The organism is Yoonia sp. D2-7 (genome assembly GCF_055809435.1).
On sequence record NZ_CM147912.1, the window covers coordinates 1 to 57,671 of the forward strand.

Annotated in this window: 42 protein-coding genes (1 of these 42 running past the window's edge); 15 read left to right on the forward strand and 27 right to left on the reverse strand. The window is 55.2% G+C overall.

What is annotated here, in order from left to right; genetic code table 11:
• Window positions 1-56: 56 nt before the first annotated feature.
• From AC0L7R_RS00005 to hppD, 4 genes are all read right to left on the reverse strand, one after another.
• On the reverse strand, window positions 57-8,387 hold the full coding sequence (locus AC0L7R_RS00005; RefSeq protein WP_473658190.1) for an Ig-like domain-containing protein: 8,331 nt from the start codon (window positions 8,385-8,387) through the stop codon (window positions 57-59).
• 606 nt (window positions 8,388-8,993) lie between these two features.
• Entirely contained in the window at window positions 8,994-9,485 is a 492-nt protein-coding gene (locus tag AC0L7R_RS00010; protein WP_473658191.1) for a cupin domain-containing protein, read from the reverse strand.
• Window positions 9,486-9,501: 16 nt separating this feature from the next.
• Entirely contained in the window at window positions 9,502-10,473 is a 972-nt protein-coding gene (locus AC0L7R_RS00015) for a glyceraldehyde 3-phosphate dehydrogenase NAD-binding domain-containing protein (RefSeq protein ID WP_473658192.1), read from the reverse strand.
• 85 nt (window positions 10,474-10,558) lie between these two features.
• Window positions 10,559-11,653, reverse strand: a complete 1,095-nt coding sequence (gene hppD / locus AC0L7R_RS00020) for a 4-hydroxyphenylpyruvate dioxygenase (protein WP_473658193.1) — start codon at window positions 11,651-11,653, stop codon at window positions 10,559-10,561.
• Between the two features lie 129 nt (window positions 11,654-11,782).
• On the opposite strand from hppD, the gene AC0L7R_RS00025 reads away from it, so the two are divergent.
• The gene (locus AC0L7R_RS00025; protein WP_473658195.1) at window positions 11,783-12,244 is read left to right on the forward strand and encodes an Lrp/AsnC ligand binding domain-containing protein; all 462 of its coding nucleotides are present in this window, start codon (window positions 11,783-11,785) and stop codon (window positions 12,242-12,244) included.
• Here the strand turns inward: AC0L7R_RS00025 and AC0L7R_RS00030 are convergent.
• From AC0L7R_RS00030 to AC0L7R_RS00040, 3 genes are read right to left on the reverse strand one after another with little or no spacing between them, the layout of a single operon-like run.
• Window positions 12,233-15,337: an AAA family ATPase gene (locus AC0L7R_RS00030; RefSeq protein ID WP_473658196.1), complete on the reverse strand. Its 3,105-nt coding sequence runs from the start codon at window positions 15,335-15,337 to the stop codon at window positions 12,233-12,235. The genes AC0L7R_RS00025 and AC0L7R_RS00030 overlap by 12 nt on opposite strands.
• A 20-nt stretch (window positions 15,338-15,357) precedes the next feature.
• Complete coding sequence (locus AC0L7R_RS00035; RefSeq protein WP_473658197.1) at window positions 15,358-19,401, reverse strand: GMC family oxidoreductase N-terminal domain-containing protein; 4,044 nt, start codon at window positions 19,399-19,401, stop codon at window positions 15,358-15,360.
• Window positions 19,398-20,795 (reverse strand): metallophosphoesterase, encoded by a 1,398-nt coding sequence (locus AC0L7R_RS00040; protein WP_473658198.1) that lies wholly within the window; start codon window positions 20,793-20,795, stop codon window positions 19,398-19,400. The genes AC0L7R_RS00035 and AC0L7R_RS00040 overlap by 4 nt, the downstream gene beginning before the upstream one ends.
• A gap of 118 nt (window positions 20,796-20,913) precedes the next feature.
• On the opposite strand from AC0L7R_RS00040, the gene AC0L7R_RS00045 reads away from it, so the two are divergent.
• Window positions 20,914-21,606 (forward strand): cyclic nucleotide-binding domain-containing protein, encoded by a 693-nt coding sequence (locus tag AC0L7R_RS00045; protein ID WP_473658199.1) that lies wholly within the window; start codon window positions 20,914-20,916, stop codon window positions 21,604-21,606.
• On the opposite strand, the gene AC0L7R_RS00050 is transcribed toward AC0L7R_RS00045, so the two are convergent.
• The 11 genes from AC0L7R_RS00050 to AC0L7R_RS00100 form a co-directional block, all read right to left on the reverse strand.
• Window positions 21,603-23,003 carry a TRAP transporter large permease gene (locus AC0L7R_RS00050; RefSeq protein WP_348108146.1) on the reverse strand — a complete coding sequence of 467 codons (1,401 nt, stop codon included), beginning with the start codon at window positions 23,001-23,003 and terminating at the stop codon, window positions 21,603-21,605. The two genes, AC0L7R_RS00045 and AC0L7R_RS00050, sit on opposite strands and share 4 nt — an antisense overlap.
• Before the next feature lie 2 nt (window positions 23,004-23,005).
• Window positions 23,006-23,644 carry a TRAP transporter small permease subunit gene (locus AC0L7R_RS00055; protein WP_247129370.1) on the reverse strand — a complete coding sequence of 213 codons (639 nt, stop codon included), beginning with the start codon at window positions 23,642-23,644 and terminating at the stop codon, window positions 23,006-23,008.
• Between the two features lie 69 nt (window positions 23,645-23,713).
• Window positions 23,714-24,724, reverse strand: coding sequence for a TRAP transporter substrate-binding protein DctP (gene dctP / locus AC0L7R_RS00060; RefSeq protein WP_473658201.1), 1,011 nt, complete (start codon window positions 24,722-24,724; stop codon window positions 23,714-23,716).
• Window positions 24,725-24,846: 122 nt separating this feature from the next.
• On the reverse strand, window positions 24,847-25,239 hold the full coding sequence (locus AC0L7R_RS00065) for a cation:proton antiporter (protein ID WP_247129372.1): 393 nt from the start codon (window positions 25,237-25,239) through the stop codon (window positions 24,847-24,849).
• Complete coding sequence (locus AC0L7R_RS00070) at window positions 25,236-25,523, reverse strand: K+/H+ antiporter subunit F (RefSeq protein WP_348108149.1); 288 nt, start codon at window positions 25,521-25,523, stop codon at window positions 25,236-25,238. The genes AC0L7R_RS00065 and AC0L7R_RS00070 overlap by 4 nt, the downstream gene beginning before the upstream one ends.
• Window positions 25,520-26,020 carry a Na+/H+ antiporter subunit E gene (locus AC0L7R_RS00075; protein ID WP_473658203.1) on the reverse strand — a complete coding sequence of 167 codons (501 nt, stop codon included), beginning with the start codon at window positions 26,018-26,020 and terminating at the stop codon, window positions 25,520-25,522. The genes AC0L7R_RS00070 and AC0L7R_RS00075 overlap by 4 nt, the downstream gene beginning before the upstream one ends.
• 2 nt (window positions 26,021-26,022) lie before the next feature.
• A complete protein-coding gene (locus AC0L7R_RS00080; protein WP_473658204.1) occupies window positions 26,023-27,606 on the reverse strand; it encodes a monovalent cation/H+ antiporter subunit D in 1,584 nt (527 codons plus the stop codon).
• Window positions 27,603-27,950, reverse strand: a complete 348-nt coding sequence (locus AC0L7R_RS00085) for a Na+/H+ antiporter subunit C (RefSeq protein WP_473658206.1) — start codon at window positions 27,948-27,950, stop codon at window positions 27,603-27,605. The genes AC0L7R_RS00080 and AC0L7R_RS00085 overlap by 4 nt, the downstream gene beginning before the upstream one ends.
• Window positions 27,950-30,814 (reverse strand): monovalent cation/H+ antiporter subunit A, encoded by a 2,865-nt coding sequence (locus tag AC0L7R_RS00090; RefSeq protein WP_473658207.1) that lies wholly within the window; start codon window positions 30,812-30,814, stop codon window positions 27,950-27,952. Before AC0L7R_RS00090 ends, AC0L7R_RS00085 begins: the two co-directional genes overlap by 1 nt.
• A 106-nt stretch (window positions 30,815-30,920) precedes the next feature.
• Window positions 30,921-32,249: a sigma 54-interacting transcriptional regulator gene (locus AC0L7R_RS00095; protein WP_473658208.1), complete on the reverse strand. Its 1,329-nt coding sequence runs from the start codon at window positions 32,247-32,249 to the stop codon at window positions 30,921-30,923.
• Complete coding sequence (locus AC0L7R_RS00100; protein ID WP_473658210.1) at window positions 32,246-33,964, reverse strand: ATP-binding protein; 1,719 nt, start codon at window positions 33,962-33,964, stop codon at window positions 32,246-32,248. Before AC0L7R_RS00100 ends, AC0L7R_RS00095 begins: the two co-directional genes overlap by 4 nt.
• Before the next feature lie 156 nt (window positions 33,965-34,120).
• Between AC0L7R_RS00100 and AC0L7R_RS00105 the strand changes: the two genes are divergently transcribed.
• The 4 genes from AC0L7R_RS00105 to AC0L7R_RS00120 all read left to right on the forward strand — a co-directional run bounded on the left by AC0L7R_RS00105 (window position 34,121) and on the right by AC0L7R_RS00120 (window position 39,323).
• On the forward strand, window positions 34,121-35,695 hold the full coding sequence (locus AC0L7R_RS00105; protein WP_473658211.1) for an ABC transporter substrate-binding protein: 1,575 nt from the start codon (window positions 34,121-34,123) through the stop codon (window positions 35,693-35,695).
• A gap of 72 nt (window positions 35,696-35,767) precedes the next feature.
• Window positions 35,768-36,742, forward strand: a complete 975-nt coding sequence (locus tag AC0L7R_RS00110; protein ID WP_473658212.1) for an ABC transporter permease subunit — start codon at window positions 35,768-35,770, stop codon at window positions 36,740-36,742.
• Window positions 36,742-37,647, forward strand: a complete 906-nt coding sequence (locus tag AC0L7R_RS00115; RefSeq protein WP_473658213.1) for an ABC transporter permease — start codon at window positions 36,742-36,744, stop codon at window positions 37,645-37,647. The genes AC0L7R_RS00110 and AC0L7R_RS00115 overlap by 1 nt, the downstream gene beginning before the upstream one ends.
• Complete coding sequence (locus AC0L7R_RS00120) at window positions 37,647-39,323, forward strand: dipeptide ABC transporter ATP-binding protein (protein WP_473658214.1); 1,677 nt, start codon at window positions 37,647-37,649, stop codon at window positions 39,321-39,323. The genes AC0L7R_RS00115 and AC0L7R_RS00120 overlap by 1 nt, the downstream gene beginning before the upstream one ends.
• Here AC0L7R_RS00120 and AC0L7R_RS00125 read toward each other — a convergent pair.
• From AC0L7R_RS00125 to AC0L7R_RS00145, 5 genes are all read right to left on the reverse strand, one after another.
• Entirely contained in the window at window positions 39,320-40,258 is a 939-nt protein-coding gene (locus AC0L7R_RS00125; protein ID WP_473658215.1) for a hypothetical protein, read from the reverse strand. The genes AC0L7R_RS00120 and AC0L7R_RS00125 overlap by 4 nt on opposite strands.
• Window positions 40,259-40,268: 10 nt before the next feature.
• Window positions 40,269-43,412 carry a choice-of-anchor Q domain-containing protein gene (locus AC0L7R_RS00130; protein WP_473658216.1) on the reverse strand — a complete coding sequence of 1,048 codons (3,144 nt, stop codon included), beginning with the start codon at window positions 43,410-43,412 and terminating at the stop codon, window positions 40,269-40,271.
• A gap of 86 nt (window positions 43,413-43,498) precedes the next feature.
• Entirely contained in the window at window positions 43,499-44,728 is a 1,230-nt protein-coding gene (gene otnK / locus AC0L7R_RS00135) for a 3-oxo-tetronate kinase (RefSeq protein ID WP_473658217.1), read from the reverse strand.
• Window positions 44,725-45,522, reverse strand: coding sequence for an MBL fold metallo-hydrolase (locus tag AC0L7R_RS00140; protein WP_473658218.1), 798 nt, complete (start codon window positions 45,520-45,522; stop codon window positions 44,725-44,727). The genes otnK and AC0L7R_RS00140 overlap by 4 nt, the downstream gene beginning before the upstream one ends.
• Window positions 45,519-45,812 carry an antibiotic biosynthesis monooxygenase gene (locus tag AC0L7R_RS00145; protein WP_473658219.1) on the reverse strand — a complete coding sequence of 98 codons (294 nt, stop codon included), beginning with the start codon at window positions 45,810-45,812 and terminating at the stop codon, window positions 45,519-45,521. The genes AC0L7R_RS00140 and AC0L7R_RS00145 overlap by 4 nt, the downstream gene beginning before the upstream one ends.
• Window positions 45,813-46,019: 207 nt before the next feature.
• Here AC0L7R_RS00145 and AC0L7R_RS00150 point away from each other — a divergent pair, with 207 nt between their 5' ends.
• The 9 genes from AC0L7R_RS00150 to AC0L7R_RS00190 all read left to right on the forward strand — a co-directional run bounded on the left by AC0L7R_RS00150 (window position 46,020) and on the right by AC0L7R_RS00190 (window position 52,642).
• Window positions 46,020-47,105, forward strand: a complete 1,086-nt coding sequence (locus tag AC0L7R_RS00150; RefSeq protein ID WP_473658221.1) for an isocitrate/isopropylmalate family dehydrogenase — start codon at window positions 46,020-46,022, stop codon at window positions 47,103-47,105.
• Window positions 47,105-48,127: a Gfo/Idh/MocA family oxidoreductase gene (locus AC0L7R_RS00155; protein ID WP_473658222.1), complete on the forward strand. Its 1,023-nt coding sequence runs from the start codon at window positions 47,105-47,107 to the stop codon at window positions 48,125-48,127. Before AC0L7R_RS00150 ends, AC0L7R_RS00155 begins: the two co-directional genes overlap by 1 nt.
• A complete protein-coding gene (locus AC0L7R_RS00160; RefSeq protein WP_247129404.1) occupies window positions 48,117-48,791 on the forward strand; it encodes a GntR family transcriptional regulator in 675 nt (224 codons plus the stop codon). Before AC0L7R_RS00155 ends, AC0L7R_RS00160 begins: the two co-directional genes overlap by 11 nt.
• Window positions 48,792-48,866: 75 nt before the next feature.
• Complete coding sequence (locus tag AC0L7R_RS00165; protein WP_473658224.1) at window positions 48,867-49,478, forward strand: ribonuclease H-like domain-containing protein; 612 nt, start codon at window positions 48,867-48,869, stop codon at window positions 49,476-49,478.
• A 9-nt stretch (window positions 49,479-49,487) separates the two neighbouring features.
• Window positions 49,488-50,096 carry a hypothetical protein gene (locus AC0L7R_RS00170; protein ID WP_473658225.1) on the forward strand — a complete coding sequence of 203 codons (609 nt, stop codon included), beginning with the start codon at window positions 49,488-49,490 and terminating at the stop codon, window positions 50,094-50,096.
• Window positions 50,097-50,116: 20 nt separating this feature from the next.
• Window positions 50,117-50,590: an LptA/OstA family protein gene (locus tag AC0L7R_RS00175; RefSeq protein ID WP_473658226.1), complete on the forward strand. Its 474-nt coding sequence runs from the start codon at window positions 50,117-50,119 to the stop codon at window positions 50,588-50,590.
• On the forward strand, window positions 50,590-51,342 hold the full coding sequence (lptB, locus tag AC0L7R_RS00180) for an LPS export ABC transporter ATP-binding protein (RefSeq protein WP_247129410.1): 753 nt from the start codon (window positions 50,590-50,592) through the stop codon (window positions 51,340-51,342). Before AC0L7R_RS00175 ends, lptB begins: the two co-directional genes overlap by 1 nt.
• A 234-nt stretch (window positions 51,343-51,576) precedes the next feature.
• On the forward strand, window positions 51,577-52,152 hold the full coding sequence (gene hpf, locus AC0L7R_RS00185) for a ribosome hibernation-promoting factor, HPF/YfiA family (protein ID WP_473658227.1): 576 nt from the start codon (window positions 51,577-51,579) through the stop codon (window positions 52,150-52,152).
• Between the two features lie 25 nt (window positions 52,153-52,177).
• Window positions 52,178-52,642: a PTS sugar transporter subunit IIA gene (locus AC0L7R_RS00190; RefSeq protein ID WP_247129414.1), complete on the forward strand. Its 465-nt coding sequence runs from the start codon at window positions 52,178-52,180 to the stop codon at window positions 52,640-52,642.
• A 4-nt stretch (window positions 52,643-52,646) separates the two neighbouring features.
• Here AC0L7R_RS00190 and AC0L7R_RS00195 read toward each other — a convergent pair whose 3' ends face one another.
• The 4 genes from AC0L7R_RS00195 to AC0L7R_RS00210 all read right to left on the reverse strand — a co-directional run.
• Entirely contained in the window at window positions 52,647-54,080 is a 1,434-nt protein-coding gene (locus AC0L7R_RS00195; protein ID WP_473660454.1) for a sulfotransferase family 2 domain-containing protein, read from the reverse strand.
• The gene (locus AC0L7R_RS00200) at window positions 54,077-55,780 is read right to left on the reverse strand and encodes a DUF5927 domain-containing protein (protein ID WP_473658229.1); all 1,704 of its coding nucleotides are present in this window, start codon (window positions 55,778-55,780) and stop codon (window positions 54,077-54,079) included. Before AC0L7R_RS00200 ends, AC0L7R_RS00195 begins: the two co-directional genes overlap by 4 nt.
• A complete protein-coding gene (locus AC0L7R_RS00205; protein ID WP_473658230.1) occupies window positions 55,777-56,844 on the reverse strand; it encodes a glycosyltransferase family 2 protein in 1,068 nt (355 codons plus the stop codon). Before AC0L7R_RS00205 ends, AC0L7R_RS00200 begins: the two co-directional genes overlap by 4 nt.
• Before the next feature lie 83 nt (window positions 56,845-56,927).
• On the reverse strand, window positions 56,928-57,671 hold the 3' portion of the coding sequence (locus tag AC0L7R_RS00210; RefSeq protein WP_473658232.1) for a glycosyltransferase family 2 protein. 279 nt of this gene lie beyond the right edge of the window; the window shows 744 of its 1,023 coding nt (coding positions 280-1,023); the start codon falls outside the window, past its right edge; it ends in the stop codon at window positions 56,928-56,930.

The window sequence follows — 57,671 nt, forward strand, 5'->3', positions numbered from 1 at the left end:
GCCCGCTAGTTTTTTGTATCCAGCGGGCGTTGTTTTTGTGTTTTGCGTTTTTGCGCTTATTTGAGCAGGAGTTTTGCTTCGTGTTTTTTGAGCGCTTTGCGTGCTGACTGGTAGTTTTCGAGGCCGGTTTTTGACTGCAGTTCAGGGAAGAGATCGAAGATTTCGTTCCGCTGGCTGTTGCCGATACCTTTGAGGGAATAGTCACCTGGCTGGAAGCTTTCCGTCCATGCCCCGTTTGACAGCACCACTTCGTGCCGCTCGAACATGAAGTGCACGTAGGTCGTCTGCATCACGTTGACTGTATGGATGCCTTCCGCCCCGACCATGTGCTTGGCTGCTGCCAGCACTTCGCTTTCTTCGAAGTACAGCTGCGTTTTGTCTGACGACACAAGCACGCGGTGGTTTGGTGACACCATCATGTCACGTTCCGGCAGACCGTGGCCAAGTGCACCCGCCTTGATCAGAACAGGCTGCAGGTGCGGGTTTTGCACCAGCTGCTGGCCTGACATCGGCTTGTGGCCCATCCATGCGATTTCCTGGATGCCATTGTCGCGGGTGATGATCCGGTCGCCAACTTGCAGCTCTTCGACCAGACGCTCGCCTTTTGGTGTCGCGATCAATGTCCCCGGTGTGAAGCACGGGATGACGTTTTCGATTTCCGAGAAGGTCATCGTGGACCCGTCGAGGAACGTCACCGTGCCTGCTTCCGGGTCGCCGTCTACGTAATCGATCCGGTCGACGTTGGACCCCGTCAGGTCGAGGACATCGATGTCCTGACCATCAGCGTCTTCGCCACCCGTGACCACATCACCGCCGTTACCGCCGAAGAATGTGTCAGAGCCGGTGCCACCGGACAGATCGTCCACACCTGCGCCACCGGTGATCAGGTCTTCACCCTCACCACCGTCGATCGTGTCGTTGCCCAGACCACCTTCGAGGTCGTCGTTGCCGGCACCCCCGAAGATCGTGTCATCGCCGTCGGTTGCGTTGACGTCATCGTTGCCGTCGCCGCCTTCGATGTAGTCGGATTGTTCGCCACCAGTGATTTCATCGTCACCAGCGCCACCAAACAGACTGTCATCGCCGCCGTTGCCGACAATCTTGTCATCGCCGTCGTCGCCAGAGATCACATCGTCGCCACGGCGCCCTTCAAGGCTGTCGCTGCCGTCGCCACCAAAGATAACATCGCCGTCTTCGCCGCCTGTGACCGTATCGTCGCCTGCACCGCCAAAGATCGTGTCTTCGCCAATCCCGCCATCGATGCTGTCGTTGCCCTGACCACCGATCAGAACGTCGTCGCCATCGCCGCCAACCAGAAGGTCGTCGTCCACGCCGCCGTCCAGCACGTCGTTGCCAGCGCCACCAAACAGCGTGTCATCGTCGTCTTGGCCGAAGATCGTATCGTTGCCGTCACCGCCAAAGATCGTGTCCCCGTTGTTTTCAGGAACAAGGTCCTGGAAGCCCGCGGCGTCTGGTTCGTCATCAGGGAAGCTGACCGCATCCGCCAGTGGATCTTCGAGACCACCGTAGATGGTGTCGTCGCCCGCACCGCCTTCGATCACGTCGTTGCCTTCGCCACCTTCGATGAAGTCATCGCCTGTGCCGCCGTCAACAGTATCGTCGTCAAAGCCTGCGTTGATCGTGTCGTTGCCGGACCCACCGATGATGCTGTCGTCGTCATCACCTGTGTTGATGATGTCGTTGCCAGCCCCGCCGTCGACAAAGTCTTTGTCGTCGTTTGGATCCTCATCAGCATCATAGCCCGGGAACACAAGACCTGGGATCGTCGCAGATGGCTGCTCCGGATATCCCACGTCTGGCGCTTCATCCCCTTGGGTTGAACCCACGTTGATGATGTCGTCGCCGTCGCCTGCATCGACTGTGTCGCTGCCTTCACGGTCTTCGATCACATCGTTGCCTGCACCGCCAAAGAACGTGTCGTCGCCAAGGCCGCCGTGCAATTCATCGTCGCCAGCTTCACCGGCCACAGTGTCATTGCCAGCACCGCCGATCACGGTGTCGTCGTCCAGACCACCCCAAAGATCATCGTCACCTGTGCCACCGAACAAGGTGTCTTCGCCTTCAGAGCCTTCGATGATGTCATTGCCTGACCCACCGCGCAACTCGTCGTCGCCTGCACCGCCGTTGACGATGTCATCACCTGCACCACCCGCGATGGTGTCGTCACCATCCTGGCCGTTCAGCTGATCGTCGTCCGCACCACCGTTGATGGTGTCGTTGCCAAGACCACCGTTGATGGTGTCTTCGCCTTGACCGCCGAACAGATTGTCATCGCCTTGGTTGCCATTGATGGTGTCGTTGCCCGTGCCACCAAAGACATCATCGTCTCCAGCGCCAGCAGAAATCACGTCATCGCCGCCGAAGCCTTCGATCACGTCATTGTCTGTGCCTTCGTCGCCCGGCAAGATACCGTCGCCGGCATCAACGATGTCACCATCCGCATCCACATAAGGAATGTTCGGGTTGATCACATCGTTGCCATCGGTGCCTTGGACTGTCCCGTCGTTGATACCTGTCACTGTGAAGGTCACAGTCGCAGTATCTGTCGCACCGTTTTCATCAACGATTGTGTAGGTCACAGAGCTGTCGCGTGTCGCCCCCAGACCCAGATCGTCAAAGTCGTCGCCTGCGTCAAAGTCCACAGTCCCGTCAGCATTGATCGTGAATGTGCCGCCATTGTCGCCAGCAACCACGTTGCCCACGTTGGCCGCGTCACCGTCAACCGCCACAACCGTCAGGTCGTCGCCTTCCGGATCGCTGTCCACACCGTTACCAGTGTCACCCGTAATGACGTTTCCGTCCACATCGCCCGCAGTCTCCGTCAAGGACACCACATAGGCGTTGTCTGTCGCATCAGGGCCGTCGTTCACACCGTTCACTGTGATGGTCACAGTTTCCGTGGATGTCGCACCTGACGGGTCTGTCACGGTGTATGTGACAGTGGTCTCAGCAGTTTCACCCGGGGCAAGTGCTTCAAAGTCGCCGTTTGGATCAAAGCTGATGCTGCCATCAGGATTGATTGTAACCAAGCCACCGTTTGAGCCGTCAACAGGTGTCCCAACAAGGGTTTCATCCCCGTTCACCGCACCAACCGTCAGCGGATCACCGTCCGGATCACTGTCGTTGTCCAGCACGTTGCCCAGATCGGTCACGTCGTCCTCATTAGCGTCAAACGTATCCGCGACTGCTGTTGGGCCGTCGTTTGTACCCGTCACTGTGACAGTCACTGTTGTGCTGTCTGTCGCACCGTTTTCATCCGTGACGGTGTAGGTCACTGTGGTGTCAGCGGTTTCGCCTGCACCCAGATCATCAAAGTCACCGTTTGGATCAAAGCTGGCTGTGCCATCTGCGTTGATCGTGACCAGACCGCCGTTGTCACCTGCAACAGGTGCCCCGACAAGGGTCTCATCACCGTTGACCGCGCCAACCGTCAGGTCATCGCCTTCCGGATCGCTGTCGTTGCCCAAGACGTTGTCCAGATCGATGACAGTGTCCTGATCGGTGCTGTCTGTATCCGCCACAGCCACTGGCGCGTCATTTGTCCCCGTCACTGTGATCGTCACAGTTTCTGTGGATGTTGCACCGGATGGATCGGTCACAGTGTACGTGACCGTTGTTGTGGCCTCTTCACCCTCACCCAGATCGTCAAAGTCGCCATTTGGATCGAATGTGACCGTGCCGTCCGGATTGATTGTGACCAAGCCACCGTCAGAGCCGTCAACAGGTGTGCCAACAAGGCTCTCGTCCCCGTTCACCGCACCAACTGTGAGCGGATCACCATCCGGATCAGAGTCGTTGTCCAGCACATTGCCGATCACGCCCGCAGGATCATCCTCACCCGCTGTCAGATCGTCCGCCACAGCCACAGGACCGTCGTTCGATCCAGTCACTGTGAAGGTCACAGTCGCTGTGTCTTCCAGACCGTTCTCGTCTGCGATGGTGTAAGTGATCGTTGTGGTCGCGTCTTCGCCCGCGCCCAGATCGTCAAACTCACCGTTGGCATCAAAGTCCACAGACCCGTCTGCGTTCACAGTGAACAGACCACCATTGTCGCCAGCAACCGCGTTGCCCACGTTACCTGTCTGGTTGTCCACACGCACAACTGTCAGATCATCGCCTTCTGGATCGCTGTCAGCCCCTGCACCTGTATCGTCAGTGATCGCATTGGCATCCACATCGCCGAATGTTTCATCCTGCGAGACCACATAAGCGCTATCCACAGCATTTGGCGCATCATTCACGCCAGTCACTGTCACAGTCACCGTTGTGGTTGATGTGGCCCCTGATGGATCCGTCACGGTGTAAGTCACTGTGGTCTCGGCTGTTTCGCCTTCACCCAATGCTTCAAAGTCACCGTTTGGATCAAAGCTAGCTGTGCCGTCTGCGTTGATCGTGACCAGACCGCCGTTGTCGCCAGCCACAGGCGTACCAACAAGTGTCTCATCGCCGTTCACCGCACCAACCGTCAGGTCGTCGCCGTCAACGTCCGTGTCATTCCCCAACACATTACCAAGATCGGTCAGGTCGTCTTCGGTCGCGTTACCCGTGTCGGCCACCGCGACAGGGTCATCGTTTGTACCCGTGACAGTGATCGTCACAGTCGCCGTATCGGTCGCACCGTTCTCGTCTGTCAGTGTGTAAGTCACTGTGGTGGTGGCTGTATCGCCTTCACCCAATGCGTCAAACTCACCATTGGCATCAAAGTAGATGTTGCCGCCGTTGTTGATCGTCACAAGACCACCATTGTCGCCCGCAACAGTCACACCCTGGCCAAAGGCACCAAATGGATCTGTGATATCGGCGCTGTCTGTGCCGTTCGTCACAGACGTCACACGGATCGTGTCACCTTCAGGATCGCTGTCTTGGCCCGCACCTGTGTTGTCACCGATGACATTGCCAATCGCAGGGCCACCGTCTGCGTCTTGATCTTGCGTGTAAACATCCGCCGTCGCATCTGGCGCGTCGTTTGTACCGGTCACTGTGATCGTCACAGTCGCCGTGTCGGTGCCGCCGTTGCCGTCATCAACCGTGTACGTCACTGTTGTTGTGGCTGTTTCGCCTTCACCAAGCGCCTCAAAGTCGCCGTTTGGATCAAAGGATGCAGTCCCGTCCGGGTTGATCGTCACAAGACCGCCGTCAGACCCTTCAACAGGTGTCCCGACAAGTGTCTCGTCCCCGTTCACAGCACCCACTGTCAGCGTGTCGCCCGCATTTGCGTCCGTGTCGTTGTCCAGCACGTTGCCCAGATCGGACACACCGTCCTCGGTTGCATCAACAACATCATCCAGCGCATCAGGGTCAAAGTTCGTGACCTCATCACCCACAATCTCTTCGATTTCGGTGAAAGAGATCGTCTCGCCTGTTGGGTTGCCATCGGCGTCCACAAACACAACCTGACCGTCAAGGCCATTGCCGTTGCTATCAGGGATCGGGCTACCTGTGCCGTCCGGACCCGTCAGGATGAACGACCCCTGACCCGTCAGGTCAAGCACATCGTTATCGTCGCCGCCTGCACCGCCGTCGACCACATCACCGGCACCGCCAATGATCGTATCCGCGTCGTCGCCGCCATAGATTTCATCTGCGCCAGCACCACCCGTGATGACATCGTCACCACCTTTGCCGTAGATCACATCATCGCCGGCGTCCCCGTTCAGAACGTCGTTGCCAGCCTCGGATGTGCCCTCGGATGCCGTGGTGAAGAAGTTGATGTCAGACACGTCAACGCGCTGATCTGTCGTCTCGCCGTTGTCGTAATCAATCTCGATCCGCGCAACAGGGCCTGCGATTTCAAACAGAACCGATCCGGCCTGTGCCGCTGGTGTCACGCCATCTGTGTGCTCAACACCACCCGTCACTGTGTTGCCGTTGATGATCTGTGCGCCTGATTCAGCTGTGATCGTGACCGCAATCTCTTCGCCAGCCGCGTTATAGGCCCGCACTGTCACGATATCGATGTGGTCGTCCGCATCGGTCCCGTTATCAATGTCGTTGATCCGGAAAGACACGTCCTGCACTTCATCGCCGTACGCCGCATCATTTGATGCAAAGCTCAGTGTCGTGGTGGACGTGTTATCAACACCGCCCTCGCCGCCCAGGCCGTGCAGGTGCAGACCGGAGTTCGGATCAAACGCTTCGCCCGCTTCCACATACATCGCTGTGTTTTCAACGTCGGCTGTCGCACCTTCGTCTTCTTGCGCAAAACCGATCGTGACGTTCATGCCGTCAACAGCAACCGTCTGCGTCGCACCAAGGGCTGTGCCCGCTGGCAAAGCTTCGGTCCACTGCAGTGTCAGCTGATCAACGCGGCCCGTGGCCCCGTCTTCATCATCACCGCAGATCAGGTCATCGCCTGCGCCGCCGTTGATGGTGTCGTCGCCCGCACCGCCGTAAAGTTCGTCATTACCAGCCGCACCGGTATCGTCTTTATACAGCGCGTCGCCTTCGATCACGTCGTTGCCGGATCCGCCGTAAACTGTGTCGTCATTTGATCCGCCGGAAAGCGTGTCGTTGCCCGCGTCACCGTAAACCGTGTCCTGACCGTGGCCGCCGTAGACGCTATCGTCGCCTGTGCCGCCGTAAACAAGATCGTTATCCGCAGACGCCCACAGGTTATCATTGCCCGCATCGCCGTAGATCGTGTCGTTGCCGTAAGAGGCTTCAACCATGTCGTCGCCGTCACCGCCGTAGAACACGTCGTTGCCGCGATCAGCACCGCCCAATACGTCGTTGCCCGCGCCACCAAACTGGGTGTCGTCGCCGTCGTTGCCAAACAAGCGGTCGTCGCCATCGCCACCTTCGAGCGTGTCGTTGCCGATACCGCCGTCAAGATTGTCGTTGCCGCCATTGCCCAACAGCACATCATCACCAGCGCCGCCCATTAGGACGTCGTCGCCGTCAACACCGTCTGCAATCGCAGGGATTTCAAACGTGATGTCTGTAACTGCAACCGTGCCAGAATAATCCCGCTCCGGACCGTCATCCAGAACAATCCAAAGATGCTGGATAGGACCTGCAATGGTCACCGCAACATCCTGGCCGTTGTTATCTGCACCCGGACCCGCCGCATTCGTCTGGGACCCAATGATCATGTTGCCGTTCACTGTGTGAACGCCCGTGTCTTCGAACTGGACCTCAACAAGATTGCCCTGTGCGTCCTTCGCCATGATCGTGATCTTATCAAGCGCATCCACATCCAAAAGCGTGAAGGACACGTTCGAGACTTCGGTGTCAAAATGCATGTCCGCTGTGGTCGGTTCTGTCACGTCCCACGCTTTGAGCATGCCGTTCTCGACGAACCATTCTTTGCCGCCCGCACTTTGTGGCGTGCCCACGCTGACGTTCACAGACTGGCCATCAACCGTCAGCGTCTGGTTGCCGTCAGATCCCAGCTGATCCCAATCGATCAGGAATTCTGTTGTGCCTGCCGCGTCCGCACCATCACCAACAAGAATGTCGTTGCCGGAACCGCCCTTCAGAAGGTCATCGCCAGACCCGCCAAACAGCGTGTCCGTGCCCGCGTCACCATACAGGTCGTCGTTGCCCGCATCGCCGTAAAGCAGATCGTTGTTGTTCATCCCCTCAAGGATGTCGTCGCCATTGCCGCCAAACAACACATCGTCGCCGTCCTGACCACACAACGTATCATCACCGTCTTCGCCCATCAGCGTGTCGTGACCTGTGCCACCAAACACCAGATCATCACCGTTCCCGGCTTTGACCAGATCATCGCCAGCGCCCGCCACGATCAAATCGTCGTCGCCCACGTCGCCTGCCAAAATCGCATCGTTATTGTCCACACGGTCACCATCCGGGTCACCGTTGTAGTTCACGTCAATCACGTCGTCGCCAGCCGTGCCTTCAACCGTGCCATCCAGATCAGGACCAATGTCATCATAAACCAGGTTATCAACAGCACCCGACCCGTGCAGCTGCACGTCCATCGTATAAACGCCTTCAACATCAAACGTCGCAATGTACTGGCCATTGTCACCCGTCGTCGGGATCTGACGTGTCGCAATCAGTTGACCGTGTTCATTGTAAAAACGAACCGTCGCACCTTCTTCGTTATCAAGGAAAGTCAGAGACTTCAGATCAGCGCCATCCGCAAAACGGAACCGGAATGTCCCGCCAATCGCATCATCCGGATCGTGGCTGTCACCATCCTCCGACACAATCAAAGCATTGCCCAAGTTCGACGTCGCAAGATCGTAATCACCACCCGTCGGGTTCGACGTGTCAAAAATCATTGCCCGATTTCCAACACCACCAGCCGTCCAAGCCTGAATAGTCACACCCGCAGACTGGTATTCATTATCAACAATCGTACCACCAGATAGATCATTAAAATCAATCGTCTTCGTCATAACTTGTTCTCCTAAGGCTCCAATAAGCCGTACCATTCAACGCTTGTCGTAACGTCCAGCCACACCCTGACGACACAACTGCCATCAGGTACAATTCCATTCATCCGGATACACCCGTGAAACAGGTCACTACCACAGACACCATCATTCTTCGCGTTCCTCAGATCTGAGGAACGCACGATTACCCCAACAACCGTCAGCCTGCTGCCAAGCTTTCACCACTTTAGGTCACCAACCAAACGTCACCAAAGAAAAACCGCCCCAAATCTGTCTCAATGTGGCGATTTTCGACAATCGCTTGTTTGTTGACCTCTGCCCATTCACGAAGCGCGACACACTGTAAACCAAAGCGACACAATTATCCGGGATTATTGCCAGAATTATAAGGGGAACTTCCGACGTGAGCTCCCCGACACCCAGCCACTGTTTCGCTTTTAGCAACAACAGCACCACGCTGCTTTCTGCCTTATTCGGGCAATGGCATGACAAATTATTCGGCATGTTCAAGTGATTTTCCAAAACAATGCACCAAAGGCTAGTCTATTGGGCGCGCTGCGTAGACAATATACCTCTGAATCGTTGCTGATAAAGATACCGAATCACCCCTTACTTGATCTTGGCACCTGCAGTTGTCAGCCCGATATCGTCGTGATCAACGAGGTTCCAAGACAGGCCTTCGTTGCGATAAATACGCTTCCCCAGACGCGTGTAATCCCCAACGTCGTGCGACAGCCGTTGCCCGACAACAATGCATTGAAACGTCTCGGTTCCGGTGTTCTTGATCGAATGTGCGAGACCACCCTTGCGATAGCCTATGAAATCACCAGGACCGATTTCGTGTGCTTCGTCGCCAATATAGGCTGTCGCGGCGCCCGCCAGCACGAAAACACATTCATCTTCATGATGGTGGACATGGTGTTCTGTTGTCTCGCACCCCGGTTCAACCGAAATGATATGAAATCCGAACCCGGTCAGCCCTGTGAGATCACCCAGAGATTTATTGATCCGCTGCGCATTCGGGTTCAGGAAATGAGTCTTCTGCAGACCTTCCATCTTTGCGATGTCATCAGCCTTGAGCACGTAATTGCTATCATCCATTGTCGGTCCCCTGTGATCACCCCATGCGGGCGGCCATTTCGAGCATACGGTTCGAAAAGCCCCATTCGTTATCATACCAGCCGTAAATCCGGACAAGCCCCCCTTGGGTCACGCGTGTTTCCGGCAAAGCGACGATCAGGCTTTCGGGGCGCCCCCGCAGGTCCGTCGAAACGAGGTGTTTGTCGGTTGATCCAATGATACCGGATTGCTGCGCAAGCACGGCTTGCACGTCATCAAGGGCGACTTTTGCGTCGACCGTCACGGTCAGATCAACGGCAGACACAGACGCCACAGGCACCCGAACTGCCGCCCCTTCGACGCGGCCAGCGGTTTGCGGTAGAACCTGATCCAGCAAGCGATGCGCCGATGTTGTTGTCGGCACCATCGACAGGGAAGCGGCTCTGCTGCGACCGAAATCCCCACGCGGCGCATCAATCGTGGGCTGGCTACCAGTGTAGCAATGGATCGTTGTCATCCAGCCTGTTTTCAGACCCCAAGTGTCGTTGATCAGCTTGACGAGTGGGGCCAAAGCATTTGTCGTACATGACGCGTTTGAGACAATCTTTTGGTCCGCCAACAGATGGTCGTTCGCGCCCAGAACGAGCGTCACATCTGCGGCTTCGGATGGGCCGGAGATCAGAACGCGTGACGCGCCTGCTTTCAAACCACGTGATGCAACGGCGACCGTCCCTGCCGTGCCTGTACATTCCATCGCCACATCGACGCCGGTCAAGTCAAGCGTGCTGAGATCATCGGTTGTGTGCAGCGGGATTGTCTTGCCGTTGATGACAAGTGCACCGTCTTTTAGCGCGACATCGCCACGGAACGGACCAAAGATACTATCGTATTCGAACAGATGCGCGCAAAGGTCAGGCGCGCATAAATCATTAACGCCGACGACCTCGATCTCTGGAACAGCACCATAGGCCCATGCCCGCAATACGGTTCGCCCAATACGACCCAAGCCATTGATAAAGATACGCGTCATCCGCACCGTCCCCACATGAATTACGGCCAAGCTGCATCGCACCTTGGCCGTTCACAAGTGGTTTCGCGTACCAGATACAATCTGCCTAGCTGGCTTTCAGCACACCCCGTGCGATCTGATCTGCCTCGATGCTTTCGAACAGGGCCTTAAAATTGCCCTCGCCAAAGCCATCGTCGCCTTTGCGCTGGATAAATTCAAAGAAGATCGGGCCAATCACAGTCTTCGAGAAAATCTGCAAAAGAATGCGGGTTTCACCACCGTCGAGCACACCTTCACCGTCAATCAGAATGCCGTGCTTGCGCATCCGATCAAGCGGTTCTTGGTGACCGCCGACGCGTTCCTTCGAAAGATCGTAATAGGTAGGCGGCGGGGCTGGCATAAACTTGATCCCGCGCTCTGAAATCTCGTCAGTGGCGGCATACAGATCGCGAGCACCTACGGCGATGTGCTGGATGCCTTCGCCATTATAGCGCTTCAGGTATTCGACAATCTGACCGGTTTCACCGCGGTCTTCGTTGATCGGGATACGGATACGACCACAAGGCGACGTCAACGCGCGGCTCATCAGACCAGAATGTTTACCTGAGATATCAAAGAACCGAATTTCGCGGAAATTGAACAAATCGCCGTAGAACTTGAACCAAACGTCCATGTTCCCCTTATGCACATTGTGCGTCAGGTGATCGAGGTAGTGAAAACCAACGCCTTCGGGATGCGCATCTGACACCCAGTCGAATTCTGCGTTGTACGGGTTCGTGTCATAGTAATCTTCAATGAAGTACAGCAGTGACCCACCGATCCCTTTGATCGCGGGGACATCCATGATTTTGCCGTCGCCTTCATAAGGTTCGGCACCCATTTTCACGGCATGATCAAAAGCATGTTGGGCGTTCACAACACGCCAACCCATGGATGGGGCGCATGGACCGTGTTCGGTCACAAAATCCATGCCATGCGTACCAGCTGCGTTATTGATCACATAGGTGATGTCGCCCTGCTGCCAAAGTTCGACAGCCTTGGATTTATGCGTTGCCGTGTGCGTGTAGCCCATTTTGGTGAACAATACGCGCAGTTGCTCGGGGTCTTCATGGGCGAATTCAACGAATTCAAACCCATCAGTCCCAGCAGGGTTTTCATCGGTGATTGTGGCGCGTGGCGCGTCGTGTGGAAACGGACCCATTGGAAACTCCATATTTGCTTTTCACCACCGTATCGCACGAAGGGTGCGGCAAGGGCGCGAATTTCAAACTTGGATCGCAAAATGCACGTCAATCTTGCGCATATTTGTAAATTCACGCATGAATGACGCATGAAGCCACTTGACCAAACAGACGAACACTTGCTTGCCTTGCTGCAAACCGATGCGCAGACATCTGCTGCAAAGCTGTCCCAAACCTTGAACTTGTCGGCATCTCAAATCAGTCGCAGACGACAACGCCTTGAAGAAGACGGCTACATCACCGGCACGGTTTGCAAGGTAGATGCCGTCAAAATCGGCCTGACAGTTCAGGCGTTTATCCAAGTCCAAACGGACGCCCACACGAAAGAAACCCACGCATCATTTCTCAGGCTGATCAAAACGCGGCGCGAGATTACAGGCGCGTGGACCATGACCGGCGACGCCGATTACTTGCTGCGGGTCTATTGCGCCGACCTTCCGGCATTAAACAGGTTCACCCAAGACGTGCTTTTGCCGCATCCGTCAATCGGGCGGGTACATAGCCAAATCGTGATGGAAGACCTCAAGGACGCAAGCGCCCTACCCGTGTAGTTTATGCAATGCATCTTCGGCGCGCTTCATAAGCAAGGCCATCCCTTCTGCGGTCGCAATCTCAAGCCCCTCTTTCAGTAACGCTTCAGCACGCTTATGTTCACGGTTTGACAAAGCAATCAGGCCCAATCCGATCTGGGCGCGCGCAAAATGCGCACCTCTTGGGCCACCTAGGTTTGTCGTAAAGGTCTTCAAATCCGCTGCCGCGCGACGCTTTGCGGTCAGTTTGAGTTGCACAAAAAGGGCAATGTCCGCGATGCCCGGTTTGTCTTTGGCGAAGACAGGACGGCCTTCTGGGGCTTCTGCGTCAGGATCGATCAAACCCGCAATGGCCAGCAAAATTTCTGACCTCAGGATATAGGTCTGCCGGATCAGGTTGATATTGCCCTTCGCGTCCACGTCTTTGATCAGGGCATTGATCAACCGCCAGCCCAAGGCAAGATTGCCATTCTTGACCGCCAAAACGACCTCGATCCAATCAAGGGAATGGATCAGGTTGTAGTCGCCTAATTCCCAAACACGTGCCCGCAAAGGGTGCAACCGCTTCCGCACATCAGCAACGGGGTACATAAAGCTGTGCGCGAATACTTCGATACACGTTGATGCGTAGTAATCCGCAGTGCCTGGAATGGCGTCACGCATGCTTACTTTCACCGCGCTGTATGTTGCTTCAGGATTGCCTTCGACCGTGTAAACCAGCGCGCGCGACCATTGGGCGAAAGACAAAGCACGACGATCATTTTGGGTGCGCGCCGCATCCGCAATTGTATCCGCGACGGCAAGCGCGCGCACGCGCCGCCCCGTAGACCGGTAAATCGACGACAACAGATAGAGAGCAGTCATCGCCAGAAACCGGTCACCCGCAGCAACGGCAACGGGTTCCACTTCGGCCGCTAGCCGTTCGACAGTTTCAAGCGGTTCCCAATTCGTTTCTTCATAAATTCGCATCAGGACCACTTTGGCCCATGCCGCCCCCAACCCATCACCTGCTATGCCCGCGTCAGTTAGCGTCGTTTTCGCCAGCTTTAGCGCGGTTTCATAGTCGCGCAGATGCGTCAGGGCCATTGCATGCGACGTCCGCGCTTTGCCCAGATCCGGCGTATATCCGGCCTTCTCCAACCGCGGAAAAATCCGCGTCGCGATCGCGCGGGACCGATTGTGCTGCACCGAAATATCCAACACATGAAACCATGTCGCAGCCATTTCGCCCAGCGCCATGTCATCAATGACGGTTGGGTCCGCCTCTATCATTTGCATGGCTTGTTCAAGGTTTTGGTCCGCCTCTTCCAGCGCGTATGTCGCCAATTGAAGCTTTGCGGATTTGATCAAATAGTGGACGGCCTTGGGCGGAAAATCTGCCTGCGCAAAATGATAGGCAAGCTGACTGGTACGTTCCGTTACTTTTGTCGGGCTTTGTTCAATCGCGATTGCAATGCGGTGATGAATGTCTGCCTTCGCCCCCGTCAACAGCCCCGCATAAACCGCATCCTGGATCAAGGCATGCGCAAACCGCCAACCGCCGCCGGATGTTGCTTCGACCAATCCAACCATTTGATCCAAGTCACTCGTGCAATCGTCCTGCTCGGTCGCCGCATTTAGAATATCAGTTGGAAAGTCCCGCCCGATTGCAGCCGCCATTTGCAACATCGCCTTCTGGTTTTCAGGTAGACGATCAACGCGGCTCAGGACCATCTGTTGCAAGTTACCAGTCAGATAGTCATGGCTGTCGTCTTTGATCTCTAGTCCGTCGGGGCCATCATACAACGCATCACCCTGACGCAACGCGCGCGCAATTTCGACAGCGATCAACGGATTGCCTTCAGATTTCTGCGCAATATCATCTGCCATTGCTGGCGAAATGGCGCACGCAAACCCCGTCTCAACGATGCTGCGGATATCAGCCTGCTTCAACGGTTGTAGGTTGAAGGTGGTCGGCGCATTCGGATCAATCCAAACTGGCAGATGTGTGGGTCTGCTTGTGGCGATCAACGGGACAGGGTCGTCCTTGAGCAATCCGATCAGATCATGTGTCGCCGTATCAATCCAATGCACATCTTCGATCACAAACACGGCGCCATTCAATCGAGACAACCCGCGCAAAATTGCCATAAGCGCATCGCGTTCCTGCAAAACACGCGTCAGCGGATCGGTATGATCATCCTTTGGTTGGATTGCCTGAGCGATCAATGCGGGATCGCAAATCTCGGGCTGAGATTTATGCAGCGCATCCAGCGCGACGGTAAAATCTGGCTCAGCCCCAACAGAGCTGGCTTGACGAATAATGTCATATATTGGTGCAAACCCGACCTGCCCCATTGGAGCGCATTGTCCGACAAAGACGGGCCTGTCCTTCATCCGCCCGATGACTTCAAACAACAAACGCGATTTGCCTATGCCGGGTGGACCGATGATCGCGGAAATGCCGGCAGACGACTGCGCATCAAGGATTTGATCAAGCTCGACCTCGCGACTAACAAATGCGGGTGCCGCACTGTGGCGCGCGCCTTCAAATCGTGATCGGGGTGCCGTGACGCCATCCATTTGATGAACAAGGACAGCAACCCGATAACCTTTCACAGGTTGCGGCCCCAGATCCGAGGTTTGTAAAAACCCGTCCGTTTCCCGTCGGATGTCTTCGGACAGAACGATGCAGCCAGGGTCTGCGATGGCCTGTAATCTGGCGGCCAGATTGACGGAATCGCCAACAACTTTGACATCCTGATCACGCCCTTTGATCACCATGACATTCCCGCCCGCAATGCCGCTGCGAAATTGGGGTGCGATACCAAATTGCGCTTGAAGCGCATCAACATCGCGCGCAATGCCCTGCTGGAATGCCCATGCCGCATTGCAGGCCTGAAGACTGGCGTTTTCAAGCGCGCGTGGCGCGCCAAATGCAGCCAAAAACCCATCGCCCGCCGTATCGATCACCTGACCGCCGTGGGCCGTCACTTGGGCTTTGGCCACGGCAAGAACGTGTTCTAGCAACGCAAAAACCCGTTCATCCCCAAGCTGTTGCAGGATCCGGGTGAAATCGACCATGTCGACCGCCAGCATGGCCGTCCACCGCTTTTCGCCAAGGGGATCCGTCACGATTTCACCATAAGTTGACGCTAGGTCGTGTCGTCCAACGTGGCAAGTAAATGCTGAAACACATCCCGTGCTGCGTCTTTGCCGATAAAGCAGTCCATATGCCCGTAATGCGGGATGACCTTGCGGCTGTATCGTGACTGGTGATCCGGGAAAGCATCGTGCAACCACTTCAGGGACCGGATGGTCGCTTCTGGCATCATTTCTTGATTACAGTCACCCGCGATAAAATGAACAGGCATCGTCATACGCGCGACACCATCAAGGTAATTGGTCCTGCCATCCATACTGACGGCGTGCCCGTGCCCAAATATCTTGGCGATGTGCTGGAATGGTTTGGGATGCACCGGTCCAAACAAATGGCGGATCGCGTTATGTGTCGCCTGATTTAATTGTGGATGATGGTAGCTGGGTCCAAAGAAGAAATTGATCCGATGGCAAGTCGGACTGTAGCAATCCGACGGCGCAAAATTCGGAACTTTCCAAAGCAGACCGTCGATAGCCGGATCAAGGTCAGGACCAATCATCGTCAAGCTCGGGGATCGCGGCTCCACCGTCTCAACACCCGTCTTAGCCATAGACGTCAGAACCGGCCCAAGGTTCATCAGATCGACCAAACCCCACATGTTTTCAGGTAGACCTTCGCCAACATAACGGGCCAAACCTGCATCTGCTTTGGCGTAATTCGCCCAGTTTGTAACCGCATGTGGACCCGTTTGGGATGCGATAATCGACCGGACCCGTGTTTCACCCGCAAGCACGGCCATGAACAGTGACATCGATCCTATACAATGAACGATTGTCTGTACGTCCACCACATCATCAGGGGTGTTTTCTAGAACACAGCTAATCGCGCTTGGCCAATCCACCATCGCCACATCATCAAGCGTGAATGGTTGCCTGCTGGCAACGATGTCGCCACTGCCGCGATAGTCGAACAGCCAGACATCGTAACCAGCGCGGTACAGCACCTGAACGAGGTTGGTGTGGACGGTGGACAGCGCAAAGGACGACGCCTTTGTCCCGAAACCACCCGCCAGCATGACTGGGCCTTTGCCGCCTCCATCATATCGGGTGAGTTTGACGGTCAGGTCATCCCCCACGCTTGGATAAAAAACCGAAGGTTCCGGCAGGTCAGCGGGCGGGATGTCATCGCCTGCGTCCTGTGCTGGAAAGTTCATTAAATAGGCGTAGATATCGCCATAACACCGCGCAATCGTTCCCACGAAACGGGCGGCGACCTGCTGTTTCGATGCGGCCTCTAGCGCGGATTGTGCTTTTGTATTCTCGGCTTTGCGATCAAGCAGATACGCCATCGCTTGGATCACGCTTGCCCGCACTTCCGAATTATTCAAAACGTCAGGCAAAGTCCTGATCGTTTCACCGTCGAACTGCATGTCGCCATACATATTCTCAAACGCCCGACGGAGATCATCGTCGCCGTACCCAATTTGAACGGTGCTGGCCTGCCGCATCGCTTCTTCCACACCAACGACCAAAATACCCTGCGCGACCAGCATATCGTCATGAAAGATATCCAGTTCGATTTCCGTCAAATCAGTCCACCAATGGGACTGCTCACGCCGTTTGATCGTCTTGATGCCGTTAAATGTGAAGGTCCGCCCAACATGATCCTTCGGGATCAATTTGCCAGAATATCGCATTTCCCAGCATTCAACCTTGTCCGTGTTCGGCATTAAAAATGCAAATTCGCCTTCGACGTCAAAGGTGCCCCCTAAAAACGGACTGGTAAATTCACCCTTTGTGATCGTGGCAATGCCGTCCGGTGGGGTCAGCGTTGCACGGATATGCGGCGTCTGAATTACCGTTGTTAACGTCGTCACCTCAGGCACGGCTGCGGCGACTTCGTAGGGCCGCGTGGGACGCGGGCTGTCGTTCAGGCCATTTGCAGAAATGTGACCGACCATCGTTTCATTCAACGTGGCAGGCGGCGAAAAATCGCCCATGTGATCTTGCAGAACCGACATCAGACTTGGTCCATCAGGGTCATCATGCGCGGCCAAGATCGCGTCTAGCACAGTGATGATTTGTTCAAGCGCCGGACCAATAGCCTCTTTCATCACTGCGTCGTTTTCGACCAGCACCAGTAGGTCATCGGCGGAAATGATAGGGAATTCCGGATCGGTGTCAGAATTGACGTAGATTCTGTAACCAATGACGACACTTCTCCAAGCCGTCGCCAGCGCGTTGCGGGCATCGTCATATTCGTTAGTGGCAATCGCGACCTGACAAGACCGCAGCGGTTTCATTAACCGCTTCAGCAAATTGTACGGATCAGCCTGAACATCTGCGCTATCGCCTTTTGGCAAGGGGGCAAGATCGGTCCAGTCAATCGTCCAATCTTGCGCCTCAGCCAGACGTTCCATCGCGCGTTCTGCAACAGCCGTGATCGTCAGATGTGGGTTCACGCCGACACCGTGAGGCAAAGCTGCACCGTCACAAACGTACAACCCGTTGTGGACACCGCCGTCAGGATCGAAGACTTGGCAATCGGCGTTCACCACGCCCTCCACAGCCGTGTCCCCCATGCCGCAGCCACCAATGGGATGCACTGTCATCACACGGTTCCCAAAAGCATCCTGCCAAAACGGAAGCGGCATAAATTCGGCTTTGATCGCATCACTGCCTTGGCGCAGCACCTGCGCATCACCGACAATCGCAGGATCAAGACCTGCATCCGGCCAATCCACGACGATCATATCGCCTGACATTTTCAACACCCCGTCAGAGGCATCATGGCTCATTACCAGATATGGCAAGGTCCGTGAAACGGGGCCATCGTAAGACGTCTCGGCCAGCTGTGACGGATCATCAATCAACGCAGCCCCGAGATCAGCGGCATCTTTCAAGCGTTCTGTGACGTCCCCGAACCGGAACGGATCGCCCATCAACGCCTCCATCATCGGTAAAACAGCCGCATAACCTGCCGCCAATGCGCCGGGCATGACGCCTTCTTCGATGATCAACCCATCTTCCAGCTTTTCGGTGCGATCACGCAAATCGATCATGCCGGTGATGCAGGGACCGGGCAGATAGCGGTCCTGTGTCTCCGCCGTGACGGTCCGATCACCTGCGCCGACACCGTACACCGGCAATCGGCCGTCGCCGTCAGCCATGTTGGCGTTGTACCCAAAGGCCCAAACATCACCATTGCCCGAAAACCGCTGCCCCAACTGCGCACTGACAGGCAATCCTTTAGTTCGACTGCGCATCAAAATTTCAGTCGTGCCCAATGTGCCAGCAGCCAAGATCACAATCTTAGCGGTCAGGACCCGATCACCAACCGTGACTGCCCAACTGGTTTCATGCGTCTTTGGGTCAACAATCTTCGTCACATAACGGACAGACGCGCCTGTGAATATCTGCGCATCATGGCGCCAAGCATCCAACAAGTAGTTCATGAGGACCGTGTTCTTGGCCCCGTAATTGCAGCCAGACACGCAATCGCCGCAGTCGTTGCAAGGCGGCTGCCAAAGCCCTGCCTTTGTGTGCTGCCCGTCAAACGTGACGTTGATATCGGGCCGCAGACAATCGGCACCCAGTCCGTCCGCCACCTTTTTAAGAGCTTCGAACTTGGGCTTTGTACGCGGATACGGGGTAGAGCCCAGCATCTCGCGGGCCCGCGCATAGTAGGGCTTCAGGATATCGGCGTTTTGCGAGAACGGGGCAGGCCAATGTTTGAAAATGCGCGGGTCCGCTTCAATCGCGACATTGGCGTTGATCAGGGACGTCCCACCTAATCCACACCCGACAAGCACATGCACACCATCATTGATCCGCATATCGTAAAGTCCATCAGGTTTCCCTAATACTTCCTCTGTCTTGCTCAGATGGACCTGAAATTCACCCATCGCCGCTGACATTTCACGCGGGTATTCGCCCGGATGAATTTCGCGTCCGCGTTCTAGAACCGTGACAGCCTGACCAGTGCGTGCAAGCCGGGATGCAGCCACGCCTCCCCCGTAACCGGACCCGACGACAATGATATTGTGATCAACAGGTGCCTTCGAAAAGCATCGCGAAAGCGGCGGCAGATAAAACGTCATGACGATACCCTCTGCGCGGTCAAATCAAGCAGCATCGCTTGGCGATCGACGTAAGCGACCCGAACCGTTTCAGCGAAATCAGACAGGATGCGCTGCATGTCAGGGGTCGCCAAACGCGCCTGCAGGTCTTTGACAAACGCCTGCATACTGGCGCGGGGTTCGCTAAGAACCTCGAGATAGGCAAGTGGCACAATTCCGGCTTGCGGCGTCATGAAAAGACGCAGAGCCACGACATTCAGGTCATCGTCGATCAACACCATCGCCGCCCCTTCTTTGGTATCAAGTCGCGGATCGTTCAGCACCCAACCGCCCGTGTTGTAGACCTTTAGCGGCACGTCAAAACCGGACACCTTCATCCGTTCCGAAAATGGTTTGTGTGTATGGCCAAAGATCACAGTCAGATCGTCAGGCACATGCCCCAATTCATCCATGATCTGTCGACGTATCGGACCACCCACGAAAGACGCGAAACCGTCACGACCTTTGGTGGTAAGGGATTCGATAACGGCGAAACGTTCGGTGTCACGGTATTTGCCAACAGTGGCGTCCAACAGCACACGGGTCGCGATCCGCAGCACTTCTTGCACGCGCAGATCACCTGCCAAAGGCAGCTTTTCACCCATTTCGGCACTGACAATTTCGGCGACTTGGGCCGATAGCTTCCGAAAACCCGTGCTTGTCAGCAGGTTCTGATACAAATCACTGGCATTACTCGATAGTCCCGCGTCGCCGATGGTCGACCAAAAGAAATCAATCCAACCAGCGTTTTCACCAGCAATATCAGCGACAGTCAGTTCCGCGCGATCACCGTTTGAAAAGATGTCGCGCAATGTGCTGATCAGCAGATATCCTTCTTCAAAGAAATGTCCGTGATGAAACAGAACAGCGCGCCCATCCTTTTCAAATCCAATGTTCGGATACCGCAAATCGACATCGCCAAAGCCCGCATCTTTGACCAGAGCGTCCAACATCCGGCTGCGTGCATTTGGCGCTTCGCGAAATGCGGGGGTTGCGTTGCGATAGGTCACGCCATTTGACGACATCCCAGTGACGTCTAGCGCAAGCCGGGCGTCGGTCCATAAAGCGTGATCATGATTGCCTGCTGTCGCTACTACTTTGTCTGCAAAACAGCCGCTTTTTTGCAGACGCGTCAGAAAACCTTGTGCATTGTGGTAAGCATGGGTGCGGTCCGAAAATTGCAGGTCCAGCACATCCCCCAACAGTATCAGCTGCGGCTTGTCTTGCACGCCCAACAAGGCGCTGACCACATCGACAAAACCATGCGTGACAGGGCTGGGTTCGGGCGGCCTTATCGCGCCGTCTTCGGGTAAATTCATCAGCAGACTGGTCGGCGCACCGGCGTGTAAATCCGAAATACAGACGTATCGCAGCATGACCTTCCCCCCTCCACAACCACCCTGTGCAGCCCAGTTCCACCTGTCAACCTATGCGAAGGACAGGGATCGCATGACCAATGCTTGACCGGTCATGCCCGACACCAGATAAAACCTCATGAGCATTTTTGACGCCAAGTTGGACGAAAGCAGCAGTATTCTGGTTGCGGCGATGGCCCCTGCAGACTGCCGCGTCCTGTTTGAAAACGCGCATCGAACATCTTATCCGGCGGGCCAGATGATCTTTGCGGCGGGCGAACCAGGTCAGATGGTGATGCTCATCGAAACCGGCAGGGTCGAGGTTTCGGTCACATCAATGACAGGCCGCAAATCCGTGCTTGCGCATATGGGACCGGGCGAGGTTCTTGGTGAAATCGCGGCTTTGGATGGCGGGGTGCGCAGCGCTGACACGGTGGCAACAACACCGGTGACCGGTTTAGTTTTGTCGCGCGAAAACATCCTGAAATTCGTGGCCGAACGCCCTGCGATTGCCCAAGCGATCATTACCGAGCTCTGCCGCAAAGTTCGCAACGCCTCCGACATGTTCACTACCCAATCAATCACCGAAGGTGGGCCGCGGCTTGCGCAAGCATTGTTGCGACTATTCGACAAATGGGGTGTTGCCGAAGAGAACGCGACACTCCTGTCCGAACGGTTTTCCCAAACGGAAATCGGGGAATTCAGCGGTCTTGCCCGTGAAAACGTAAACCGCCACCTCAAATCGTGGGCTGAACTTGGTATTCTGAATACACGAGGGCGGCGCTTACGTCTGATCGACCGCGCCGCCCTTGAAAATATTGCCGCAGGTTAAACTTGGCTGGGTAGCCAAAGCACGATCCAAGGGAACGCGACCAGCAGGGCGATTGTAATCGCGTCAGCGATGAAGAACGGTGTCACGCCTTTGAATACGTCCTGTACGCTAAGGTCATCGCGAACACCCGCCACGACAAAGCAGTTGAGGCCGATAGGCGGTGTGATCAGACAGAACTCTGCCATTTTCACCACCAAGATCCCGAACCAGATCGCGCACATCGGACCAGACATACCGAATGTACTGTCCACGGCTGCAACTGCTTCGCCACCGTTCAGCGCCATGACGGCCGGATAGACCACTGGCAGTGTCAGCAGTAGCATCCCGATCGCGTCCATGAACATGCCCAGCACAGCATAGGCCAACAAAATGCAGATCAGGATCAGCATTGGCGCCATGTTCAGCGACGTGATCCAATCCGAAAATGCGCCCGGTAAGTCAGCAAAGCCCAGGAAGCGGACATAGATCAGCACGCCCCAGATGATCGTGAAGATCATCACACTTAGTTTTGCAGTTTCTAATAAGGCGTCTTTCAGCTGGTGCCAGCGCATTCCGCGATACATCGCGACCAAGAATACGACGAACGCACCAATCGCGCCGCCCTCTGTGGGCGTACCCCAAGCGTCGCCACCAAACGGGTTATAAACGAACAAGATGATCGTCAGAACCACGAACACGATAGGCAAAGCAGGTGGCAGCGATTCAAACCGCTGTCGCCATGTAAAGCCGCGCACGGGTGGGCCGAAATTCTTGAACGTCATCGCCATCCCGATGATCAGAGACGCATAAACAATCGCAGAAAACGCACCCGGCACGAAACCTGCCAATAGCAATTTACCTACGTCTTGTTCTACGATAATCGCATAGATGACCAAAATAGCAGACGGCGGGATCAGCGACGCCAGCGTTCCTGCTGCGGCTACAACACCAGCCGCGAAACGTTTGTCATAGCCAATATCCAACATCTCTGGGATCGCGATGCGCGCGAATACCGCTGATGTCGCAACGGACGCGCCAGACACCGCTGCGAAACCAGCTGTCGCGAATACTGTAGACACAGCCAAACCGCCCGGCACCCAAGCGAACCAACGCTTCGCAGCTTCGAACAACGCCTGCGTCAGACCCGCATAATAGGCCAGATAACCGATCAGAATGAATGTCGGGATCAAGCTAAGCGCTTGTGACGCGACCTTGGAATGTGGCACCTGCCCTGCGGTTTTCACCGAAACGGTCAGCGCCCACATGAACTGTTCGGGATCGTACCCCTTCTTCGCCCAGAAAATCCAAATCAAGCCGGTCATGCCTGCCATTGCCGCCGCGAATGCAACACGCATCCCCAGCAAAACCAGCACTAACATGCCGCCTGAAACGATCAGGCCAATATCAATCGGTTCCATGTTTAACGGCCTTCTTCTGCGCCAGAGACCGTCTCGGCCTCCATGCGGGCTTGGGTTGCGGCATCAGCGACAAGGGGCACGGCAATTGCCTGTTCTTCATTGCGGATGATGGCGCGGACATAGGCCCAGACCTGCAACATCAATCGCAGGCACAGAACGCCAAATGCGACGGGCGCCAACAGTTTCGCAGGCCACAGCGGCAGGGCGATATCCATCGAACTATCGCGGCTCCACATCGGAGATCCGAAATCAAAGCTGCGCGCGAAATGCGCCCAAGTGCCCCAAACAAGCAGGATCATCAGGATCAAAATGGTCAGTGTCGTGATCAGTTCGACAATATACAAAGGGCGACCGCTGAGTTTGCTGACGATCATGTCCATCCGGATGTGACCGCCATCCCGCTGGGTAAACGACACGCCCATAAAGGCGATCAGCGGCATCGCCTGCTGAATCCAATCGACATATCCGGGCAGCGGTTGGTTAAGAAAGTTGCGTCCGCCAACAGACACAACGGCCAGCAGCATCAAGCAAAAAACTGCCAAGCCACTGATCAGGGCAAAAGCGCTTTCGAGTTTGTAGAGCTGTCGGTCAATTTTACTGAGCGTGCTGTCGTCGGACAGCACAAGGGATGAACCAGCCATGGCAGGTCTCCGTCCAAAAATGAGAAAGACCCCGCGCCAATAGTATCAGCACGGGGTCTGTATCAGGGTTTAGCTGTCGCCAGCGATCATGCCAGTCACAAGATCGTACAGTTCTTGCGCAGGCAAACCACGACCCGCGTTATCCGCGATCCATGCTTCAGCAGCAGGGGCAGCAGCGGCTTCTTTGAAGGCTGCGATTTCGTCATCTGTGAATGTCACAGATGTGATCCCGCGCTCTTCCAATGCTGGGCCCCAAGCAACCATCGTGTTGTCGTTGTAGTTGGACACATAATGATCAAGCGCTTCGTCGATGGAATCCATCAATGCAGCGCGGTGATCGTCTGACAGGTCGTTCAACGCGTCAGTGTTCGCCACAACTGGACAGTTCACAGTGCCCGGGTTCAGGTTTGTCGTCCACCACGTACCATTTTCGATTGTGCCGAATGACATGTGTGCGTGTGGTGCGAATGCGACCGCTTTCACAACGCCGCTGTCCATCGCCTGACGTACTTCGGTCGCGGACATGGATGTTGGAACACCGCCAACGGCTTCCATCGCTGCACCGATACCACCGGTTGCACGCACGGACAGACCGTCAAAGTCAGCCAAGGACGCAGGCGCATCGCCGACACCAACAAGGTTGTACTGCGGCAGTGGGGACGGCATCAAAAGCGTCGCGTTCCAACGACCAAGGTCTTCTTGGGCTGCTGGGTGGCCGTAAACAGCCATGGACAATTCAACTTCCTGCTCAAGCGATGACACGCCGAGGAACGGCAGTTCCAGAACGGTGATGGATGGGTTTTTGTCACGGTGGTAGCCCGCACAGAACTGCGCCATTTCAAACGCGCCAATGGAAATACCATCTAGGTTTTCGGTGTTCTTGGACAGACCACCATAGCTGATGTTCAATGTGAATTCGCCGTTCGTTTTCTCGGAGACGAGTTCAGCCAGCTTTTCAACGTGTTCGGTAAACGCGCGGCGTTTGCCCCAAAGCGATACGTTCCATTCGGTGGCCAAAGCTTCGCCAGCAAATGCAAGTGTGACAGCCGCAACAGCGGATGATTTCAAAATAGTGCGCATGATTTTCCTCCCAGAGACATGCTGATGTCTGAGGGAAGCCTAGCAAAGGATTTGCGACCTGCCTATGCAAGAAAATGCCTAGCGACGTGGTTCTGCCCTGCGGATTCCCGCAAAGCCGGTTTTCAGCTTTCGACAGGCGTCTCTGCCAGTTCGCGGTCCGCTTCAGGCACGTTCAATGTGGCCCATGTATCATCGCGTGGCGGCGGCGGAGGCGTGATACAAGATTGGTTGTGAATGTTCACTTTCGCCATGAAATTCGCAGAAATCGGGGCCGTAACAAACAAGAACCCCATGATCAGCAATTCATGCAATGACCCCTGCCCGATCAGGAAAGAGTTCAACATCGACGCCATCAGGAACGCACCGATGCCGACGGTCCCTGCCTTGGTGGGGGCGTGCAGGCGGCTCATTGAATTATCAAGTTTCAGCAGGCCGATGGCGGCGACAAACGTGAAAAACAGGCCAATAATCAGCGAAATCGCGACGCCAATGGTGAGAATAAGATCAAGAGTCATTCGATGATGTCCCCCCGCAGTACAAATCGGGCGTATGCGACCGTGGAAACGAAACCGAGCATTGCAATGATCAGCGTCGCTTCGAAATAGATCTGCGTGCCTTGGAAAATGCCGATCAGGACGATCAAGCCAATTGCGTTAATCACCATCGTGTCCAGCGCCAGAATACGGTCGCCCGTGCTCGGCCCTTTCCACAATCGGACCATCGCCATGATCTGGGAAATCGCCACGATGATAAACGCGGCGTACAGGCACCATGTCACAAGATCAGTTGCAAAGGTCATTGGAATATCTCCAGCAAACGGCGTTCGTAGCGGTCTTTGATGTCATCGCGCACAGCGTCCGGATCATCAGCATCCAGCGCATGCACAAGCAGGCTGTGCCCCTCGTCGGACAGATCAGCCGAAACAGTTCCAGGCGTCAGCGTGATCGTTCCGGCAAGGATCGTGATCGCCTCTGGTGACTTCAGCTCCAGTGGGATGATCACCCAGCACGGCTTCATCTGCGCATTGGATTTCGTGAGGATGATCCAAGCAACTTGGACGTTCGCGACAAGAATATCCCAAACAACCAAAACACAGTATTTCAGCATCGGGATCAGGCGCATCCGGTCAGGGCGATCCGGCCACCAACGTCCGGTCAGGAACGGGATGACGATGCCCAGAATGATCCCGAAGACGACCATCCCAGCAGAAACGCTGTTCTGCAGCATCGTCCAAACGACGGCGAGCAAGAGCGTCAGGAAAGGGTGCGGGAACAGTTTTTGAATGAGGTGTTTCATATCTAGTGCTCACCCTCTTCATCAGTCGCGTGATCGTCGTCGCCATACCCATCGTCTTTGTAATCCGACAGCTTGCCCGGTGTGTCCAAAACGGTCGAGATATAAGCGTCAGGCGCAAACAAATCCTTGGCAATCGCCGTCGTGTAAGACGTCGCGGGTCCTGCAAAGACCGTGTGTGCCACGAGCATCGTGATCAACCCACCGACCGCGACATATGACAACGCAGCAGGCGGTACCGCGATCTCTGCGTCCTCGGGAACGGGCACGCCTCTCGCTTTCCAGAACATTGTGCTGCCAGCCCGTGCAAACCCCACAACGCTGATCAAGCTGGCCCCAAGCACAACTGCCCATACCCAAACCATCGTCGCCGTATCAAACGCTGCATCCAAGATTAAAAGTTTGCCCAAGAAACCGGACAGCGGCGGCAAACCAGCCATAGCAATGGCAGCGACAAAGAACATCGCAGCGGTAAGGATGCCGCCTGCAATTGGTGGCTGCGCCGTCAGGTTCAGGTTTTCACGACCCGCGCGTGCAAGGTCAGCAATGAGGAACAGGGCCGCCGCGGCCAACGTCGAATGCACGATGTAGTAAAGCGCGGCTGCGATCCCTTCGGGTGTGAACAGCGCAATTGACACCATCACCATGCCCATAGATCCGATGACCGAGAACGCAATCAAACGATCCAACTTCTTCGCGGCCAATACGCCGATCATGCCAACAGCCAACGACACCAGTGCAGCAGGCATCAACCACCATCCGTGAAGGCCAACAGTCGCCTCAAGCTCTGGCGGGAAGATCATCGTATAGACCCGAATAATCGCGTAGGCGCCAACCTTTGTCATGATCGCGAACAAGGCCGCAACAGGTGCTGGTGCTTCCGCATAGCTGGACGGTAGCCAGAAATGCAGCGGCACAATCGCCGCTTTGATCGCGAACACCATTAACAACAGCACGGCCGCAACACGGATACCGGACGATTCCAACGGATCGAACATCTGCACGCGCACAGCAAGATCAGCCATGTTCAGCGTACCTGTCTCTGCATATATCGACCCAAGCGCGAATAGGAACAGGGTCGAACCAAGCAGGTTAAACAACACATATTGGACGCCCGCCCGCAAACGGACAGTGCCGCCCGCGTGGATCATCAGACCGTAGGACGCGATCAACAGTACCTCGAAAAACACGAACAAGTTGAACAAATCACCCGTCAGAAACGCGCCCATGATGCCCATCAGTTGAAACTGGAACAAGGCATGGAAATGCCGCCCGCGGTCGTCCCAACCGGACCCGATGGAATAGAGCATGACAAACAGCGCGAGCACCGATGTCAGCAGGACCATCAGCGTCGACAGCTGATCCGCGACAACAACAATCCCGAACGGGGCAGCCCAATCACCAAGCTGATACAGCGTCACCGTGCCGTCAGATGCCTGCCACACCAGCCCCAAGGCCACAACGATCAGACCGACAATACCGGCCAGCGAAATCACCCGTTGAATGCCGATGTGATACCGCGCGGCCAGTACAATGAATGGCGCCAGAAACGCGGGCAAAACGATAGGTAGAATGACCCAATGGCTCATGACGCATCTCCCGTCTCTTGTGCGGGTTTCGGATCATCCACATGGTCGTCATTTGCACCAAGGAACGCGCCCAGTGCGATCATCACGACGACCGCAGTCATCCCGAACGAAATCACAATTGCGGTCAGAACCAACGCTTGTGGCAACGGATCGGTGTAGGTCGTCGCATCCGTCAGGATGGGTGGCGCGCCAACAGTCAAACGGCCAGACGCGAACAGGAACACGTTCACCGCATAAGTCAGCAGCGATACTCCCATGATCACAGGAAAGGTCCGCAAACGCAGAACCAGATAAAGACCCGCAGCCGTCAAAATGCCAATGGCGGACGCAACAAGAAGTTCCATTATTGGGCCTCCGCTTTCAATTCATCTTCTTCGCGGGACGGATCAATATCCATCGGATGATCCGGATCATCGACATGGGCACGGCGGGCCAGCCGCGAGAAGCTTTCAAGCGACAACATCACAGCACCGACAACGGCAAGGAAAACACCCAGATCGAACAACGCGGCAGTTGCCAGTTCGAATTTCTCAAATGGCGGAATACGCACATAAGTAAAGTCAGACGTCAGGAACGGTTTACCAAAGAACCACGACCCGATCCCCGTGAGACCGGCGATCAGGACACCAGCCCCGATCACACCGTGATACGGATAACGGACACGGGCCGACGTCCAGCTAAAGCCGCTCGCCATGTACTGCATCACAACCGCAATCGATGCGACAAGACCCGCGATGAAACCACCACCCGGTTCGTTGTGACCGCGCCAGAAGATGTAGAAAGCAACCATCAGCACAACCGGCATGATCACGCGGGTCATCACAACCATCATCATCGGATGCATATCACCCGCACGCGGTTGATCGGGTTTGCGGTTCAACAGACGGGCACGGACAGGGCCGGACAGCAACGTCTCGGTCAGTGCATAAATCAACAAAGCCGCAATCCCGAGCACGATTATCTCGCCATAGGTATCAAAACCACGGAAATCGACGAGGATCACGTTCACGACGTTCGTACCGCCGCCGCCCTTGTAGGAATTGGCGAGGTGGTATTCGGAAATGCTCGGCGCGATCGTGTCCCGTAGCAAGTAATGGTAAGACAGACCCATCGCAGCCAAACCGACGACAACGGAAATCACCGTGTCAGATGTCCGGCGCAACGCACTACTTTCAATCGGTGTCCGGTTCGGCAGGAAGTTCAGTGCAAGCAGCAGCAAAATGATTGTGACAACTTCAACAGTCAGCTGGGTCATCGCCAAATCAGGCGCGCTGAACACGACAAAACCGACGGATACCATCAAACCGACGATACCAATCAGGATCAGTGACAGCAGACGATTGCGGTGCAAGAAGACGAGCCCCAAAGTCGCAGCAACCAACATCAGCCATCCGGCAATCTGGATGAAGTTGGCGGGCTGCAATTCCCGTGTGGCCGGCGCCACAGTACCGGTTGCCCAAGCGTGGTAGCCGACAGCAACGACCGTCACTGCCATAATCGCCGCATAGCGTGAGAACGCACCATCATGCAGCGGCGCAATGATCTTGCGCGACAGGCTGACGGCAGCGGCGATGATTGCATCAAAGATTGTTTTCGCTTCTGGCCGCGGTGCCGCATCCCACAAACGTAGCGCGGGATTGAAGATCGCCAGCATCAGCAAACCACCGACAACCGCAATGATGGACATGTAAAGCGCGGGCACCAAGCCGTGCCAAATCTTGAAATGCGCGTCAGGCACCTCTGCCGCTTCGCCCAAGACCGCAGCGGTTACGATCTTGATAAACGGCTCGGCAAGGAACGGCGCGACACCGATCAGCACGACCAGAACAGCCAGCAACGCAGGTGGTCCCCACATGCCAACAGGAGGATCATGCGGATGCGCAGGGTAATCGTCGCGCTTTGGCCCAAGGAAGGTGTGACCAATCAAGCGGAAACAATATGCGGCGGAAAACAGTGATCCTATGGTCGCCAGAACAGGCACTAACAACGGTGAATTGAACAGAACCGTGTGCTCCGCTTCTTCCAACATCATCTCTTTCGACAAGAACCCGTTCAACAGCGGAATACCCGCCATCGACAGCGCTGCAATCGTTGCGATCCCGAATGTGATCGGCATCAGGTGGCGCAAACCGCCCAGCCTGCGGATGTCGCGGGTGTGGGTTTCGTGGTCGATGATACCAGCCGACATAAACAAAGCGGCCTTGAACGTCGCATGGTTCAGGATGTGGAACATCGCAGCCATCGCGCCGAACGCGGTGCCTGTGCCGAGCAACATGGTGATCAAACCAAGATGTGAAACGGTCGAAAACGCCAACAATGCCTTCAGGTCATGTTTGAACAGCGCAATCACAGCGCCCAGAACCATCGTGATCAAACCGGCCGTGGTCACAATCACGAACCATTCGGGCGTGCCGGACAGCACAGGCCACATACGGGCCATCAGGAAAATCCCCGCCTTCACCATCGTCGCAGAGTGCAGATAGGCCGACACAGGTGTCGGGGCCGCCATCGCGTGGGGTAGCCAGAAATGGAACGGGAATTGCGCGGATTTCGTGAAACAACCGAGCAGGATCAGGATCAAGGCGGGCAGGTACAGCGGGTCGGCTTGAATCAAATCGCGGCTTTGCAGGATCACCGACAGGTCGTAGCTGCCGACGATCTGACCTAGGATCATCATCCCCCCGATCATCGCAAGACCACCCATGCCGGTCACGGTCAGGGCCATGCGCGCACCTTGGCGACCTTCGGGCAAGTGCTTCCAGTACCCAATCAACAGGAACGACGACAGCGACGTCAATTCCCAGAATACCAACAAAAGCAGGATGTTATCGGACAGAACAATCCCGACCATCGCCCCTTGGAACAACAGCAGATAGGTGAAAAATTCGCCCATGTTGTCTTCGCGGGCCAGATAGAAGCGGCCGTATGTGATAATAAGAAGACCAATCCCAAGGATCAGACAGGCAAAGAAGAACCCAAGCCCGTCGAGCATCAAGGTCACGTTCAGCCCAAGCAGTGGCATCCAATCAATGCGCGCGGTGACCAGATCACCGGCCAGAACAGCGGGCAGGTTCGTCAACAAACCCACAAGGGCCATCAAAGTCACCATGAACGTGACACCTGCGACGGCCGTCCGGCCAGCAGCATTCATAACGCCGGGCAGCAACGCCCCTAAAAATGGCAAAGCAACGATAAGGAAGAGGGACACGCGAACTCCTGATCTTTAGGCCGAAATGGTTGGCTCGTTTTGGTTTAAAATGGATCGCACCTCAAGGGAAACAAGTCTTATCTGAGTGATTTTGTCGATAATTGATCTACAATAGGGCGTCTTTATCGAGACCAAGCTTCACAATCTTCTCGTTCAGCGTGCGTCGGCCTATGCCCAGCGCTTCGGCAGCGGCATCCATGCGTCCGGCGTGCGCTGTGATCGCTTTGCTGATCAACTCGCGTTCGAAAGCCGCAACAGCAGATCGCAACGCATCCGGCACGTCGTCCAATTGCTGGTCGTTCCGAATGGCGCGCGCCATGCTGCCAGACCCGCGCCGCGCCGCGAGAACACGACGTTCCCCCACGTTGCGTAATTCACGGACGTTGCCGGGCCAATCATGTGCAAGCAGAGCAGCAAGATCATCCTTATCCATATCAGGCGGTTCAATTTCGTAAGCTTCGCCATATTCCCGCAAAAAATGCGTCATTAACAACGTCACATCATCCCGACGCTGGCGCAGCGGCGGGATATTCAAAACGACGGTATTCAGCCGAAACAACAAATCCTGACGCAGATCTCCTGCCGACACGGCGGCGTCGGGATCTTCGTTCGTGGCCGATACAATGCGGATATCGACGGACACAGGCGTCGCGGACCCAACCGGCAAGACCTCCTTGTCTTCGATGACACGTAGCAGTTTGGCCTGGACCAATGCGGGACACGCCGCGATTTCATCAAGGAAAACCGTTCCACCACTGGCCGCGACCAACCGGCCCTTCGCACCACCATCAACGCCGAACATTTCTGTTTCGAACGTTTCCGCTGACAAAGCCGCACAGTTCAGGGCCAAAAACGGACCATCAGGATTGCGCCCAAGATCATGCAGAGCACGCGCGACCAATTCTTTACCAGTCCCTGTTTCACCAAGCACCATGACAGGCGCATCCGCTTCGGCAATATCTAAGATGTCTTCGCGCAGCGCTCTAATCTCGGAAGTCTGACCAAGCAGCACACGGTCAAGGCCGGACAACTGCAAAAGCCGTTCCCGCAAACGGCCGTTCGCTTGGGTCATACGGTGGTTGTTCGCTGCATTCCGCAGAATCGTCAGCAATCGCCGCGGCTCATACGGTTTTTCAACGAAACTATAAGCCCCGCTTTGGATCGCCTGGACCGCCATCGGAATGTCACCATGTGCGGAAATCAGGACAAGCGGCGGTGCAAAATTGGGATCAAGACTTTCCAGCAGATCGAGCCCCGACATCCCCGGCATCCGGACATCCGACAAGATCACGTCAGGCATCATCGTTGCCATTTGATCAGCCACAGCGCTTGCACGTGACAATGCATGTGCTGTCCAACCCGCTGCGTCCAGCAATTCGACCAAGGATTCACGCATTGCTTTGTCGTCATCAACGATCAAAATACTATGGCTCATGATGTCGCATCCTCTGTCGTATCGGCAAATCGGATATGAAAAACCGCACCGCCATCGGGGCCGTTTTCAGCCGTCATATCACCCCCGTGATCGCGCACAATCTGCGCAGAAATGGCAAGACCTAACCCCATACCACGTCCGCTATCACGGGTTGTCATGAAAGGCTCTGCCAAATCTGCAAGCGTGGCATCCCCCAAACCATGCCCGTTATCAGTGACCGACACCCACGCCGGATCACCGCCCAATACGACCCTAACACTGGGATTTTCCGCCTCTTCAACCGCATCCGCCGCATTGCGCAGGACATTTGTCAGGACCTGTTCGATCCGTAATTTGATCCCGCGCGTCATGACAGGTTCGTCAGGCATATCCGAGATCAACGCAATTCCGCCAGCACTGTAATTCGGTTCAACCAATGCAATTGCCGCCTGCAAAGCGTCACGCAGATCGAATGGTTCAAACGGTTCGCTGCCGGACCGCGCAAAGAACTTAAGTTGACGGGTGATCCCTTCCATCCGATCCACGAGACCACCGATTTTGCCTGCTATGTCTGGCGCTGCCTTTGCACTGATTTCAGCGGCGGCGATGTGGTTGCGCATCGCGGCAATTGGTTGACCAAGTTCATGGGTCACGGATGCGGACAACTGGCCCAATGCCGCCAGACGGCTGGACCGTTCCAATTCCCCCTGCGTCCGCTTTAAACGGCGTTCGGCGCTGCGGCGGTCCTCAATTTCTACGGCCAGCCGATCATTTGCGCGCCGCAGCTCTGCTTCCTCGTCGACCGATTTTTGCAAAGCCACAGCCATACGGCGCGACCTTTGGACTTGGACCATGATAAACGCCAAACCCGCCGCAAAGATTAAAGCCGCAGTCACTAGCCATGTGCGTGTCGTAGCGCGATCGTCACTTGCAAAGTAATGGATTGCCCAATCATGCGGCAAATCACGCGCAACGACGTGTAATCTTTCATCACCGCCAATCGACGCACGAAACGCGTCATGGGGCGACCATTGTAATGGCTGTAGGTCCTGACCGGAAAACTGGCGACTTTGCGAAATTGCGCCGCGTTGCGTATCGGTCAATGCGGTCAGCGTGCGGTATTGCCACGCTTCATCTGACGCCAACAAGACAACGCCATCCTGATTGACCAACAAAACCTGTTCACCGGAATCCCGCCAGCTTTGCGCCAATTGGGACAGATCGATCTTGATCGCAATCACGCCAACAATCGCATCGGCCCCGTCGCGCACCGCATCTGCGATAAAATAACCGGGCAGGCCGGTTGTCGCACCAATCCCATAGAACCGACCCTGCCCACCGCCCAACGCAGTCTGGAAATATGGTCGGAAGGCATAGTTCTGACCAACAAAACTGCCCTCCAGATGCGCATTAGACGCCGAAATCGTAGCACCACTGGGCTGCATCAAATAAATGGCATCCAATTCAGCCTGAGCCGCGAAATCTTTCAGTCGATCATTCAACAGATCACGGTCACCACCTTGGGCCGTCGCCACAACAAACGGATCGCGTGCCAGAACATACGTCAGGTGCGAAAACCGCGCGAGCTCGGACGTGACTGTACTGTGATACAGTGACAACCGCCCTTCGGCTTTCGACAATTCCTCGGATTCGAAATACCGATACGACAATTGGTTAACCAAGGCGGCTATGGCCAAGACCACAAGGGCTGTCAGAAATCGGGGAAGGCGGCGCATGTGTATCGGTCGCGTGAAATGGGCCAAATGTCAAACAATCAGGGTTTTCCAATGACGACAGCGGACTAGGTAGCGATTGGCGCACATGAAGCGTGATTTGACAAAATGTCGCACGGCGTCAGTGTGATCAGGACGGAATCAAAAATGGGGATACACATGCGTTTATCGAACAAACTTAAACTCTCGGCGACAGCGCTTGCGCTGATTGCGAACGGGGCAACTGCGGAAACGCTGCGCTGGGCATCCACGACAGATCCACAGACCATGGACCCCCATGCCGTGAACGCGGCCCCTGTGCTGTCGTTCCTGAACAACGTCTACGAAGGTCTTGTGCGCCGCGGCAAAGACATGGCGATTGAACCGTCCTTGGCTGAATCGTGGGAACCACTGGAAGGCGAAAACGGTTGGCGGTTTAACCTGCGCCAAGGCGTGACCTATCAGGACGGATCCGAATTTACGGCAGAAGACGTAAAATTCTCCTACGAACGCGCATCTAACGAGGCATCAGACGTCCGGTCTTGGTTCGCACCTGTCGCGGAATTCCGCGTCGTTGATGACTTTACCGTCGAATTTGTGACTTCTGCACCAAACCCGCTGTTCCCTGACAGCATCGCCAACTTCATGATCATGGACAGCGGTTGGACGACAGACAACGACGCAGCCCTGCCTGCACGTGACGCGGAAAACCATGCAACCCGCAATGCAAATGGCACCGGACCATTCATGATCTCGGCCCGCGATCCGGGCGTGTCCACGACATTAACCCCGTTTGATGGCTGGTGGGACGAAGCAGAGCACAACATCACCGAAGCAACGCTGACACCAATCGGCAATGCATCAACCGGTTTGGCGGCACTTCTGTCAGGCGAAATCGACTTTATCGAACCAATTCCACTACAGGACGTGGGTCAGGTCGAAGGTCGCGATGGTTTCAAAGTCATCGAAGGTTTGGAAACCCGCGTGATCATGTTTGGCTTTGGCCACGAACACGACACCCTGCTGTTTTCCGAAGATGTGACGGACGCAAACCCTTTCACAGACCCGAAAGTGCGGCTTGCCGTGGCGCATGCGATTGACGTGAACACCATCGACCGCGTCGTGATGCGCGGCAAAATCGAACCTGTCAGCCAATTGGTCCCTGAAGGTATCTCTGGTTATTCCGAAGCAAACGCAGACCGTCCTGAATATAATCCAGAGCGTGCGAAAGAACTGCTTGCCGAAGCTGGGTATCCAGACGGGTTCTCGTTTGGCCTGAAATGCACCAACGACCGCTACATCAACGATGAGGCGCTGTGCCGTGCCGCCGCATCCATGCTGGCCGCTGTCGGTATGAACGCAGAACTGACAACTGTGCCAGTGCGCAACTACTGGGAACAACTGCGGGCCGACGATTTCGACATGTACCTGCTGGGCTGGTCCCCGGGCACATTCGACGCGGAACACCCGATCCGTTTCCTGATGCATTCGCAAGACGACGAAGCAAAGCTGGGTTCGTGGAACTTTGGCAACTATTCCAACGCCGAAGTTGACGCGCTTCTGCCGCAAATCCAGCAGGAAATCGATGCAGACGCCCGTCAGGCGCTGATCGATCAGGTTGTCGAAATCACCCAGGCCGAAACTGCCTATGTGCCGCTTTACACCCAGCCGTTGATTTGGGCTGCGAAGGACAACATTGACCTGACACAGCGTGCCGACAACTTCTTCATGTTGCGCTGGGTCACTGTGAACTAATCCACGCGTTACGCGTTTATCAAAAGTCAGGGCCGCATTTGGCCCTGACTAGACACGAATAAGGCCAATACGATGATCTATCTCATCTTCAAACGGCTCGTCCAATCGGCGTTTGTGATGTTGGCTGTCGCGTTTCTGGCCTTTTCACTGTTCCGCTTTGTGGGCGATCCGGTCAGCCAGATGACTGGCGTCGAAACCTCGGTCGAGGACCGTGAACGCCTACGCGAAGACCTTGGACTGAACGACCCCTTTGCCCTGCAATTCTACCGCTTCTCAACGGACCTGTTGAAGGGCGACTTTGGGTATTCTTACCGAACCCGCGAACCAGTCGGCGAAATGATCGCGAAACGCCTGCCCGCGACGTTAGAGCTAGGCACCTTCGCGCTGGTCATCTCACTGATCATCGGCATCCCCGCTGGCGTTTACACGGCCCTACGACCAAGCGGCGTCGCATCCCAAGCGATCTTGCTGACGACCCTTGTCGGCGTATCAATTCCCACGTTTGTGATCGGGATCATGCTGATCTTCCTGTTCGGCGTGCAACTTGGGTGGTTACCAACCTTTGGCCGATCCGGCACCACACAAATCGGCGGGTGGAGCACATCGTTCCTCACGTTCGACGGCTGGCGGTCATTGATATTACCGGCTCTAACGCTGGGGGTTTATCAACTGACCCTCACCATGCGGCTCGTCCGCGCCCAGATGATGGAAGTCATGAAAACCGACTACATCCGCTTCGCGATGGCCCGCGGTATCCCAACACGGTCGCTACATTACAAACACGCGCTCGCAAATACGATGGTCCCTGTCATCACAATTATCGGTCTACAATTCGGCGGCGTTATCGCGTTTTCCATCGTAACAGAGTCTGTTTTCCAATGGCCTGGCATGGGCCTGCTGTTCCTCGAATCCATACGGTTCGTCGATATTCCGGTGATGGGCGTCTACCTTGTCGTGATCGCGTTCTTCTTCGTTCTGGTGAACCTGATCGTTGATTTGCTTTACGTGGCAATCGACCCACGCCTGCGCGTGAAGGAGGCAGCGTAATGTTGTATCGCCTTTGGGACAGTGACGGTTTCTGGCTTTTCCGGCGTAGGCCAGCGGCGATTATTGCGGCACTCACAGCGCTTGCGATCCTATTTGGTGCAATCTTCGCGCCATGGCTCGTAGACACTAACCCATATGATTTGGCGTCTTTTTCGCTGATGGACGGACTTTTGCCGCCCATGTGGGAAGAATTCGGCACAGCCCGTTTCCCGCTCGGCACTGACGACCAAGGCCGCGATATGGTCGCGGCGATCCTCTACGGTGCGCGCCTGTCGATGCTGATCGGGATCGTCGCAATGGCCATCGCGCTGGTGCTAGGGGTCAGCCTTGGCCTGATCGCGGGCTACTACGGCGGCCGATTGGACGCGATCATCATGCGGGTCGCCGACGTGCAATTGGCGCTGCCCGCGATCCTGACCGCATTGCTCATCGATGGCATCGCGCGCGGCATTCTGCCCTCGGACATACATCAAGAACTGCGGGTGATCGTTCTCACAACCGCAATTGCCCTATCGCTGTGGGTGAACTTTGCGCGCACCGCCCGCGCGTCCGTCTTTGTCGAAAAGAACAAAGAATACGTGCAAGCCGCAATGATCATGGGCCAACATCCCCTGCGCGTCATGCTGTGGCATATCCTGCCCAATATCATGGGGCCACTGCTGGTGATCATGACCGTGGACCTTGCCAGCGCGATCCTGCTCGAGGCCACACTATCGTTCCTCGGCATCGGATTACCGGCGGATTCCCCTTCGTTAGGCACGCTTATCCGCATCGGCATGGGTTTTCTGTTGTCCGGCGAATGGTGGATTTTGTGGGTGCCAACGATGTTCCTTGTCGCCCTTGTCGTGTCCATCAACGTGCTGGGTGATTTCTTGCGCGATGTCTTTAACCCGAGGTTGCGCTGATGCTGTCCGTCACAAATCTGACCGTCAAGTTCCCGTCGCGGCGGGGTGAATTCACGGCTATCGAAAACGTGGATATCAGTGTCAAAGCAGGCGAAATCCACGGCCTTGTCGGTGAAAGCGGGGCTGGCAAATCGACCATCGGCGCCGCCATCATCGGGCTGCTGCAAAGCCCCGGTTATGTTGCGCAAGGCGAGATGTCTTTGGGCGACACCAACCTGCGCGATCTTACAACCGCGCAGGCACATGCGGTGCGCGGTGCCCGTATTTCAATGATCTTCCAAGACCCGCAAACCAGCCTGAACCCCCTGATGCGGATCGAAGATCAGTTGATTGAAACGATGCAATCGCACGAGGACATTTCAGACTCTGATGCAAGGGCGCGCGCCGTTGATCTGCTGACCGAAATCGGAATCAAGAACGCCAGTGACCGGATCAAGGCCTACCCCCACCAGTTTTCCGGCGGCATGCGGCAGCGTGTTGTGATCGCGCTTGCGCTATGCACGAACCCCGATCTGATCATCGCGGATGAACCGACAACCGCACTTGACGTAGCGGTGCAGTCTCAGGTTCTCGACCTGATCCGCGAACTGGCGGACACACGCGGGATCGGTTTTATCCTAATCACCCACGACATTGGTGTGATTGCGCAGATTACCGATAACGTCACCGTTTTGCGTGGCGGAAAAGTGATGGAAAGCGGCCCAACAGAACGCGTTCTGCGCCTGCCGGAACATCCATACACGCGTGCCCTGCTCGCCGCTGTTCCGCGTCTGGATCAAAAGATCGACCGTTTCCTTGTTCCCGCAACCGAAGCCGACGTCGACGCGCCCGAAATCGTCAGCGGCATGGACGCAGAGGCGTGGTTACTGGCCGGCGGCATCCAAGACCCCATCGGATTGGAAGCGCAGGACATCACCGTGAAATTCGCTGGCGAACGCACGTCACTGTTCCGCAAACCCGACAGTTTCACCGCATTAGACTCTGTTTCCATGTCTGTCAGACCCGGCACAGTAATGGGTCTGGTGGGGGAAAGCGGGTCCGGTAAATCGACCATGGCAAAGGTTCTGACCGGTCTCGTGCAGCCCAGCGCGGGCACGATGACACTGGACGGCAAACCGCTGCCCGACGCAAAATCACGGGGCCGCAAAGACCCATCGCGGCGGATCATCCAGATGGTGTTTCAAGACCCTTATAGCAGCCTGAATTCCCGACACCGTGTTGGCGCGCTGCTTGCGGAACCACTTTGGCTTTACGGGTTAGAAGACGACGCCAAAAAGCGCCGCGCGTTATGTGCTGCGATGTTGTCGCTTGTTGGGTTGGCACCTGATGCCATCGACAAATACCCGCATCAATTCTCTGGCGGTCAACGGCAACGCATTGCGGTGGCGCGGGCGCTACTGGCGCGGCCCCGCTTCCTTATTTGCGATGAACCGACATCAGCGCTTGATGTGTCGATCCAAGCCCAAGTGTTGAACCTGCTCAAAGACCTGCAAAGCACCTTTGGACTGACAATGCTGTTCGTCAGTCATAACTTAGCCGTCGTGCGGCAGATGTCGGATGACATCACAGTTCTGCAAGGCGGGAAAGTCATGGAATCAGGCGGATCAGAGCCGTTTTTCACCAATCCACAGGCCGACTATTCGAAAAACCTGCTGTCGCTGACGCCAACGCTTTAGTCGGCGATGAACGTGCCATAAACGATGCCGTTGGTGCCTTCGGACAGGATCAAACCGCCGACCTCGTCAGGGGTTGATCCGTCGGCATCCAACCCAAAGAACTGCCCTTGGGCGACCGTCGTCGTGTCTGACCCCGTAATGTCCACAGCGCCGTCACTATCGCGAAGCGACAAGGTCCCGCCCGAAAACGCACCGTCGGCAATGACTGCATTGCGCAGCTTGATCTCGGTCACAGGGCTATCCACGACAAGGCCGCTAATCTGGCTAACACCTTCAAATTCGTCCAACGTCACGGTCAAGCGGTTCACACCAAATGCCACGTCAACAACGCTACGGCCCTTGATCAGGTCGACACCGTTTGTGCCGGTGATGACAAAACCGGATGCACCACCTTCAAACCGCGCATCACCCGTCGTGCGCAGATCGGCAAGCGGCGTGGCCAAACCAACAATCCCAACCGCGTCGGCCTGATGAAACGAAGATGCGTTATCATAGTCGCCCAGCACATCATTATTGAGGTACGCAGCCACGTCAGCAAGGCTAAGCGATCCATCAATTCGTTCATACAACCCGTCGCGGGTCAAAACGCTGCGGCTGCCGTCGGTGTTTGTGACCAATGCAGCGGATGAAATCACAGTTTGGTTCGCTTCGATTGCTGCCAATGTCGCCAAAAGAACCGGATCACTTGGATCGATTTCAACAGGTGCGACTGTGCCCGCACCATCCAACGACGGTGCAACTTCGTCTTCGATTGGCGGGGTTGAAGTCGCAAGATCATCTGGCAAGTCAACGTCTGCAGGATCAACCGGTGTCGGCTCGGTCGGCACAGGTATAGGCACATTAACGGCCACTGGACCGCTGCCGCCGCCACATGCGGACAGGATTGTCAGGAAAAGCACCGCAGCAGGGATCAAAATGACCTTTGGGACAAACATCTGAAAACCCTTAAAATACAAAATCATCGGCACTTAACGTCGTGGCAGAAACGCCAAACACCGTGACTGATGTGTCTTCGGCAGAGAACACAGCGCCCTGCGCACCGTCAGTCACAAAATCCATGACGTTTGAGGCGTCAATGTCACGGAAACCGGACAGTTTGATGGTATCCACACCGACCGTGAAATCGACGCTCGACGGATCAATATCGCGGCTTGCGGCCGTTGTAATGTCACCGACAAGAAAACCCGCAATGACATCGTTTCCGTCGTCCGGGCGGAACACAAACTGATCAGCACCACGCCCCCCCATCAGCAGGTCATCATCCCGACCGCCGATAATGACGTCATCGCCAAACATCAGGCCACGACCACCTTCGCCGCGGATCTTGTCATTGCCGACACCGCCGGACAGGTTGTCCGCGCCGATCCCACCGATGATCACGTCATTGCTACCGTTGCCTTGGAGGTTTCCGTTACCGGACAGCGCAACAACCACATCATCACCAGCGCCACCCGTGGCCGTTGTGTGACCCAGACCATCAATAATCAGATCGTTATCGCGGCCACCGATCAATGTGTCATTGCCGGCAAGCCCGTACAGCCCGTCTTCACCGTTGCCACCTGTCAGGGTGTTATCCAACACGTTGCCAATAATCAGATCGCGGAAACCGCCACCGATGGCATTTTCGATCAGGGACGACAGGTTGCCGTTGTAAAGATAGGGATTGGCGATATTGCCTTCGGCAAAGTATACACCTTCGCCCGTCGTATCTGGCAGGAAACGTTCGCCAAAACTGGTGAAGCTACCCGGCTGAAGGTTGATCGTCATGTGATCTTCGCCATTCGACAGATCAAGCGTATCAATGCCCGCACCATCCCAGATCGCACGCTGCATCTTGTTGTTGTTCGGCAGGCCTTGGGATTCGCCGTTAATCAACAGCTCGCCTGTGCTGAAGTTCACTTGGTAAAGTGTATCGTCTGACTGGGCTTCGAAGTTGGCCCCGAACTGGTACTGCAGGGCTGCAATATCAGCCAACATGAACGTTTCCGGCCCATGTTCAGTGCCATAATACAGGGAATTCGTATCCGGGTGGGCGCGATATGACATCACGCTCCACGAATGACCTTGATAGGCGTCCGGCAAACCATGATCACCATGGTCGTCATGGGCGTGTTCAAGCCCAAGTCCGTGACCCAATTCATGCAAGATCAAATGGTCAACGTAGTCGCCCATAATCGGCGTATCGCGGTCGGGGTTATACACATGCATGACTCCGCCGTTGTAGCCATAGACATATGCGGTTGATGTGTTTTCGCGGAAGCTAAAATAAAGGTCCGCATTTTGTTCCAGCGCGTCCACTTCGGTGAACGTCACACCTGTGTATGCGGTGACATCCGCAAAGACCTGCAAATGGCGGTCGATAGAGGCTTGGTTCAGAACCGAATTCGCATCATCAAAGGCGATATCGGCTGTTAAATCAAAGGTGTATGTGATTTCCCCGCCAGCATCATAGACGCTGTCCATCAACAAGCCGTCGATCAGTTCGTCAAGAAGGGGATCACCGGTATCAATCACATCGGGCCTACGGACACGGTTATAGCCATCAACGGATTCGTCGCTTTCAAACACACCAACATCAACGGTCCCGAGCCGGGATTCCCCGTCGAGGTCTGTTGTGACAGCAGACAAGTTCGTGCCCGCGTTAACCGCGGCAGAGCTTGGGTCAATGTGGTAATTCCCGTAAGCAGCATCCCGGAAGCCAGCGTCGGCGATTTCTTCAAATCCCCCGCTAACTGGACCCGTTGTATCGCTTTCGGCCCGTATGCGCAAACCGCGTCCGCCGACGAACATGTTCGTCACGGCCGTAATTGCAGTCGCATCCGCAGATGCGTCCACGGCAAAGACAGTATCATCGCTCAGGCTGATCAGGTTGTTCGCGATCGTATTATCGCCAGACGTTGCCAACCTAATTGCACCCAGCGACGCCAGTTCACCTGACACAAGACCCTGACCGCTAAAATACCCTTCCCATGCGCTACCCGCGACATCATCTTGCGCCAGCAACGTGTTCAAATAACCGGCATCGACAATCGTGTTGTTCGCAACAGTCGCGCCGCGCACGTTGTTCAGGGTCACCGCGGCATTACCAGCCCGTTCAATCAAATTGTTGGCGACCAGCATTTGGCCGTGATCCCACATCGTGCCGCTATCAGGATCGACGCTGTCCATCGCATTCTGAAAATGGATGGATTTCCCTTCATCAATTTTCACGGTGACCGTGGTTTTGGACCCAACCCATGATACCATAGTATTGTAATTGTCGCGGAACGTGTTGTCGGTCACGATGATCTTGAAACCGTCGTTTTCATCGTAACTATCCAGCCCCTTAAACGACACCGCATGGGTGCCATTCGACGTGTGCTGGGTGTTGTTGTAAATCTCGTTGCCCGTCGCAGTGATGTAGTCGTTGCCACCGTGCGCAGAAATCGCGTGCGCTGCACTATCGTGGATCACATTATTCACGATCTCGATGTGGGTACTGCCTTTTGGCAAAGATATCGCTGCGGAATTGAAAAGGACGGGCTTGCCTGATCCGCTTTGATCGATGCCTGCGTCTTCGTAAGACTGGATCGTCTCGTTGACAGTTTCGAGCAGCACTTCGTTAGGATCACGTTCGAAATATTCGTAGACTGGATTGCCGTCCGCGTCCTCGGATGTCGCGATCCGGTACGTCCACTGCGCGTCCAACGCGTCATCTAAAGTGACCGATGTCGCGGGTCCTTCGATTTCAAAACCTTCGATCCGTATGTGGCTGCTGTCGCGCAGTACAATCGCGCCGTTGCCGTCGTACTGGAATTTGACGGTGCCGTCGTACAAAGGCTTGATGACAATCGGGTTGGCTTCGGTGCCGTGAACGTCATTCAGTTTAATGATGGTATCGGAACTATCTTTCCAGATATCGCGCACCCAATCGCTGCCGTCCCAGATCAGATCGCCATAGGTATCATTCCGATAAGTACCCGGAAGATAGTAGACCCTATCACCGGGCATCAGCGCATCGCCGACCCCGTCGATTGTGGCAAAGGGAAAATCACGCGTGCCGTTATTTGCATCATCGCCGAAAGTGCTGACGTAAAAGGTCGAAGGCATAAATCACCAAAATCACTCGAATAGGCCGAGAATTAGGTGATCATCAGGCCAGCAGAACGACACAGCCTAGGCATCATTAAGGCGAATTATGACGGACGCTCCATAAGTGTTAATGCTTCTGCAAAGAAATTCGGTCCGCCAAAGTTTCCGGATTTTAGCGCAACAGCCAGTGGACGGTCATCCACCGCTAGCACGGGCACGCCCGCCGCAAGACGCGGACCAACACGCAGGTTTTGCGCGTTTAACCCCGACACAGCTGCACCCGACGTTTCGCCACCCGCAACGACCATCCGGTTGATGCCAGCATCTGCCAAAGCGGCCGCAAGATCGGCAAACATGCTTTCGATCGCGCCTGCAATCACGTCGGTGCCGTATGTCTCTTGGGCTGCGCGCACGACGTCCGGATCGGCAGAGGTATAGACCAGAGGCGGCATATCTTGCGCCAGCACCCAATCCACGATGTCATCGACCTTTCCTGCGCGGTCCATCACGTCAGCGGCAGATAATTCCTTCGCAGGGTTCGTTTTCGTGAATTTTTCAACCTGACCACGTGTGGCGCGGCTACACGACCCAGACAAAACAACGCCCGGTCCTGTCACACCGTCCCAAGGCACCGCTTTCGTCGTCAGCCCGAAATTCGCAGGCAGTCCAATCGCGATACCGGACCCACCGGTCAGCAATTTTCGGTCCTTCACGGCCGCACCAATAGACCGCAGATCGTCATCTGCAATCGCATCCACGATGACCATTGACACAGGCAACGCAGCGATTGCGCCTTCAATGGCATCGGCGCCTTGGCCGACCACCTTCATCGGCACATGGGTCACGTCCCACGTGGTCTGCAACGCCAACACACGCCTGAGATCCGCGTCAGTCATCGGTGTCAGCGGATGATCCTGCATCCCACATTCATTCAGCAAACCGTCATTTACGAACAAATGCCCTTGATAGACACTACGTCCGTTTTCTGGAAAAGCGGGGCACGTCACGACGTGTGTTTCACCAAGCCGTTTTGCTAAGGCTTCCGCCACCTGCCCGATGTTGCCCTTTGCGGTGCTATCGAACGTTGAACAGACCTTGAAAATGATCTGGCTGGCCCCCTGCGACAGCAACCATTCGCAAGCCGCAAGCGATTGGGCAATCGCATCATCCACCGCAATCGTGCGCGATTTCAACGATACGACACCCGCGTCAACGTCCGCCACGTCAGCATCGGGAACGCCCACGAATTGCATCGTCCGCATACCCCCTTCGGCCAATGTCAGGGCAATGTCGGATGCACCGGTGAAATCATCCGCGATGACGCCTATTTTCATGTCTTTATGTCTCGTGTTGGACCGCGATCTAGTCGGGTGATATGGTCCGCAATGCCCTGCGGAAAGTAGTCTCTAACAAGGGGATCATGGCCAGGAATGATAAGATTTGGATGACTTGCCAATTGCTCCAACGTCGTGAAACCATCGAGCATGTTTTGCATATCCACCACGATCGGAAACGGTTTGCGGGCATGCAGGTTTTCCCAGAAATGCGCCGCATCTGACGCCAGTACCAGCCACCCTGCCGATGTCCGCACGCGCACCGCCTGTAAACCGCGTGAATGGCCGCCGATACAATGCACGGTCACGCCATCCGCCACCTGCCCATCACCGTCGTAAAAGACGACTTTGCCAGCATAAAGACGCTTGATCGCTGTGCAGATGTGATCCGCCGTAAAAGGCATCCGCAACGTGTCGTGACACATGCACGGGCCAGTTGCGTATGCCATTTCCGCAGATTGCATATGCAAGGTCGCGTTCGGGAACAGATCGAGCCCGCCAGCATGGTCATAATGCAGATGGGTGACGATAAGGGTCGTGATGTCGTCCGGCTTGATCCCCAAAGGTGCTAGGGCTGTGACGGGATCCATGCGAATTGGACGATCCCGCGCTGCAGCCTCTGCCCCATCATAGCCGGTATCGACAAGAATCGTTTGATCGCCGCACCGCAGCACCCACATGAAATAATCCATCGCATGAGGCGCATCGTGATTATCATCGAAGATAAAGCTATCGGCACGGGTCCGTGCATTGCGATCCGCGTATTTCACGGCATGGACCTGCCATTCGGTCATTGGGCAACCTGCGTGAATGTCTTGATGTTTTTAGCGGCGATCATCGGACCAACTGCGGCATCAAAATTTTTGAAATGCGTGCTGCCCAGATGCACGTCAAAAGCAGCGCGATCTGTGTATAGTTCATACAAGAACACCTCAGCGGGACGATCCGGTTCCGTTAGGACATCGAATTGCAAACAACCCTCTTCTTGCGCCAAAGAAGTCTGCGCATTCGCGATCATCTGCGGCATGAAATCTTCAACGCGATCTGGATGCAAAGAGAATGTCACGCAAACGGCGTAAGTCATGATCCTGTCCTTCTTTTTCCAATTGCAGTGCGCAGTAGAAATTTGATGTCGTTATTAACATTTTCCCCCTGCCCTCCAAAGGGTTTCTTCGCGTATGTGTAATGCATACTAGTGTGTCACCAGGTAAATATGCATTATTGCATTTTTTAACGTATGCATTAATTATAGTGACTGTCAAACTTCTTTGACTGTCTAAGGGGAACTATAATGACCAAATCGTTTCAAATTGCCATTTTCGATGGTGACGGTATCGGACCAGAAATCATGGGGCCGACGGTCGCGATTCTGAATGCTATGGCAAAGAAAAGTGACGCCTATGATTTGGTTTTCACAAACCTGCCTGCAGGCGCCGCGCATTATGCGCAAACGGGTGATGGGCTCCCTGCTGAATCCATTCGCAAAGCATCAAAGTCGGATGCGATCCTTTTATCCGCGATGGGGCTGCCTGACGTCCGCTATCCAGACGGCACTGAAATCTCGCCGCAGATCGACCTACGCAAAGAATTCAATCTATTCGCCGGCGTACGCCCCGTTCGCGTCGTCCCCGGCGGCCTGACCCCCCTGAAGATGCCAGAAGGCAAATCCATCGACTTCGTGCTGATCCGTGAAAGCACCGAAGGGCTTTTTCATACCCAAGGCACCGGCGAAGTCACAGAAGACTACGCACGCGAAACCTTGCAGATCACACGCAGCGTTTCGGAAAAACTGTTCGCCTTCGCGTTCAATCTCGCTAACGATCGCAGGGCACAAGGCCGCGGTCCGGGTCGGGTGACCTGCGTTGATAAAGCAAATGTGTTTCGCTCTTTTGCATACTTTCGGGGCATCTTTGATGAAGAAGCGGCGCGCCATCCTAATTTGACCGCTGACCACGCCTATGTGGACGCAACAGCCCTTTGGATGGTGCAAAAACCATGGGACTTTGACGTAATGGTCACTGAAAACATGTTTGGTGATATTTTATCCGACCTTGGGGCCGGACTAATGGGCGGGCTTGGCCTCGCGCCGTCAGCTGACATCGGACTGCACCAAGCCGTGTTTCAACCATGTCATGGATCAGCGCCGGATATCGCAGGCGAAGGCAAAGCAAATCCCTTTGCGATGATCCTGTCTGCCGCCATGATGCTGGAATGGCTTGGTACGAAACATGACATTGCAGCGATGCTGGACGATGCCGGAAAGATCAGAACAGCGGTCGATGCAGCCGTTGCCAACAAAACATCTGTGACAGCTGACCTTGGCGGTTCATCAACGACCAGTCAGGCAGCAGCAGCAATCGAATTGGCGGTGACCTAATGCTGAAGGTTGCCTGTCTCGGCGCGGGGTTCTTTAGCCAGTTTCATCGAGATGGCTGGGAACGGATTGATCAGACCGAAATCGTGGGTGTCGCGGATCATGACCCCGACAAAGCATCCGCGACAGGCCACCCAAGCTATACATCCTTGTCCGACATGTTGGCGGCGACCGCACCAGATATTCTTGATATCGCGGTGCCGCCCAGCGCACATGCAGAGGCCATTCGCACAGGTCTGAACGCAGATCTAAAACTGATCATCTGTCAAAAACCGTTTTGCACGTCTCTCGAAGAAGCACGGGAAATGACCGAATTGGCGCAGGCCAAAGGCATTCCGCTGATCATTCACGAAAACTTCCGCTTCCAACCTTGGTATCGGGTCATAAAATCGGCCATCGACGGTGGCGCAATCGGGGCACCGCTTCAGGCGACATTTCGATTACGGCCGGGCGATGGCCAAGGACCGGACGCGTACCTCGCGCGTCAGCCTTACTTTCAGCAAATGGAACGCTTCCTTATCCATGAGACCGGCGTGCATTTTATCGATACGTTCCGGTTTATGTTCGGCAACCCAACCGCGCTTTATGCTGACCTGCGCAAGGTGAATCCCGTGATCGCAGGAGAAGACGCAGGGCTGGTCATGTTTGACCATCCGAACGGAATGCGCTGTCTTCTGGACGGCAACCGCAACCTTGATCACGCTGCCACAAATACGCGCTGCACAATGGGCGAAGGGCTGTTTGAAGGCACCGAAGGAACCATCACCTTGATGGGCGACGGATCAGCGCAGTTGCGTCAATTTGGTAGCACTACAGCTAAAGAGATAATATCGCAGGATAATTCGGGAACTTTTGGGGGCGATTGTACGTTTAGTCTCCAGAAGTGTGCCGTGGAGTGCCTTGTGGACGGTGGCGCATTCGAAAACGATGCGAATGATTACCTCAAGGTAATTGAAATCGAGGCGGCAGTTTACAGGTCGGCGCGATTGATGAGAAAGGTTGAATTGTTAAGTAATGACCAATAGCGCAATACCGACGTCAAATACGATGGTTGCAATCGAGCAGTTGAGAGATCTTATTTTCTCGGGTCAGCTTGGTGCTGGAACGGATCATCTGGAAAGTGAACTTGCGACACGACTAGGCATGTCTCGCACCCCCGTCCGTGAAGCGCTTTTGCGACTAGAAGGCCAAGGTCTATTGAAAGTTCGCCCGCGCAAAGGCGTCCGCATCACCCCGTTTTCGCCACGCGATATGGAAGAAGTCTACGAAGTCCTAACCGAGCTTGAAAGCCTCGCCGCCGCAAATGCTGCAAGCCGCAATCTGACAGACGCTGATCTGGCGGTTTTATCCCAAGCCATCGTGGACATGGACACAGCGCTTGTGCTGGATCGTCGCGAAGATTGGGCCGCAGCCGATGACGTTTTTCACAGCGAACTTGTGCGTCTCGGGAATAACGAACGCGTTCGCATGATCGCAGAAGTGATGTCAGATCAGGTCCGTCGGGCGCGGCTTGTCACACTTTACATGCGCCCTGCCCCGACCAAATCAAATGACGATCACCGCCAGGTCGTTGACGCCATCCGGTCCGGCGATCCTGAACGCGCGCGCACAGTGCACAGGCAACACCGGATCGCAGCCAAAGACATTTTGCTGAACTTGTTGGAACGTCACCACCTTAGCAGTCTTTGACCAATACGCATTGCGTTCAGTTGCGCTTCACCATTGTAGAGCCTATCTGCAATTGACCGACTTGGAGCGCACATTATGGCCAATCACCTTTACCAAAACGATCTGCCTGATGGCTTAAACCTAGGGCCAATGGTCGCTATTGATTGCGAAACGATGGGGTTGAATCCGCATCGGGACCGATTGTGCTTGATCCAGATGTCCAGCGGCGATGGTGATTGCCACCTTGTTCAGGTCGCGAAAGGCCAAACCAAGGCACCGAACCTGTGCAAAATGCTGGCCGATCCCGACGTCGTCAAACTGTTCCACTATGGTCGCTTCGATATCGCGGCGATGCACAACGCGTTTGGGACACTCGCCGCCCCTGTGTATTGCACCAAGATCGCATCGAAACTGGTTCGCACCTACACAGACCGCCACGGGTTGCGGAACCTGCTGCACGAAATGATCAGCGTCGATATTTCCAAATACCAACAGCAAAGCGATTGGGGCGCGGAAACCCTGACCGACGCACAGCTGAACTACGCGGCCTCTGATGTGTTACACTTGCACAAACTCAAGGCCGCATTTGACCTTATGCTCGCGCGTGAAGGGCGGACCGAAATGGCGCAAGCCTGTTTCGATTTCTTGCCAATGCGTGCGAAACTTGATCTGGACGGGTGGCCCGACGCGGACATCTTCGCACATTAAGGACGCAGCGTGGCAACCTATAAGAACTTTCATACGTGGTTTGTCGGATGGGTGAAAATAATCCTGCCGCTGGTTGCGATCGGATTGTTGTCCACCATGTTCCTGTTCGCTCGCAGCCCGTCTGAAACACCGGATATCCCCGTGGCTCAACTGGAAGAACTGGCGCGTGAACAGCAGATCACATCACCGCAGTTTTCTAGCGTGACCGACGATGGATCAGTCGTCGCGGTGTCCGCCAAAAACGCAAAACCCGAAAGCGGCGGCACGACGACATTGCTGGTCGAAGACCTGAACATCGACGTCGACTCTGCAGATGGGACAACCATGAATGTCACATCAGGCATGAGCATCCTGAATAGCAAAGATCGAACTGCGCGACTGAACGGGCTTTCGCGCGTCACAACATCCAGCGGCTACACGATGGAAACTGTCGGCATCAGCGCAGACCTGCGCACAGGGGAAATCATCTCTGACGGTCCCCTTGAGGTACACGCCCCTTTTGGTGAACTGTCGGCAGGCAAAGTACGGATAGCAGTATCAAAAGACGGCGACGGGCAGCAGATGCTGTTCACACAAGGCGTCCGCCTGCTATACACGCCTGAGAATACACAGCCTTAAGGGCCGGAAGGACAGACCAGATGATCAGATCGATCGCGCTTTTTGCCTTGCTTTTGGCCAGCCCCGTGATGGCCCAGACCAACATTGATTTAGGCGGCATCACGACCAATCCAAACGCCCCGGTTGAAGTGGCAGCTGACAGTCTGTCGGTCGATCAGGATTCCGGTACAGCGGTTTTCGAAGGCAACGTTCTGATCGGCCAAGGTGATCTTCGGATTGGGGCTGCGCGGGCACAGGTGGTTTATGATGGTGCCACCGGCGGTATCGCCAGCTTTGCCGCCAGCGGCGGTGTGACCTTCACGACAGCCACCGAAGCTGCGGAAGCGCAAAACGCCAACTACGATCTGACCAATGGCAAACTGGTGCTGTCCGGTGACGTCCTGTTGACCCAAGGCCCATCCGCTTTGTCAGCAGACCGCATGACCATCGACGTTGAAACAGGTAACGCCCAAATGGAAGGACGCGTGCGCACCGTGTTCCAGCAGGGCAACTGATGAACGACCTGTCTGTTCAAGACGGCGACGTTGGCCTGCGCATCGTTAATCTGCGCAAAAGCTATCGCAAGCGGACGGTCATTCGTGACGTCAGTATCGACCTTGGACGTGGTGAGGTAGTGGCGCTGCTCGGTCCAAACGGGTCCGGCAAAACCACCTGCTTTTATTCTATCGCAGGCCTAGTGACGCCGGAAGGCGGACAAGTCATCATCGACGGGCGCGAGGTCACGACCCTACCGATGTATCGTCGAGCAAAACTTGGCATCGGCTATCTTCCGCAAGAAATGTCGATCTTTCGGGGGCTGTCCGTCGAGGACAACATCAAGGCGATTCTTGAAATCGCAGTGCCCGACAAGAAAAAGCAGCGCGATCGTCTTGAGGAACTGCTGTCCGAATTTTCCATCGAACACCTGCGGCGGGCACCCGCGCTTGCGCTATCGGGTGGTGAGCGGCGACGCGCCGAAATCGCGCGTTGTCTCGCGGCTGGGCCAAAATATGTACTGTTGGATGAACCCTTTGCGGGCGTCGACCCAATTGCTGTGGGTGAAATCCGCCACCTTGTTGCAGACCTGAAAAATCGGGGCATTGGTGTGCTGATCACCGACCACAACGTCCAAGAAACACTGCAAATTGTGGACCGCGCGTACATCCTGCACGACGGTAAAGTACTGATGAGCGGAACAACCGAAGACGTCATCAAAGACGAAAACGTACGGCGCGTTTACCTTGGGGATAGCTTTCGGGTCGTATAGATCGGTTCACCTATTAACCACTCCAGCATTGACAAAACGCGGAATTGAGCGCCCAATGTAAAGGATGACAGTCAAGTTGATCAACCTTCGCAACTGCTGGGCCGCCTCGGCCGATGTCTTAGGCAAGACACTGAAAAACTTGGCGTTATCATCCTTCCCAATGTACACGACCGCCGCCTAAAAAGGCGTGTTTTGCCTGCGTTCCGGCGTGTACCAGTCAATATAGGAGACCCGATGCGGTATCAGATCAGCGGTAAGCAAATCGACACAGGAAACGCTCTTCAAACGCACGTTAAGGACGAGCTTGGGGTTATGCTGGATAAGTACGCAGGGCGGCCAACGGACGCCAATATCGTCTTTTCCAAGTCTGGACATGAATATGTTTGCGAAGCGATTGTTCACTTATCAACGGGTTTGACAGCACAAGCGACCGGTCACGACAACGAAATTTACGCAGCATTTGACGCCTGTCTCGAAAAAATGGACAAACAATTGCGTCGCTACAAGCGCAGGTTGAAGGATCACCATAAGGAACGATCACAACCAGTTGAACTCTCGGACGCAGGGTCCTATATCCTCGCTCCAACAGATGAGTCGGGCGAAGCGGAGCAAGATACAGTCAGCGCAATGATTATCGCTGAGACAGAGACAAAAATTCCGTCCCTGTCCGCCGGCGAAGCGGTGATGCAAATGGAATTGGCCAACGCCCCGGCACTGGTCTTCCGCAACGAGAAACATAACGGAATCAATGTCGTGTATCGGCGTGATGATGGGAATATTGGTTGGGTCGATCCGAAAACGACGGACTGAACTAATCGATTGAAGAGTGGGTTGAATGGAACTTTCTACGATCTTGAAGGCTGAGGCCGTAAAAACGCTGACGTCTTGCACAAGCAAGAAGCGTCTTTTTCACGACCTCGGCGATATCGCAGAAACCGCTTATGGATTTCAGCCAGGCGATGTCATCGATGCACTCATCAATCGCGAAAACCTAGGACCAACCGGTGTGGGACATGGCATCGCCCTGCCCCACGCCCGCCTTGCCGATGTGACCCAAGTTTGCGGCATGTTCCTGCGTTTGGAAAAACCAATCGACTTTGATGCGGTTGACCGTCAGCCCGTCGATCTGATCTTTGCCCTGTTGGCACCTGAGAACGCGGGTGTTGAGCATTTGAAAGCGCTCGCACTTGTGTCGCGAACAATGCGCGATCCGGATATGCAAGCAAAGTTACGTGCAAACGCGGATCACGGGACTTTGCACACGATCCTAACAGAAACGCAGGCGACACAAGCGGCCTAAGCCGTTACGCCCAATCCCCGAAACCAAACGCAACGTAGTCGCGCTGATATGCATCACGCGCGGCTGATTCGACGTCGGCGTCGTATATCTGCGCGAGACGTTCGGCATGCGGGTCGGTCACGTCTGGCACGCCCGGCATCGTTTCACGTCCGATATGTGCGGCTAGAATCGCCAGATCGTGGCCCAACCTGTCTTCGCGCATGATCAAATCCGGCATCGTGAAATCCGACATTCCTTGCAGCAACGACAGCTGCGACGCCCACGCCGGATCAACGCGCAGGCTAGTTTGCCCAGTCAGGTTTTTTTTCAAGAAACCCAAAAACGCGACAAATGCTGCCTTATGAACAGCCGCATCATAACCCTGATCAGGGTCCCGCAACGGATCAAACTTGGGGATCGGTAACCCAAACTGTTTGATGAGAGTCTCGCGGACTTCTGGAAAGCTATCGTTTTTCGTCGACAAAATCCGATCACAGAACGCCGCATGCGCGCGCGCCAGAGGATGACGTAACACGGTAAACGTCCGGTGATCGGTATAGGCAGCCTTCCACTGGCGCAGGCTTTTCTGGCTGAATGTTGTCAGCACCTCTGCACCATCGTCCAGCTGCGACAGCCAATCCGACACGACATCAACAGGTCCAGATTTTAACGGCAAATACAAAAGCGGCGCACGTGGGGCAGCAATATACGTTGGCACGTTTGGCCCCCGACGCGGTTCAAAATTCGGAGTGCGGTTCAGGTTAAAACGATCCATGCGGGCCAGCGCATGCGCCATCGCATCAAAGTTTGTGACCTTGCTATCCAACGGTTCCGGATTTTGCTTTTTCAGCTTTTGGTCAAGCGCTTCAATCCGGCTTTCGCAGCCCAAAAACGCAGCCAAACCATTCATCACATCGACATTTTGCAGGTCCTCGTACGCCACATAAAACGCCGTTTGTCCTGTCTTTTGCAGACCATTCAGCAACGTCACCTGAAACGCCTGCAGTTCTGCCATGTGCCGTTCAAATTCGGCGGCATTGAAGGCCACCGGTTCTTTTCGCGCATGTTTAACGTTCGTCAGTTTCCACTGACCTGTCGCCTTCGCGATTTTCCAACTGACATAGCTGTCGATTGGATTGCGTGTCAGGATGATCTTGGCACAGCGCGGGTCGGGCAGGATCGCGTCCAACGCGCGTGCATCGTGGTTGTTAAAGAACCGGAACCCGCCAAGCCCGTGCGTCTTTGCTTTGATCTTTTCAATCAGGCCGACAGGGTCAGCTTCACGCATGTCACGGGTCACGCCGAGCACGTTATCGACATTCGGAAAGCCCACAAAGTGCGGGTTAAACGCTTCGCCGTGACACGTCAGACCATCAAAACTGTTGATATTGGCTTCAAGAAAATTCGAACCGGTCCGCATTTCGGCAAACACAACAAAATAGTCAAAACGCGGCATTATTTACGCACCAGATAAGGTTTCCGTGTCTTCGTTTTCGGCGCGGGAATTGCGTTTTCGACAGGGAAATCACCCATCAAATAGGGATGCATCCCTTGGTTTTTCAGATTCTGCAAGAACTGTCCGAACCCTTGCAGATCTACCATGCGCGGCGCTTCCGTCAACGTGCGCACCGATTTGCCCGTCATTTCATCGACGATCGTTTGCAATGCTTCCATCGGGCTATCAATGAAATCAGCCATGGTCCAAATGCGCACGCGCGCCTTGGTATCTGCCTCTCGCAACGCCATCAGGTGTGCATTTTCGATCCGTTGCATGCGCGCGGCATCAACACGGATATCGGCAAAATTGCGGTTCGACAGGAACAATGGCACAGCCCACGCCCCCGAAATGACAGAAATCTGCGCATTGCGGTCACGAATGAAGGTCGGCGCGATCTTTTGATTGTCTTCGGGGCCAAACTGGAACGCCTGCCGTTCACCGCGTGTGTTCCAGATCAGGTTCGTCAGGAACATATGCGGTTGATAATCGCGCAACACCGCACTGTTCGACATCGCACCCTGAAAATAGTCCTGACGCCCGTCAAACATCACCTTTTCAGGGTGGTACAAGTGGCCATGCACCCGCGCGCCCGTTTCTTTGGCGAGCCAGAATTCAAAATTCTCGAACAGTTCGACGAATCCTTCAAAGACCGAATAGGGCGACGACGTTAACCCGTTTTCACGGTCCATACGCGGCCAACGGCTTTGCATATAAAGACCGGGACGTCCCAAGGTGCGTCTATCCACAGCCTTCGCAAAAATGCGGTCAATCTTGCCTGGATTGGGTTCTGCCGCCTTAAACGCGGACGGATCAGGGTTCAGAAACGTGCTGTAAAGTCGGTTCGCATGTTGCCACGTTTTACGCGCAACAAAACAGTCAGACCGCCGCAAAAGCTGGAGGTGGTCGTCGTAAAAGATGTGCGGCTTGCCCTGAAAGTCGAATTTCGACAGCGTCAGCGACCGGCTTTCGATGTTTTGCGAATAGAGCCGGACAAGCGTCTGGAAATAGCTTTCATCAGGGATCCAGACCTTCTTGAAGTACTTATCATAAGCGGGTCGATCAGGGTCCTGCAAAATCGCCGACAACGTCTGCCGCGTCAGACACCACCACTGCGACCCCATGTGTGGGACAAGACCGGCAGGGATACGCCGCCGAAACCCAGCACGGCGCTGCAGCCGCACATAAGCGTCAAACAAGCGACGGTTCTTTTTCCACGAGAACGGGAAGCGCAGCGTAAACCGTTCTTTATCCAAGCCGCCCACAGTCCAAGGCACATCCGCGGTCGTCGCACTTTCGATAAAATCGGTACGCGGGCGACCATCAAGATAAGTGCGCAATTCCTCAACAGGGCGCAACGGCAGGCACGACCCTGAGGCCAGATAGACGTGGCGCACATCAGGGAAGCTGGTCAAAATCATCTCGGACGCGTTCTGCGTCGCGGCGACCATACCCCACGTGCCCCATTCGCATCGGAAGCGTTTTGAAAACTTTACTGTCTTCAATGGCGACAGATTGCGTTGGAACGCCTTAAACGTCCCGTCCGGCACGCTCGAATCGACGTGCACGACGACTGGACACCCGCCCTTCACCCAATGGCGGATGACCTGTTCCGCGCGATCAAATGCGGTGTGCACCAGAATGACGATACCAACGGTGCTCATGCCCAGTTTCCTTTGGACATGATCCCCAGAATTTCCAGCTGGCGCCAGTTGATGTATTTCTCGGACCACTTGCACCACAAATCGGGGCTGTCTTTCAGACCCTCTGCGTAGGCTTTGTATTCAGCACTATCCGCATAGTGTTCACCGCGCGCCAGTTCTTCGGCGGCCTTGGCGCCAATCGTGTCGATAAACTTCATATGCAGCAGCACACCAGACGCTTTTTCACCGCCCCATTCATCATAAACAAGGTTCAGCCCGCGCGGCAGTAACATGTGCGTCGAGCTGACATAAGTGTAATCGCTTGACCATTTGACCAAGGGGACCTTGTTCAATGCAGGTGCCTGCCTCGGATTGTCGGCAAAGAATGCCCGCGCGCGGGGACCACCCTGAATCCATAGATTGCGGTACTTGCCATTGCGACTGATCGTATAGTTCCCAGCATCAAACCAAGGTGCGATATCCAACGGATTGGTATCCCGCTGGTACGGTTTGTCCGTGACTTTGCCCTTCGGATACATGTCCAACATCATCGCGCCAAACGACCGAATGTTGGAACTATCCAACCAATCGGTCAGCGCGCGCACAGGACGCGTATCGCAAAACGGGAAGATAAAGAATTCATCGACATCGACAGTTAATGTCCAATGATCCTCTGCGTAGCGCATCTGTAGGTAGGTCAGCCAATCAATGCCGAACCGCGATTTCTTGTAGCTGGCTTTGGTAGACCACACCGATACATCAGGCTGATTGGCTAGGTATTCTGCGCCACCGTCATCGCTGCCGTTATCCACGAACAAGAAATGATCGACACCCAAATCACGGTAATATCTCAAGAAATACGGGAGCCGCACATCTTCGTTCCGCAATGTGCAGAACAGCAGGATGTCATTGGGCCGAATTTCACTGGTCCGATTTGCAAGATTGCGCAGTTCACGACTTTTGCGGCGGGCGCGTAATTTATAACGCTTCCGCTTCAACCGAAGTCGATATGATGACAAAACGCTCAACCGTGCCTCGTTTTTGATCGTCTCTTTCTTGTGATACGCGAACGCGGTTAATACCATGTTGCGAGTGATCTCAAGCTGAGCCCTATTTGGGAACAATCAATAGCAAGACCCTGTGATTAAACAAGGTTTAGCAATAACGATCAGTCCGGCCAGTCGCCTTTTGACATCAGTCCACATGCGACAAGCTGTTCCCAGCCTTCATATTGGGTTGACCCTTCATACCACAAATCAATGTCGTTGATCAGGGATTGATAGTAATCGGCATAAAGATCAGAGTTTTCAAAGTGTTCGCGCCGCTGCCGTTCCTCTGCGGACTTTTCACCGATCGTATTCAGAAACTTGCTATGCAGCAAAACACCCGACGGCAAACCATCCACTTGGCTGTCAAAAACATGGTTCAGCTTGGTCGGCAGCATGTGATGCGTCGAGGTGACGTAAGCGTAGCTCTTTTTCCAATGGACCAGCGGCACTTTATTCAGGGTTGGCGCACGTTCAGGACGGTCTTGGAAAAACACACGGTCGCGCACACCGCCTTGGATCCATTCGTTCTGAAACTTCGGGTTTCGGGTCCGGCGGTAGTTATCCGCATCGAACCAGGCCAATGCGTCGGTGGGATCGTCACCCGCGGCATAAGGTTGCTGCGACAACGGACCTTTCGGATACATATCCAACATGATCGCGCCGAACGACCGGACCTTGCGGGCTTGCAGCCATGCCGTCAAAGCGTTCAAATCCTGCGTTTCCCAATCGGGATAAATCAACGCTTCGTCCGCATCTACGGTCAGACACCAATGCCCCGCCGCATATTGCATTTGAAGCCACGTCAGCCAATCCATGCCAAAGCGGGACAGTTTATAACTGTCCACTGTCCGCCAAAGCGACAC

Coding starts and splice junctions, on each gene's coding strand:
- AC0L7R_RS00200 (WP_473658229.1), bottom strand. CDS start 55,780: ATGAGCACCGTTGGTATCGTCATTCTGGTGCACACCGCATTTGATCGC.
- AC0L7R_RS00205 (WP_473658230.1), bottom strand. CDS start 56,844: ATGGTATTAACCGCGTTCGCGTATCACAAGAAAGAGACGATCAAAAAC.
- AC0L7R_RS00015 (WP_473658192.1), bottom strand. CDS start 10,473: ATGACGCGTATCTTTATCAATGGCTTGGGTCGTATTGGGCGAACCGTA.
- AC0L7R_RS00010 (WP_473658191.1), bottom strand. CDS start 9,485: ATGGATGATAGCAATTACGTGCTCAAGGCTGATGACATCGCAAAGATG.
- AC0L7R_RS00160 (WP_247129404.1), top strand. CDS start 48,117: ATGACCAATAGCGCAATACCGACGTCAAATACGATGGTTGCAATCGAG.
- AC0L7R_RS00040 (WP_473658198.1), bottom strand. CDS start 20,795: ATGCTGCGATACGTCTGTATTTCGGATTTACACGCCGGTGCGCCGACC.
- AC0L7R_RS00125 (WP_473658215.1), bottom strand. CDS start 40,258: ATGTTTGTCCCAAAGGTCATTTTGATCCCTGCTGCGGTGCTTTTCCTG.
- AC0L7R_RS00120 (WP_473658214.1), top strand. CDS start 37,647: ATGCTGTCCGTCACAAATCTGACCGTCAAGTTCCCGTCGCGGCGGGGT.
- hppD (WP_473658193.1), bottom strand. CDS start 11,653: ATGGGTCCGTTTCCACACGACGCGCCACGCGCCACAATCACCGATGAA.
- AC0L7R_RS00175 (WP_473658226.1), top strand. CDS start 50,117: ATGATCAGATCGATCGCGCTTTTTGCCTTGCTTTTGGCCAGCCCCGTG.
- AC0L7R_RS00190 (WP_247129414.1), top strand. CDS start 52,178: ATGGAACTTTCTACGATCTTGAAGGCTGAGGCCGTAAAAACGCTGACG.
- hpf (WP_473658227.1), top strand. CDS start 51,577: ATGCGGTATCAGATCAGCGGTAAGCAAATCGACACAGGAAACGCTCTT.
- AC0L7R_RS00150 (WP_473658221.1), top strand. CDS start 46,020: ATGACCAAATCGTTTCAAATTGCCATTTTCGATGGTGACGGTATCGGA.
- AC0L7R_RS00080 (WP_473658204.1), bottom strand. CDS start 27,606: ATGAGCCATTGGGTCATTCTACCTATCGTTTTGCCCGCGTTTCTGGCG.
- AC0L7R_RS00055 (WP_247129370.1), bottom strand. CDS start 23,644: ATGGCTGGTTCATCCCTTGTGCTGTCCGACGACAGCACGCTCAGTAAA.
- AC0L7R_RS00140 (WP_473658218.1), bottom strand. CDS start 45,522: ATGACCGAATGGCAGGTCCATGCCGTGAAATACGCGGATCGCAATGCA.
- AC0L7R_RS00095 (WP_473658208.1), bottom strand. CDS start 32,249: ATGAGCCATAGTATTTTGATCGTTGATGACGACAAAGCAATGCGTGAA.
- otnK (WP_473658217.1), bottom strand. CDS start 44,728: ATGAAAATAGGCGTCATCGCGGATGATTTCACCGGTGCATCCGACATT.
- AC0L7R_RS00025 (WP_473658195.1), top strand. CDS start 11,783: ATGAAGCCACTTGACCAAACAGACGAACACTTGCTTGCCTTGCTGCAA.
- AC0L7R_RS00070 (WP_348108149.1), bottom strand. CDS start 25,523: ATGACCTTTGCAACTGATCTTGTGACATGGTGCCTGTACGCCGCGTTT.
- AC0L7R_RS00050 (WP_348108146.1), bottom strand. CDS start 23,003: ATGGAACCGATTGATATTGGCCTGATCGTTTCAGGCGGCATGTTAGTG.
- AC0L7R_RS00105 (WP_473658211.1), top strand. CDS start 34,121: ATGCGTTTATCGAACAAACTTAAACTCTCGGCGACAGCGCTTGCGCTG.
- AC0L7R_RS00115 (WP_473658213.1), top strand. CDS start 36,742: ATGTTGTATCGCCTTTGGGACAGTGACGGTTTCTGGCTTTTCCGGCGT.
- AC0L7R_RS00110 (WP_473658212.1), top strand. CDS start 35,768: ATGATCTATCTCATCTTCAAACGGCTCGTCCAATCGGCGTTTGTGATG.
- AC0L7R_RS00145 (WP_473658219.1), bottom strand. CDS start 45,812: ATGACTTACGCCGTTTGCGTGACATTCTCTTTGCATCCAGATCGCGTT.
- AC0L7R_RS00035 (WP_473658197.1), bottom strand. CDS start 19,401: ATGACGTTTTATCTGCCGCCGCTTTCGCGATGCTTTTCGAAGGCACCT.
- AC0L7R_RS00130 (WP_473658216.1), bottom strand. CDS start 43,412: ATGCCTTCGACCTTTTACGTCAGCACTTTCGGCGATGATGCAAATAAC.
- AC0L7R_RS00165 (WP_473658224.1), top strand. CDS start 48,867: ATGGCCAATCACCTTTACCAAAACGATCTGCCTGATGGCTTAAACCTA.
- AC0L7R_RS00005 (WP_473658190.1), bottom strand. CDS start 8,387: ATGACGAAGACGATTGATTTTAATGATCTATCTGGTGGTACGATTGTT.
- AC0L7R_RS00065 (WP_247129372.1), bottom strand. CDS start 25,239: ATGACTCTTGATCTTATTCTCACCATTGGCGTCGCGATTTCGCTGATT.
- AC0L7R_RS00155 (WP_473658222.1), top strand. CDS start 47,105: ATGCTGAAGGTTGCCTGTCTCGGCGCGGGGTTCTTTAGCCAGTTTCAT.
- AC0L7R_RS00085 (WP_473658206.1), bottom strand. CDS start 27,950: ATGGAACTTCTTGTTGCGTCCGCCATTGGCATTTTGACGGCTGCGGGT.
- lptB (WP_247129410.1), top strand. CDS start 50,590: ATGAACGACCTGTCTGTTCAAGACGGCGACGTTGGCCTGCGCATCGTT.
- AC0L7R_RS00075 (WP_473658203.1), bottom strand. CDS start 26,020: ATGAAACACCTCATTCAAAAACTGTTCCCGCACCCTTTCCTGACGCTC.
- AC0L7R_RS00045 (WP_473658199.1), top strand. CDS start 20,914: ATGAGCATTTTTGACGCCAAGTTGGACGAAAGCAGCAGTATTCTGGTT.
- AC0L7R_RS00100 (WP_473658210.1), bottom strand. CDS start 33,964: ATGCGCCGCCTTCCCCGATTTCTGACAGCCCTTGTGGTCTTGGCCATA.
- dctP (WP_473658201.1), bottom strand. CDS start 24,724: ATGCGCACTATTTTGAAATCATCCGCTGTTGCGGCTGTCACACTTGCA.